Raw genomic sequence first — 57,671 nt, forward strand, 5'->3', positions numbered from 1 at the left:
TTCACTAGATATCACTTTTCATTGTTGTCAATACCCTTAACTTATTGGCATTGCTACCATATAACGGTTTTTTTTATTGGCGTTTAGTAGTGCTTTTTATTAAATATGAACCTATAAACTATATAACATGTTTTTCTATACCTGTTTCTAATTCAATAGGAACAGTAAAATGTATAGAGGTGGTCTATTATGCGTAAAAAAGAAGATAAATATGATTTTAGAGCCTTTGGTTTAGCCATTAAAGAAGCTCGATTGAAACGAGGTTTAACTCGTGAACAAGTGGGAGCATTGATTGAAATTGACCCACGTTACTTAACTAATATTGAAAATAAGGGGCAACACCCCAGCATACAAGTTCTTTATGACCTTGTATCGTTACTTCATGTTTCCGTTGATGAATTTTTCTTACCTGCTAATAACTTGGTAAAAAGCACCCGACGATTACAGATAGAGAAATACATGGATAGCTTTACAGACAAAGAACTATCCTTAATGGAATCTTTAGCCAGCGGTATCAACGAAGCAAGAAACATCGAAGACTAATTAAAAGAATCCATACATAACGGAAAGAGCCGATAAAATGAGATTGTATTAATCTCATTTTATCGGCTCTGCGTCTTTGCGTCTGGCTCTGTAATCACAGTTACTTTGAACTGCTTTATTTCAATTAAATTTTCTTGTCTGCATTTCGGACAATAGAGGGGGAATTTTTTTAATTCAGTATCTTCCCTTATCTTTAATCGTGTTTTATTTCCACATACAGGACACAATATCCACTTGTAGTTTATAATAACTATCTCCTCCTTTACACTTTAATTCAAATCTTTATTAAAGAATATTTCATCTTATTTAACAAGAAACCATATTTATATAACAACATAAAATACACTAAGTTATTTTATTGAACATATATCGTACTTTATCTATCCGACTATTTGGACGACGGGGCTGGCAAACAGGTTCACCGGTAGTAACATGGTACCCTTTTAACTCTGTTAAACAAACACTACGTCCATTTGTAAAGAAAGTTAAATCACTACGATATTCTTGAATACACCGAGCAGGGATTTCTCCACTAAGAATGACCTCATTATTTTTCAATTGAGTGTCTACGATGTTCGCACAATATTTAGGAGCATCGTTGTATGCTCGTGAAAGATATTCCTGTGGCGCATAAATTTTAAAACTAAGATATGGCTCTAACAATTCTGTTCCAGCTTTTTTTAAGACTTGTTCCAATACAATAGGAGCAAGCATCCGAAAATCTGCTGGGGTACTAACAGGGCTATAGTATAAGCCATACTTAAAACAGATTTTACAGTCCGTCACATTCCAACCATACAATCCTTGTTCACAGCCATAGCGTATCCCCTCCATAACTGCATTTTGAAACGATTGATTTAAGTATCCAAGAGAAACCGAGCTCTCATACTGCATTCCACTTCCCAACGGAAGCGGTGATACAGATAAACCAATGGAAGCCCAGAAAGGATTTGGCGGCACTTCGATGTGAATGGTATATTCTGCATTTTTTAACGGTCTCTCCATATAAATGACTGTAGGCTCTTTTAGTTCTATCTCCACATGATACTTTTCTTGCAACAGTGCACTAATCACTTCCATTTGTACTTTCCCTAAGAAAGAAAGTATAATTTCATGTGTCGTAGAATCCACGTAATATCGTAGAAGCGGATCACTATCTGAGATTTCCAAAAGGGCATCAAGCAACATTTCTCTCTGTTCAGGTTTACTCGGTTCAACAGTTGTTTGTAGTAGAGGGTGCGGATTTTCAATCTTTTTTCTCTGTGGCAATAGTTTTGTATCTCCAAGAACACTATTTAACTTCAAAAACTCATTTTGCAAAATAACAATTTCTCCAGAATAAGCTCTATCAATCTTACATAATTCACCATTTATTGAAGTATACATTTCTGTAACTTTTATTTTTTCTTTTTCTGATACTCTAACCGAATCTCGTAAATGTAGTACTCCACTATAAAGGCGTATATATGCAAGACGTTGTCTTTTTTTTGTATATTCAATTTTGAAAACATTTCCGCAAAGTTCAGACGGACCTCGATGTGTTGATGAATAAAATTTATTAGTAATAACTTCTATAAGGTTATCAATCCCTATATTACTTTTTGCACTTCCATGATAAAGAGGGAACAGAGAACAATTCTGAAATCTTATGCTTTCCTCTTGTTCGAGTTCCAATGCTTCTAATGATTTACCGGACATATATTTCTCTAAAAGGTCATCGTTTCCCTCTATTACCGTATCCCATTGTTCAGATTCGGTAAAGTTCGTCACACACATATTAGGATACAGTTCTACCTTCTGTTTGATTACAATTTCGGCAGAAAGTTTCTCTTTAATATCCTGATAAACCGTTGATAAATCAATTCCATTTTGGTCAATCTTATTGATAAAAAAGATTGTGGGAATCCCCATTTTCCTAAGTGCATGAAATAATATACGAGTTTGTGCTTGTACGCCATCTTTTGCAGAAATCAGTAGAATTGCCCCATCTAAAACTGATAATGAACGATATACTTCTGCTAAGAAATCCATATGTCCTGGCGTGTCTATGATGTTCACCTTCGTATTTTCCCACTGAAAAGAGGTTATTCCTGTCTGAATTGTAATTCCTCTCTGACGTTCTAAAAGCGTATTATCCGTCCTCGTTGTACCTTTGTCCACGCTTCCTAATTCTGTAATCGCTCCACTGTTATATAATAAGCTTTCTGTTAAGGTAGTTTTTCCTGCATCAACATGAGCTAAAACTCCAATATTAATAATTTTCATGTGATTTTCCTCCATTCAAAAACCCAAAAGGGCATAAAAATCCCAGTGATAAATACTTTTATCACTGGGATTTTTATGCATAACCATAGGTATACAAAGCATACAGATATTCTCTGGATACTTTAGAATCACATGATAAAGGTATTCTTAAACTGGGTACAAAAAACTAAGCCCTCCTAAAAAAGGACATCTAATTATTTGTTCCCGCTATCAAATTGACAGTTTATTTAAGAATACCTTGCCGCATATTTATTAACTCCTTTTAAATAGTCACTTAAATAATAGCACGTAAGAGCATATTTGTAAAGGAATCTCCAATTTTTTATCAAAGAGAGTACGTGATTACAAAATAGCTGTAATAATGTACCAATATTTGTTATTCTATAATCTTCCAATTACTCCCGTTCTTTTCAAGTACCAAATCAAATTGAGATACCTGCGTTGCTTTGGTCTGCTGGTCGATATACTCCACTGTCAGCGATACCGTGACTTGATTATCCTTACGATTGTAAATAGGATTTACCAGTTCTTGAAAGATGTACTCTTTTCCGATTGGTTTTAATATCCCGTCATTCACATAGTAGGAAAGTTCACTGGCTGTCGCTGTAGGATAGAGCTTGAAGAACGTCGTTAAAAACTCATTGATTTCATTGGTTGTAATGGAATCAACCGTACCCTCACTTTCAATAGCTTTTGGTTTATAGTCTGATTTCTTTGGTATGCTAGTAATGGTCGGATTCTTAATGAGGACCATATTTCCAGTACTGTCTACATAGACACTCACTATATAAGCAGAGTGGACGGTCTTTGTATTTTCCCCCTCTGTAATGAGTTGGTCTACACTGTAGGTTACATCAAATTGATTGTCGCCATCTGCTTCTACCGTCCATATCTGAAATCCTTTTACAGAAGACGATACAGGAATATCTTTACGAACTGTATCGACATTCAGAGCTTGAAGTTCCTCTGTCAGATATGCTTTCAGGTTTTCTATGCGATTATCAATGGACTTGTCGTTTAGTTCCCATGAATAGTAGACTTTCGCAAAGTTCTCTACAAAATTTTCCACATGATGAGTATCGACATATTCCTTTTCTATGATGGTGGTTTCATGAATGGTATGGGTATCAATGGCTGTAAAGTGCTTGAATATCGCAAAGCTGAAACTAAGTCCTAAAAGTACCCATAGGACAATCACAACCTTTTTACGAGGATTGACCTTATAGACACGAGGTTTCTTTTCCTTTGGTGTCTGTTTTTCTGTATTCTGATTTTTTCCGAATTTCATCATTGAATCGTCCTTTCTTATTGTTTGATTCGTCCTGCTCCCACTAAATGCTGTTGCCAGTAAGAGCTTGTTAAGTCGGCATAACCGATAGGGTCGCCTGCATGAAACATACGGTTATCGCCTAAATAAATCCCGATATGAGTAATATAAGAGCCAGCGTTATAGGTAGAATGAAAGAAAACCAAATCGCCGGCTTTTGCTTCCAATAATGGGATATGCCGGGTTACATCATATTGCTGTTGTGCTGTTCGTGGTAAGTTGATTCCAGCTTTTCCATACGTCCATTGTGTCAGTCCGCTACAATCAAAAGAGGTAGTCGGGGAAGCTCCGCCATAGACATACTTCCAGCCTTCAAATTTCAGAGCTTCGTCCATGATGGCTTGTACTGTATCATCATTAAACTCTGTTGTGACAAGATACTGCGTTACCAGTTGCACATAAAACATATTCCCGTAATTGTATCGCCAGCCCCCATTGATAGGTATGGCTATGGGATTGGGGTAAGACACTTTTTCGTCACCCGAATACTCTTTTGAGAAACTTTGAGCCAGTTCAAAGGTATATTTATTCCCACGATTAGCCACATATCCTAAGAAACCACCACCATAATTGTAGGACTGGATAACCGATTCTAAATCTACACCAAGCCTTTCGCTACTGGCTAATAACTCACTGAAATACTTCACACCTTGCTTAATGGATTCTTCTGTACTCAATGAATTAGGTGGAAGACCGAGGGATTCCGAGGACTGCATAACATCTTCTGCTGTACCACCCGATTCCACCTGTATAATCGCAAGAAGTATATTGACGTATTCTTCAATTCCATATTCTTTGGCAACTTTTTCTACCATAGGCTTATGAGCCAGCACTTCTGCGGAAACATCCACACCGCCATAGTGAATGTTGGAAAAACCGCCATCTTGTTCATCTGAAAATAAAATGGCGACAAACAGAAGCAGTGAGAAGACCATCAAGAATAATCCCGAACCACCAATCACTAAAGTTTTCAGCTTCATGGTTTCTTACTGCCTTTCTTAATGGTGGCGGTTTTGATTGGTGGTCTACTTTTTATATTTTGTAGTGGTACTCTTTGAACAGTAGACTGACGTTCTTTTGTGATTGAACGTTGTGAAGCTCTATCTGTTGGTGCAGTTGAAGTTACTGGCTTTTGAACCGTTCTTTCTTGAACTGTATTACTTTGACGTTCCGTTTTTAAACTTGAAGAATCGGACTTAACTGTTGGACGCTCTTGTTTGGCTTGTTGAGATTCCCTATAGGAAGCCTGTACAGTTGTTTGCCTTGAAGTCTGTCCATCATGAGATTGTTCTTGCTTAGTGGCTGGTCTTTCATGAACGGAAGAAGCTGGCTGTTTTTTCTGTTTGACCTGTTCCATTTCAGAGCGACGCTCCGCAATGGTTTTCCGTCTTTGTTCCTGCTGTTTCTTGCGTCCACTGGCTTTATCCGCTTTGGTTTGAGAAATACTTCTGGTTAAATCATGGACATTATCCGTCACTTTAGATTTTCCTTGATATACTGCATATCTTGCATTGGTCGGCAAATCCTTAACCTGTTCTTTCAAATTACCAGCAGTATCTACCATTCTGTCTTTGGTATCAGCTACTGTACCGATGGTTTGACCGATACGCTTTCCTAGTGTTGATTTTTCCTGCCCGTTTGGTCGAGAGTGATCTGCTTGTGTACTCGCAGAACTTCCCGAACCCGACTGTCCTTTTTTACCCGTAGCACTGGCAATGGCAGACCCAGCCCCTAAAGCAGTCACGGAGCGTCCAAGTTTCCGCTGTAGACGGTGCATGTGAGCGTGCATAAGCATACGAGGTTTTCTCATCATACGACTTCCCACACTTTGAGAATCGTTACTCTGTAGAGAAAACATACTCATTAAATCGCCCAGCTTAAAGTAGATTCCTGCAAAGGTCACAATCTGTAGAAAAGCAATCAAAAAGAACGGATAACCAGCCGATAAGGTATAGAGCATGGTTGAAATACTAAATGCTGTCGTAATAATCAATGTGATTCCAGCTCGTGTCAAAATGGTATTAAAGAGCTTTGTTATGGCTCGTTTTGACATACCATCAAATGATGGAATCATGCTTAAAATAAAGCTCACAGGCAGAAACATAGCATAGATGATAAAAAGTACCTGCGAGAAAATCATGATTCCTGTTAATAGGAATACAAATATGGAAATCCCAATATTGAAGACAAATAGGAAGAAGACTGTACCTAAACGGTTAATCGTCTTTGTAATCGTCATATTGGTATTGCTTCTATCTTCAATTTCTTCCGCAACAATTTTTTCTCTGTCTTCCCCATTGTTGGAATCTGGACTGGTTGAGAGCAGGCTTTCCACACGGTCAATACCAATACTTTCAATGTCTGAACTGTTATATTGAAGCAGTAGCCACGGTTGCTGAACCTGTATGGAAAATAGGCTGTCACGTATCAAGTCCACACTGTCCTTGCCTTGACTATCTGAATGGGGCATGACAATTTTTGTACCCAGTGACAAACTAGCGTTGCTGATGTCTGATGAAAAGTCATTGATTTTCTTAATATAATCGGGAGCATAGGCAATAAAGGAAGCCGATAGGATAAAAACCAGCACAAAATTCATGAGGGCATGAATTGCCTTTGTGGTTTCTCTCTTTATCAGTCCTGTATAGGCAACATAAACCCCAAGAACCAAAATCAAGAGTAAAAGGAATCCAACATAGAAACCCTCTGTTGATAGTCCACTAGGCGTAACCCCTGCAAGGGTCTGCATATTCTTGCCAATGGAATCTGCTGTAGCGGAAATGAAGTCTAAGGAATAGGCTTCCTGTACTAAGTAACCCGTCGCATTGGAAACATAAAGACTGATTGTCCAAATAAAATTGGTAATGGCATATAGTCCATACATGACTTGTTTTCCAATTCCGTCCGACCAGTTCCACGGTAGCCAGCCCCAGCTATTATCCACATAAAAATCCAGTTGATAGTTTTCAAGTGGGTATCGGCTGTATTCATTTGCCACATTGACCGTATCATCTACCAAGCCCGCAGCTTGAACCACCGTTCCCAGCATGGCTAAAAGAAAAATGGCAATCACAAGTGTGAAAGCCACTGTCATTGCCACTTTACCTAGACGTTTCAGCGTCCAGTTTGATTTTATTCTGTTTAATATTGATGGTTTCACATTTACACCTCTTTTCGCACAGGTGGTCTGGTATCAAAGGCATGGAGCAGTTCTTCAAATACAGGGTGGAACTGTATCACACCGACACGACCATATAAATCACTGATAAGGCATTGCCCGTTTTCCAAATCACGCAATCGCTTCTGATTGTTTTCGTCCTCTGGGTCTACACCAAAAAAGGCAAGGGTTTTTTTAATCTCGTTAAGGTCAGTGGAACGAAAGGCAAATTTTAAGCCGAGGTTATTTTTCAGTTTTTCATCTAAGAGGTCATCTGTATTTTGGGTCACGAAATATACCCCAGCGTTCATAGCACGACCAGCACGAACCAGCTTCATAGATAGTGTTTTCCCTTGTGCCACCTGTAAGAAGCTCCATGCTTCGTCTAAGTCTACAATCTTGAAAATACTTCGGTCTGTATGGATAAAGTCCAACGCAAAGGTACTAATGACAATCAGCATTGCTACCGATAGTAACTCCATTGTGGTATATTCCTCAAAGGAAGTTTCCTTGTCAGGAAGTACCAAGTCGGCAACCTGTATAATGTTCAGTTGTTTTTCAAGGCTGATAGACTGCTCTACATAACCATCACTAAAAAGCAGATGGGCAAAGTCATAGTCTGTAAAACTTTCGATATGGTCGGCTATGCTGGTACTTAGTGGCGTATTCTCAACCCGTAATTCTTCAATCACTTTCATCAACCCTCGCACTTCACTATTGGTTACTGCACGAATGGCTTTTCTAAGGATTGGGAAGCGTTCCCCATCACGAGAGGAAATCCCCGTAAGGAATGTCAAAATATCAATAGCCAGTGATTCAGAATCTTTGGTATTTTTCATAATTACATAAGGGTCAAGTAAGCCTTTGTTTTTCTCATCAGAAGTCAGATTGACGATATTGATTTCATGGGAAATCTCTGGCAAGGTTTCTTTCCATCTGCCACGTTCTGCTTTTGGGTCTACAATCACTGCTTGTGCCCCATAAAGCACTGCATAATAGACGATAAGGTTATTCGCAAAGGATTTACCACCACCCAGCGAACCGACAAAGGCAGACGCTAACGCATTGGTTACTGAACCCTTAACCCCTTGACTGGCAAGAGCAGGTTTCAGATAGACATTGCGTCCAGTATCTAAGCTGTAGCCAACATAAATCCCCTCATTTTCACCCAGCATTTGAGTAGCACCAAAACCTAAACCAGCGAGGAAATCAGAGGTCACGTATTGAATATAGTCATTCATATATCTTTTGCTGGCAGGTAAAAATTCTTCATGTAAGCCCAGCATATCCCCAAAAGGTCGTACCAGTTTCACGCTCAAATCATCATAGAAATCTTTCACTTCATTACAACGACGTTTAAGTTCGTCAAGGTCATTTGCTGATACCCTTACAACATAGGACAGCTTATACATAGATTCCTTGCTTTGGTCTAAATTGGTTTCCAGCTCGTTCACACTTTCCAGAGCTTCCGCCACATTAGAGCTGGTTTCATTATCACTTTGCCATGCGTGGTTATCCAAGTCTTTCAGTTCTTTCTTTTTATTGCGGACAGTAGATAGGGCTTTACGATTCGCTACAATTTCCACATTCATTGACGTATCAATCGGAAAGGTAAATTGCTGTTGCTGGTAGTAGAAGATTTCAGAGGACGGGAAGTCCAGTTCGCCGACAATACTGTTGATGGTAAAGTAAGCTACATAGGCGGTTTCGTCTTCCTGCTGGATTTTCAAATATCGCTGTTTTTCTTCCACCAGACAGCGAGTAGGCTTAATGAGGTCATAGGTTTTAATCAGTGTTTCATGTTCCAGCTTTTTCTTTGATAGAGGATACTCATACTCTTCATAGGCAGTGCCTGTCTGTCCGTAAAGGTGTTCAATCAGATAGCCGAAGTCGTCCTTATCTAATCTTCGGATTTTGAAACGACGGGAGATTTTATTTTCTAAAAGCTTTTCCATCTTCTGAAAACGCAGGATTTCATCATTACTCATACTAACAAAATCGCCCATCAGCTTATGGTTCACATCATAGACAAAATCAGTAAAAGCATTTTTTGCTTCAACGGTAAGACTTTTCATAGAAAACTCCTGATCGTTGAGAAGCAACTTAAAACCGATAAAGAAACGGTAGTCCACTTGATTTTCGCCAATCATGGATATTAAAGCGTCTGTCTGTTGGTCGATTTTGTCATAGGCAACCGTTTTGAGCTTTCCAGTGACTTCATTTTTGGAACGTTCTTGTGCAGAAAGTATGCTGGATTCTGTACTGATTTGTAAAGCATGAATCTTGCCATCACGATTTTGTGCGATAAGCTGTCTGAAAGAATCATGTACTTGTATTTTCTGTTCCGGACTTAGAAATGAGTAATTGTAGGGAACAAGCTCATAGTAAGCGTAACATTCCCCATCTTTATTCCAGACCAGATTGTTTTCAATATATTTAATTGGATATGCCATAAAATTCACTCCTAACTGCTGTAATGGCTTCTTGTGGCTGGTTTCTGCCAAGCGTTACTTTTTTTCCTGCATAGGTCAGTTTTCGTCGCAGTGCATAAGCAATGACAGACTTCAAAAATCCATAAGGCTTTTTACCATCAAAGGTTTTTGTAGACATAAACCATGTGAAAGCCACAGGAATCCCAAAGTATTTGAGAAATGCTCCCTCTATCATAGAAAGAGGGGGCAAGTTGCCAAGTATCATAACTGCAAAGAGTGACACGACAAACCATGTCATTTGCGTAAAGGTTATGGGAAACGGAAGTCTAAAGTCATTGATGGAGTACAACACTTTCTCAACAGACCAGATACTGGTATAGCTTCGTATTTTCTTCATGTAATCAATCCTTTCATAAAAATGGGGATAGTCTTTTGACTACCCCGTAAACAAGAAAATCTGCCAGTAAGAATGTACCGACAGATTTAATAGACGATTTCAAAAATCCCGTGATTGGTTGAGATAAACGTTCCCGAAAGGTCTAAATCCCGACCATAGGATTCATAATCAATATAGTTTTGAAGACTGGCTGGCACTTCGCCTAAAGCACCCGTTTCTTCAATGTAGTAGCGTGCCACGTCAGACATATCATCACAATCGGAATGAATGATAATATCTTCTTGATGTTCGCTTAATTCTTCAATACTTGAAAAATGAGTGAGCAGAGCAGATAGCTCCGATTGTAGTTCTTCTGGCAACTCCGATACCATTTCCCATAGGCGATTGAGTTCGCTAATAGAAGTGTATTCGTCAACCGTAAAGGGTAACTCGTAATCATGAATGGCGTATTCCTCATATTCATCATTCAAGCCGATTTTCTCTTTGACTTCCTCAAAATCAATGGGAAAGGTAAACCATGCACCAACTAATTCGCCCTCATTGTATTTGCCTAAATTGGCAATGTAGACTTGCATATCGTCCATGTATTCACACGTCCTTTCTTTATAGAGATTCAAAAATCCCTACCGCACTTCGTTTGGTGTACCATTCTTTTGCGGAACATAAGAAAACCACTTATATTCCACAAAATAACGGTTTAATTTAAGCACCAATAATGCGATTGAATAGCTCTAGTAAAATGTCTTTTACTCCAGCAGCGTTGAAGACTAAGCCTACCGCAATAATCGCAATAATGAGAAAGCCAATGAGTTTACTGAACTCACGCTTGAAGCCAAGATACAAGCCAATCACAACGATTGCTAAAAGTACCAGTGATTGAGCGTTTGATAGAAACCAGTTATAAAGGTTTTGTCCAAAATTCATAAAAATGTTCTCCTCTCTATATTCAATGAATTTGTGTTTAGGTTATTTCTTTGTCGTTATCACGTCCTTATCTTTTGCCGACTGTTGCTTCAAAATCTGCTCATGCCGGTCTGTCAGTTTCGCATGGTCGAGAATGTCTTTCACAACCTGCGTCTGGTTGATTTCATCAAGTTTAATCGCAACCTTTAAAGTGGGTGCGACTTGATGGGAAAGCCAGTTCAGCGTCCGCTGGAAAGAGTAAGGCTCTGGTTTTGTGGTTAGTTTTAATCGTTCACGGTTGTTCCCAATAAACCAAGCCCATTCTTCATTCAGTTTCCAATCAGAACGAGGTTTGGAATCGTCTTTATCTACAAAACGGATATACCGATTGATAATTTTAAAGGCGGTATGCTCTGGATTGTCATAGACGAGTAAATCACGGACTGCATAATAGGCACGCTCATTTTTCAATCGAATCTCAAAACGGTTTTTTACTTCTGCGTCTTCAATGGGAATATCATTTTTCTTGTACTGCTCGTAGTCCTTTTCATAGATACAGAAATAAACTTCACTTTGTAATGAACCGATATAGAGGGTGTTTCCCATACATTCCTTTTCCTCTTTGCGTACCAGTTCGCCACTGCGATAGCTTTTAAAACTGCGGAAGACGGAGATACATTCTTCCTGTTGGCACTTTTCAGTGAGTACAGGGATATTTAAAATCCCTGTCTTATCGTTAATGGCAAGGTCAAGGCGTTTCATCACACCGCCAGCCACCAAAACGTCCATAAAGAACTCATACCAGCTTCTTTGTTGTGCCAGAAGATAGCTTTCAAATTGTCTGCACCCACGACCTTTCAATTCCACCAGAACTCCTTTGTCCAGTTCATGGGAGCAAAGGACGAATATGTCGCCTAAAGCATAATGCTCTGAATAAGAATAGAAACCATAGTCCTCATGAAGAAAATAGGACAGTTTCAGTTGTAAGATGTTTTCGACCACCTGCTGTACGTCTGTTGTCGGAAAGCGAATTCTTACATAATCAAACAGCATTTCAAGGGGAGCGTCGGGATTGAAGCGTTCCAGAGCTTCCCAAAGGGACTGCTGTAAATCCTCTGATGGCTTGACTTTTCCTGTTTCAATATCGCTTAGATACTGCCTTGTAATACCAGTCGCAACAGCTAAACGGTTTTGAGATAGTCCATAAGCCAAGCGTTTTTCTTTTAAATGCTGTAACCAAGTTTGTTCATTCAGTAAAAATCCCTCCAATCAAAAAGGCGTATGTCAACTTTTAAAGCCCATTTGACATACGCTGAAATTTTGTAAATCCCTTGTAACCAAAGGATTTTCTAATGTTTTTTTGACTGTTTCCTGTCGATTTGTACCCCCCTGTTAGATACGGGGGGTTAAGTGCTGGCGTGGCTATTGCCACACCAGCCAGCAAGATCAGTCCACACCTGCGACTTCCGCTTCGCACGTCGCCTGCGTGGACTGTCTGCTGTTGGATAACTTTTTAATTTCCTCCAAGAAATCATATCCTTTTGGTACAAGGGGAGTATAAAACTCTGATATGACACTTGTTCCTACATCAACATAGCCACGACCTTTGATTCGCTTTAAGAAGAAATCCTTTTGTACGTCACTGCCAAACATCATGCCATAGCCCATTTCAGACATACGACCTAAAGCCACTCTGAAATTAAACTGATCACGGATTCCGTCGCCTAAATATTTTGCGTCTGGACGTTGACAAGCCAGTATTAGAAAGAAGCCAGCTTGACGACCTAACATGACAATCTGTTTCAGCTTATTCATAACTGCGGTGTTTTCTTTTGTTCCCAGCATTTCCATGAAAGCGACGTATTCATCAAAGATTAAGAAGTGTGCCGGGAGACCTAAGTAAGCATAATTTTTGCCAGTCTTATAGTTCTTCATCTGCTTCATTTCCTCACTACGTTTCATCATTTCTTCATAGAATGTTTCAATGCAAGAAAGCAAGTCTTCTTTTCTATAGTAGACATTTGCCATCACAGAACCTAAGTCCGCAAGATCAGCATTTTTCGGGTCAAGAATATACAGTTTTGAATCTGTATGAAGCAAGGCTTCAATCAGTGTCAGTATAAAGTAAGTTTTACCGCCACCTGTACCACCAGCAATCAACATATGAGGGAGCTTATCATATTCCCACCATACGTTTTTCATTAAGCGAAGTTTACCATCTTTAGCTTCTACTTCATCAATAGAAATACGACTGGCTATGGTGTCATAGAGCAAAGTATATTCCACATAGGAATCCTTTAACTCTTTATCCGTCAGCTCACAGTACAAGCCACTCTCTAATTTCTTTTCCAAGTGTAAGAGTTGGTCTTGATATTTTCCCAGCGTGATTTCCACCCGTATCTGTATCAAGCCATTTTTAAGTCGATAATACATTTTAGGGAAGTAGGTTATCTTTTCCTTTGTACGACCAGCACTATCTTTAAAGAAACCCTCTGTTTTGACCTGTTCAGATTCATACCACTTGTTTTCAAGTATCATCTTTGCCAGTTTTTGACGGTGGTAAAGTTGTTTAACCGTATCATAGCGAACCCGTTTGAATACAAACGCTACCAGCAAGCAGATAAGAATTGCGACACTGAAACTGATAATTAAATAGGGAATGTCAATCTTATCTGCTTGTGATAGGTTAAAATCTTGCCAGTTGATCTGCTGGATTGTCTTCACATGAAACAGTCCGACAACCAGCAGGAAAACAGGCAGGAGTGACGCTATCGTAAAATGAAAGACTAAATCTTTACCAGATGGGCGAATCCTTTTACCACGCTGTTTCATGCGAAAAAGTCTCCTTTCTACCTAGCGACTATTTGTCTTGTGTCGGTTCTTTCTTTGCTTGTGGTTGAGCTTTGAATGAACTAGAATCCTTTGTCAGCACAATATCGTCTGCCTTGATATACCAGTCAACATCTGCTCCTTGATAGGTGGCAGTAGCAACGGTGTCCGCAATGGGATTGATAAGTTCCACCCGTGCGTTATAATCAAACTCTTTCAAAGGCACGCTGGCAGGAATACTTACTTGAATCATGCGTCCTTGTCCTTTGGATTTTAAGTCATAGGTACGTTCCTTGATTTCATCTGAAACCGACCCGTCTTCATTTTGGATTCTCACTTCACGACGTAGAGCAGAGAATTTCAATTCTCCAAAAGTCGTGTCTTTATCTAATACAATGCCATTTGCTAATCTCATCATTTTTCCTCTCTTTCTTTATTCTTTTATCATGTCGTCAGCATGTAAAAGGTAATTTGTAAAACCACGAGTGCCGATTTTGTAGCCCTCTGCGGTAATACGTGGATTGACTAACTTCACACGTTCCTCAAAGCCGAAATGTTTTTCGCCAGCTTCAGCAGGAAGCACCACCACAATATCATCTGCTCTTTGAACATCAGAATAGAGATTATAGCTTCTTGATAAGACAGTTAGCCGTCCGTTGATTCTTCGCTGAACGACTTTATCCTCGCCAGCAAATTCTAAATTGCCGAATGTTTTTTCCATGTTGGGAATCACAAATTTAAGTTCCATATTTTTACCTATCCTTTCTTTTTTATTGGCTGAATGAATGTTTGATGGTCTTAAAGAGTGGGGAACGACCTTTTGATTCTTGATTTTTTGTTTTCATAAGTTCACTTCCTTTCAAAATCGGGTAAAAAAATAGACACCTCATTTTTTGAAGTGTCTACCTATTAAATATTCAAATTTTATTGGAAGTATCTTTATATCTTCACTTTTCAAGGATAAATCGTCGTATCAAAGCTCATTCATAAGTAGTAAATTAGTAGTAAATTGAGTGGTTTTGACCTTGATAAAGTGTGATAAGTCCAGTTTTTATGCGGATAACTAGATTTTTATGCTATTTTTCATATGAAAAAAAGAAACAGCGATTTGCTGTTTCTAATCCATTGGTTGTTGATAAAACCCTCCATAGAACTGTTCTGTACGTAAGACATTGACGATTGCGTGTGGATCTACCTCCTGTATACAATGAACAGCATCAGATATTTCATAAGAAGAAATAACGGTAATCAATAGGTACATTTTTTTCTTACTAAACCCACCATATCCCTGGATACAAGAGATACCATGACGGAAATGGTCAACATAGTTATCCACAACATTTTCAGGATCTTGTGTTGTAATCTGTAAGGTTACACGTTCATAACGGTGATGGAAGGTAGAAATCGTCTTAGTGGAAATAAACTGGAATACGATAGAATAACCAGCATAAATCCATCCAAACATATAGCCAAAGATACACAGAATCAAGGCATTGAAGATAAATACCTGTTCCCAGATAGAACGATTGATCTTATTGGATACATAAAGTGCGATAAAGTCAGTACCCCCGGTACTTGCATTGGATTTTAATGCCAGTACTACACTGATACCATATAAGAATCCACCGAATACAACATTTAGAATCAAATCATTGAACAAAGGATTAAATTCACATACTTTCAATAATAAAGATGTCATAAAGAACTGTATTGTGGATAATAAAGTAAACTTTTTGGATATACTTTTATAACAAGCCAGCGCAACTGGGATATTTAGTACCAGAATACATACAGATGTAGAAATAGAATGTCCGTATAAGCTTGCTATTTTATCAATCAGGATCGCTACACCTGTGAAACCGCTGCTTAGTAAATTGCTGGGCTGAATGAATGCTTTGATGACATATGTCTGAAGCAGAGAACTCAGCAATACCCCTCCTAAACACAGCAGAAATCGAATTTTTTTATTTTTCATCTTCTATTCTCCTCTTCTTTTTCATGTACCATTATAATCGTTGAAACGCAAAACAAGTCGAAAACATCTTCCTAGTCCTAGGAAATTCTTACTACGGAAATTTCCTAGCAGTTAGGAAACCAAGTTGGGCTTTTCCCTTTTAAATTTCATTATAATATAAATGGAAGGGGCGTGCATACAATGGCATTGAATAAACGACAAGAGAGAATCATTGCGATGATGAATGACGCGAATGAATGGATTACAGGAAAAGAATTGAGTAAACTTTTGAATGTAAGTGATCGTACCATTCGCAGTGACATGGACGCTATCAACCGATACTATGATGAAAACCTGATAGAAAGCAATTTACGCTATGGATATCATCTGAACACAGAAGTATTTCGTACATTAGATATTGAATTAGCTGAACCCATTCCTCAAACACCGCATGAACGCTGTGTATATATCATACAGGAGTTGTTGTTTGAAAAGAATGAATTAAATATCACATCGTTACAAGATAAAGTTTTTGTGAGTGAATACTCGATTGATAATGACATTAAACGTATCAAAAAAATGATAGAACCATATCCACAGCTGAAATTGGTAAGGAGCAAGAATTTTATCCATTTAGAAGGTGCGGAGGAAAGTAAACGTAAATTATATAAAGACTTGCTGGCAGAAGAAACACAGGGAAATTTCTTGAATTTAAATAACCTTGCGGCATTATATAAGGATTTTGATTTATTATTAATCAAAGATATTCTAGAACAGACATTAGATAAACATAACTATCATGTCAGAGAAATGGCATTCCCAATGTTGATGATTCATGTAGGCATTGCGATAGAACGAATTATCCGAAGAAACTACATACAGACGGATCGCAAAAATGAAGAATTAAAACAAAGTCAGGAATATAAAATTGCGGAAGAATTTTTCCACAGTGTGGCTAAGAAAATCCGTATAGAAATCGTAGATGATGAAGTTGCCTTATTGGCATTATTACTGATGGGGAAGAAAGGAACCAATTATACCAAAGACTTGGTTTCCATGAGTCATTCTATGAGCAGTGATGAAATCGTAGAAGGTATGTTGGAGATTATCCATAATGATTTTGACATCGATTTTTGTCAGGATTCAGATTTAAAGATAGGCTTAAAAATGCATATGCAGTCATTGATGGAACGCCAGATGAAGCATGTGGAAGTATCTAATGTATATTTACAGGAAATCAAACGTAAATATCCTCTGGTATTTGAAATGGGGGTACGTGTTGCCCGTTATCTAGAAGAACAGCTGGGTGAAGAAATTAATGAAAATGAAATTGGTTTCTTATCTTTGCATTTAGGTTCTGCTTTTGAACGAGCAAACTTATCAGGAAAATACCGTGTTGTTATGATATATCCACATGATCAGGCACTAAGCAATATGTGTGTGCGTAAGGTAGAAACCCGCTTTGGGGAACGAATGGGAATTGTGGAATGCTTGAATTTCTTTGAAGAAAAAGCCATTCTGCGTATCAAACCAGATTTGATTTTAACCACCCTGCCATTAAAACATGACTTAGATATCACAACCATTCAGATTTCACTATTCGTGAATCTAGAAGATGAAAGTCGTATTTTTCAGGCATTAAACTTATTAGATAAAAAACGATTCCAAAAAGAATTTCAGGAAGGAATCAAAGGTATGATCGATCCAAAGTTCTTTTATACTGATTTAGAAGCAGCCAGCAGTGAAGATGTCATCAATTTTATGTGTGATAACTTATATGAAGCAGGCTATACACCAAAGGATTTTAAAGAATCCGTATTAAAAAGGGAATCTATGTCACCAACTTCCTTTACCTATTCCTTTGCGGTACCACACAGCTTTGATGTCTTGAGTAAAAAATCAAATATCTCTGTAGCGGTATTGAAAAAGCCGATACCATGGGGTGCATTTGATGTGAAACTGGTTATTCTGTTGGCAATCAATGAAGAAGACCGCTATATGTTAAAGATGTTTTTCGACTGGCTGTCTAATGCAGTATCAGATGCCAATCGCTTTGCGACACTGTTAGAAAGTAAAGACTACAATGATTTTATCAATCGTATCGTAGAATAAGGAGGATATGCGATGATGACAAATACAAAGAAAGCAAACAAAATATATAACGAGCCAAAAGGCAAAAGCAAGAAAGTATATAATGAACCAAAGCTGGGCTTCATTGATCGTTTAACTGTAAAGTTAATGAGTAAACAAGGCTCTAAACTAGATGAAAACTTTCCACCTGTTGGTAATCTTCGCCGTTTCTTTGGCTATCTGATGGATTTCTTTTTAGCGAATGTACTGGCTGTTATTCCTCTTGTATTTATTGAATCAAGAGTAACCGGCTCTACAGAAACCACACAGGTACTCGCTGGGTTGCCATTACCATACGTTTATCTGATAACTGCATTGGTATTCTTATTGTATATCCTGTATTATGTTGTCATTCCTTTAAAGGTATGGCCAGGCCAGACACCCGCAAAACGTTTATTGAATTATAAAATTGTGATGATGGATGGTAGTGATGTCACATTAAAAGCATTGTTGTTACGTAATGTATTCGCCATGACATTTATCGAAGGTGCTGCATTTACCACAACTTATGTGATCCAGCTGGTAGTTTTGACTGCTGGTATCGATTATCCTAAATTTATTTCTTATGTATGTTACTTCATGACATTGTTATCTATTGTTGTAACATGGACAAATCCTAACCGTAGAATGCTGCATGATTTTATCGGCGGTACAAAAGTCTATCAGTTAGAGCATAAAACAGGAAACTATAAAGCATTTTAATCCTAAGGCAGCATTTCCGTGCTGTCTTTTTATTAGGAAAATTTTTGGCAGCCTTATATTATATGATTTCTTATATAACCGATAAAATAGGCATATAAAATATATAATAAGAAAGAAAAAATGATTTCCTATAAGTTAGGAAATGTTTTTCATCCCACGGAAGGTATTTACCGATTATAATAGGAGTGTAAAAAATTTAACGCGCGTAAATAAATTTTTTAAACAAACAAAACGAGGAGGAAATAAAATGTTCGACAAGCTAGAAAAACTATTAATGCCAATGTCCGATGTTTTGAGTAAGAATCGTGTCCTGATCGCTATCCGTGATGGTTTCTTGATTGCTACTCCATTATTGATCGTTGGTTCTATCTTCTTGCTGATTGCTAACTTCCCAATTCCAGGATGGGAAAACTTCTGGAATGGCGTATTGGGTGCTGGTTGGGAACAGTGGTTTAAAGCCGTATCACGTGCAACATTCAACTGTACTGGTTTATTAACATGTTTAGGTACTGGTTATGCTATGGCCAGAGAATTTGGTGGAGATAAAATTCAGGGTGCTGCTGTTGCCTTAGTATCTTACTTCATCATGATGCCTACTGTATTAGATGCTGTAAATGACGATGGAAAAGTTGTATTAGAAGGTGCTTTCGCTGGTCTGTCATTTGATTACATCGGACCTGATGGAATCTTCATGGCACTGGTATGTTCTATTCTGTGTGTATTATTGTTCATCTGGGTATACAAAAAGGGATGGACAATCAAAATGCCAAAAGGTGTACCACCTGCAGTAGCTGATTCATTTGCTGCTTTAGTTCCAAGTGCTGTTGTTATGATCGTATGCTTCTTAGTACGTATCTTATTTGAAATGACACCATTTGAAACTGCTCAGGGATTTGTATTTACAGTATTACAGACACCTATGAAGGGCTTAGGTGACACATTAGGTGCGAACGCATTATATTCCTTCATGTGTACATTCTTATGGTTCTTCGGTATCAATGGTCCAGCTGTAATGAACTCTGTATACTTCATTGGTAACATATTAACTGCTGATCAGTTATTACAATTTGAAGCTGGTGTACCAAATGAAAAATTACCATATATTTTTACAAACCCATTCTCTAACTTCTTCTGTAACTTCGGTGGTGGAGGAAGTACCTTGTCACTAGTTATCTGTATGTTGTTGTTCTGTAAATCAGAACGTATCACTAAACTTGGAAAATTAAGTATCGTTCCTGGTATTTTCGGTATCAATGAACCAATCATCTTCGGTCTTCCTATCGTATTAAACCCAGTTATTATCGTACCATTCATCGTTGTACCAATGATGAACCTGATCTTATCTTACTTAGTTGTCAGCTGGGGTATCGTACCTAAGACAACAGGTGTTAACCTTCCTTGGACTACTCCAATTGGATTCTCTGGATGGTTATCAACAGGTAGCTGGATCGCATCTGTATGGCAGTTCATTCTGTTATTCTTAGGATGCTGTATCTACTATCCATTCATCAAGGCACTTGATAAGACATACCTTGCTGAAGAAGCTGAAATGGAAAATACTGAAGAAGAAGATGACTTCTCATTTGATGATCTGTCACTAGACGATCTATAAGATAAAAACGTATACGATTTGAGTTATTGATAAATTTTGGAAATTTGCTTAAAAATGTGCGTTTAAGTAAAAAAATCTATTTATCTGAAAAACGAATATGTATATAAACCTATATTTTATAAGACAGGTGGTGCTTGCTGCCTGTCTTTCTTATGAAAGTACATCGTTTTGATGTAAAATATGACTTCCTAAGTATTAGGAAACATAATTGAAGTTATCCCTTAAAAAAAGGGTTATAATGATAATGTAAAAAGGAGGTGCCTCATCACATGAAACGTATCTATCTATTCTGTGATCAGGGAATGTCAACAAGCCTACTAGCTAGTCGTATGCAGGATGTCGCAAATACACATTTGCTGCCAATTGAAATCTTAGCATTTTCCAATAAGAAAATACAAAAGATTGTGGATGAAAAACATCCAGATGTTATTTTACTTGGACCGCAGGTAAAATACATGTTCCAGCAGGTTGTTGATAAATATGACAAAGAAACGCCAGTTATGCTGATTGATCAGGATGATTATGGCATGATGGATGGAGAAAAAGTGCTGAAGAAGGCATTGCTTCTATTGAAAAAGAGAAAAGAACAAGGAGAACAGGAAAAATGAAAGTATTAATGATATTTGACCAGACACAGGCTGGATTAGGTGGAAAAGAAAGTCCAGATCTAAAAATGGGTGGTAAACCAATGCCTATCGGTTCTTGCAACATGTTTGAAAAAACTTTAAAAGATATGGGTGGTACAATCTGTGCAACATTATGGTGTGGAGATGGAACTTTTGCGGAAGATCCAGACACAAATGCTAAGAAATTCGCCGCAATGGTTAAGAAAATCAACCCAGATGTTGTTATCTGTGGACCTTGCTTCAACTATGGTAATTATGCAATGATGGCAGCAAAAACAGCTGAAACCATCAATGCTCACTTAGATGTTCCTGCATTTGCAATCATGTCACAGGAATGTGAAAAAGCAATTAACGAATTTAAAGATAAAGTAACCATTCTGAAAATGCCTAAAAAAGGTGGTACAGGCTTACCTCAGGCATTAACAGTAATGTGTGAATTAGCAAAAGCATTAGTAGAAAAAACAGATACAAGTGCAATTATCGCAGAACACGCATATCACTAATCGTATCCAATTTAACCAAGGAAGGACAGCTGCTAAAAGCTGTTTTTCTTTTTGTTTTCACTTCCTAATCTTTAGGAAACGATATTCAAATACGCCCCTGAAAAAGGTCGTATAATACATATGTAAAAGGAAAGAAGGTAACATGATATGTTAGAAAAACAAACACTGGATTTAATGGAAGAATTAACACAACTGATTGGTATTGCAGGGGATGAAAGAGCAGTATCTCAGGCAATGAAAAAACATATGGAGGCATATGCAGATGAAATCATTTATGATAATTTAGGATCAATATTCGCAATAAAAAAATCTAAGAAAACTAACGCACCAAAAGTAATGGTATGTGGACATATGGATGAAGTAGGATTTATGATCACAAGCATCAAGAAAAACGGGCTGCTTGGTTTTATCACCATTGGCGGAATTGATGCCCAAAGTCTTCACTCACAAAGAGTAAGAATTAAAGCAAGCAATGGAAAAGAATATGTAGGTACCATCGTTGCGGATAATGATGATATTAAAGCATGTGATATCAAGAAAATGCTGATTGATTTAGGCGCAGAAAGTGATGAAATGGTAAGTGAATGGGGAATCCATGTTGGAGATAGTGCAGTATTAGATGGACCTTTCACTGTGTTGCCTGGTGGTAATCGTATACTTTCTAAAGCATGGGATGATCGTTATGGCTGCATTATGGCAATTGAGCTATTACAGGCATTAAAAGATGTAGAATTAGATGTTGATTTATACATTGGTGCTACCGTTATGGAAGAAGTAGGCATGCGTGGAGGAACAACTGCTACTGGATTAATTCATCCAGATATGGGAATTGTGATGGATTGCTCATTTGCCAATGATGTAACAGGTAAAGAAAATGCCGTTGGACAGATGGGTAAAGGTATCCTTGTTCGTTATTATGATAAAGGAATGATGCCAAATCGTATGTTGTTGGATACACTGGTAGAAACATGTGAAAAAGAAAGCCTGCCTTATCAGTACTTCTATAATATGGGACAAACGGATGCTGCATGGGTACACAAATTATTTGCAGGATGCCCTACACTAAGTGCATGTATCTGTGGAAGAAATGTACACACAGGAAACTCTATGATTGATGTACGTGATTATGAAAGTGCAAAAGCAGCTGTTCTTTCTATCATCAAATCTCTGGATGAAGATAAAATTAATGCGTTCAAAGCAGAAAACCGATAAGAGGTGAGTGCAATGATAGAAGCTTATGGAGAAATGAATCTGGAAATGATTAAAGAGCTTAGTGAAGCTCATGGAATTTCCGGATGTGAAAAAGAAGTCAGTCGTGTCATGAAAAAATGGTTAGAACCAGTTGCAGATGAAATCACTTATGATAATATTGGTTCTATCATCGGTCTACAAAAAGGAAAAGAAGATGGACCAAAAGTTATGATCTGTGGACATATGGATGAAGTTGGTTTTCTTGTAAGAGAAATTGATGAAAACGGCTTTATCAGAATGCTTCCAGTTGGTGGCTGGTGGGGACATGTATTACCTGCACAAACATTATATGTTACCACCAAAGAAGGTAAACGATACCATGGTGTGGTAGGTTCCAGTGCACCTCATGGATTACCTGCGGAAGTAAAAGAAAAGGTCATCAAACCAATCGATATGTTCTTGGATCTAGGTGTAGAAAGCCGTGAGGAAGTATTAGAATTAGGTATTCAGATCGGTGATATGATCACACCAGATACTAAATTTGAAGTCATGAATAATCCAAACTATCTGATGGGAAAAGCATGGGATGACCGTTTGTGTGCAGCACTTGCTGTAGATGTATTATATCGTATTCAAAAGGATGCACATGATGCCAATGTATATGCAGTTGGTACTGTGCAGGAGGAAGTTGGTTTGCGTGGCGCAAGAACAGCGGGTAATATGATTCATCCTGATGTTGCGATTGCATTAGATGTCACAACGGCTATGGATACACCAGTAGATCAGGGCGATATCAAACTTGGCGGCGGTGTTGTATTAAGTGTTATGGACGCCGGTATTATTGGACATAAAGCTTTACTTCATGAAATGGAAGATATCTGCCGTGATTTAAATTTAGATATCAATTATGATATGATGACTGTTGGTGGCACAGATGCGGATAATATCCATAAAGCACATGCTGGAATCATTACAATGACTTTGAGTATTCCAACACGTTATATGCACTCTCATCGTTTGATTATCCATCGTAAAGACTATGTGCAGACAGTAGAAGCAATCGCAGAATTCTGTCGCAGAGTCAACTGGGATAAAATCAAAGAAATGAATCAGGGCATTCGTTAAATAGAATAAAAGAAAAGGTGGCAATGAAGTTTGTCACCTTTTGGCTTTATATAGGAATCATATGTTGTAATCGTTTTTATCAAAAGCATCTTTCGCTGGTTTTGTTCGACCTTCGATCATATCTTTATAGCCTTTTTCTGATTCTGAATTTAAATCATCTTCTGATATAGTATTCATATTTAAAATTTTGCATGTTTTAATGAAACATCACAAAGTACTTTAGTGAAATACCACAAAATACTTTAATGAAATACCACAAAGTGCTTTAATGAAATGCCACAAAATACTTTAATGAAATGCCACAAAGTACTTTGATTACTGTTGACATGCCTTTAATAAAAGAATAAAATAAAGCTAAGAATGGAGGATATCATCATGAAAGAAAAAGTATATTTACCAAGAATAATTGACGATATTCTTCCTAATTACCTTGAGGCTTTTGGTGCAGTTTTAATTGTAGGCCCAAAATGGTGTGGGAAGACAACAACAGCAATGCGATTTGCGAAAAGTGATATCAAAATGCAAGATGTGGAGAAGTCAAACGATTACTTGAAGTTAGCTGAATTAGCACCAAAAAGACTGCTAGCTGGAGAACCTCCACATTTGATTGATGAATGGCAAATGGCTCCGGTTTTATGGGATGCAGTAAGAAATGAAGTAGATGCCAGAGGAGAACCAGGTCAATTTATATTAACAGGATCGGCAGTACCTAAAGATGATGGCATGCATCATACTGGTACAGGAAGAATTGCAAGGATTGTCATGCATCCTATGAGTTTATTTGAATCAAAAGAATCAAATGGTAAAATTTCATTAGTAAATTTACTGAATGGAAATATCGATGTGAATGGTATTGAATCACAATTAGATATTGAAAGTTTGGTTTATGCGATATGTCGGGGAGGATGGCCTGCATCCATGGGTATATCAAAACAAGCTGCATTGTTAATACCTCAAGCATATATTGATGCTGTATGTGAAAGTGATGTTTCAAGAATACAAGAAGAATTAAAAAATCCTACAAGGATACGGGCGATTTTACGCTCATATGCAAGGAATATATCAACATTGGCATCTAAAACCTCTATAAGAAAAGATGTAATTGCGAATGATATAAACATTTCAGAAACAACATTTTTTAATTATATAACAGCATTACAACGATTATATATCATAAAAGATATTGAGGCATGGTGTCCTTCAATACGTTCAAAAACTGCTATACGTTCTAATACAAAGAAGGGTTTTGTGGATCCATCATTGGCAGTAGCTGCATTGGGGTTATCTCCTGATCAATTATTGAATGATATGAATACACTTGGCTTTATGTTTGAATCATTATGTATTAGAGATTTACGAATTTATTCACAAAAGCTAGGAGGAGAAATATCTTATTATCATGATCGATATGGTTTAGAATGTGATGCTGTTATTCATATGCGTGATGGAAGATATATATTAATTGAAATGAAATTAGGAAGTCGTGAGATTGAGGAAGGGGCTTCACATTTATTAAAACTTTCAACACTAATAAATGATAATGGATTAACACCACCAAGTGTTTGTATGGTGTTGACAGGTGGAAAGTATGCATACAAGAGAGAAGATGGTGTTTACGTGATACCAATTGGTTGTTTAAGAGATTAATAATGGCGATTTGCCATTATTTTTTTGCCATTCAGGTACAAGAAAATACCGCTCATTAGAAAATATATTTACAAGCTTAAAAATCTGATATACTTAAGTCAGGAAGGGAGGAGGATACCATGTTTGATATAGGGATATGGTGTGATGATGAAAATTTAAAAGCTGAAATCAACGCACAGGTGGAAGCATTTGAAGATTTTCGTATTCAAAATGAAACAGCACATTTTGATATTCTCATCATTAATATATCTGATGAAAACTATTCATTAGCGAAGATTTCCTCGATTCTTCAAGAAATGAATGGTAAAACAATTTTGGTGTTACTAGCAAAAGACAGCGCACCATTATTAGATATTATGGGTTTATATGTATATCAATATATCCTCCATGAACAGCTTGTCGAACGGCTTCCTTCCTGTTTAAACAGCATTCAATCCTATCTGATGAATATTACGTCTGTTTGTATACATCATGCACAGGGAAAACAATATATCGCAATTCATGATATTTATGCATTTACATATGAAGAGGGATTTGTCTATCTTTATCTTCAAAATAAAAAAATATCAACACAATTTACTTCTTTGGAAAAAGCCATGAATCTATTGAATAGTGATTTCGTATTTGTCAGCCGGCAGACAATTGTATCACTGCCAAAAATAGATTTGATTCAAAAAGATCGTGTGATATTAAACAATGGAGAATCATTTGGTTTAAGTAGAAGAAGAAAATCACAAGTGATTGCGCAATGGGAAAAAAGAGGTGAGCTTAAATGAAAAAGATTTCATATGGTGAAATACCAACAAAAGAAAAAATACGTCATAGTTTATTCGTTTCAACTGCAATATTATTATTTGTAGGTGATATGTTTTTGATATTGATCTGGGGATTATTTGAAAACTATTTTCCATATTCAAGTGCATTGGCATTGCTTATTGTGATTGGATGTCCATTTATATATTTCTATAAACAGCATAAAGAAAATAAACAGGTGATTGAATTTGATGAAGAAGGGTATACCATTTATCGATATCCTAATCAATTGTATTTAGCGATATTCCAAAAGAGAGAACCGAAGAAAGAATATCATCGTTATGATGAGAGTACGTATTGTAAATTATCTTATGAAAAAGCAGACAACCATCATCATAATGATTACAGCATTTGTATTGAATTTGAGGGTAAACAACCTATACGGTTATTGCCAGGATATTTATCAAAAACCAATCTGAAATATTTACTGCTGTTACTATCAAGCAAGAATAAAAATTTTGAAGATCCTTATCAGTTACAATTATGTCTAACACAGGAACATGTACAGATTGATACATATATCCTTCGGATTGAGGAGGAATTCGCATGAAAACTACAGATTTTTTACAAAAAGCAAAGAAATATATTATCTATGCTAATATTTTGCCAAAAGGGCAACATCGTTTGTATACGACGCCACTTATGATTCAATATACAGTAAATACGATGCGCTTTGTTTTGATGTCAAGGATTACATATGATGAACAGGAAATGATTTTATATGATTATGGTGGAAAAGAACCATATATCACAATTGATTATTCTGAAATCAAAAAAGTCGGTGTTTTTGCGACAGCAAGAATCGTGAATACTGGACACTTACCTGGGCAACAGTTTCATGTTGTATTGAGAATTATATGTGACCAGGGGGATTTTGAAATAGAAACATGTGATGAAGATCACGCTTTACAGATCCTTCATTACATACATAGCAGGGATATTCCAATTGTGGATCCATATAAGATTGTAAAAATCATGATGATGACAAAGGATGAGAACCACGGGTTTTATAATTATATGATAAAACATTTCACAGAAATGGCAAAAACATATGGCTTGGAAAATCCAACAATTGATATTACAAGGAAAGCTAGAAAGTTCAATAAGCAAGAATAGACGAAAAGAAAAAGCAACGAATGTTGCTTTTTCTTTAGCTATTGTTGAAGATGATTGTTGATATGAATACACTCTGTTCCTTATCAAATTTAAATGTAGCACTTCCATCATATTTTTCTACAATTTTCTTTATATTTGAAATACCATAACCATGTTCATTTTCATCCTTTAATGTTTCAAAATTTTCTTTTACTTCAAGGCAGGGATTGATGACTTTTAACACAACTAGATCATTGGTTTTATCAAGCTTGATTTTGATAAAATGACCACTTGTACGGATACAGCTTTCTATAGCATTGTCCAATATGTTAGAAAATACAATGTTGAAATCAAATTCAGTAACTGGAGATACATCCTTAATCTTTATATCATGCTTAATTTCTATCGTGTTTGTTGTCAATGCATCCTTATTTGCATGTAAACATAAATCGATTAACTTATTGCCTGTTAAAACGAAGCTTTCATCTTTTTTTATTTCTGTGGATAACTCATTCAGATATACTTTTAATTTATCCCAATCTTCATCATGCACATATGCATTGATCATATTGATATGTTTCTTAAAATCATGAATAAATTTCTTTGAGCTTTCTACTTTCTCTTCCAATAACATATAATGTAATTCCTGACTTTTTTGTTCTTCATCTTTAATTTGTCGATCTTTAGATTGCATTACATGCGTGAATTTGATACTGATTAAAACATTGAGGACAACGATGATACAAGAAATAATTCTACAGATAATAGAAAGCATTGGTTCCATATCAAATAGATTAGATTGCATCATCGTATAGATGATAAATACAGATATGGTAGGAATAGATAGAAAATATCCATAATGAATCTTATCATCGTTCCTCTTCACATTGCTTAATTTCGCAATTAAATAAGCTAGTACGCCAAGTATCGTTTTATTATAAACGATGATCAAGAGCGATTGTAAGATATCATTATAAGAACTGATGAATTTGTAAGATATCTCTATTAAAACATAAGAATTGATATCCGCAAGGAAAGTTGAGATTAAGAATAAAATAATGAAAAATATTTCTTTTTTTAAGGTATCATGAAAGAAAAGATAAATAATACCTATATAAGTCAAAATACTAAATACAAAATTGACGAGTGTTAAATGAAATATACCCGCAAAAGTCTTTAACAATACAAACGCAATAAGAAATACATAATCTGTTTTATTTGAAGATATCTGTGTAAATAATTTTTTACCGTACCAATAAAATATTAATGCGAACAGTAAATTATCTATGAAATTCGTGATTAACATAATTAAAACCTCTCTCCAATAGAATTAAAATAATCCGCTTTAAATTCTATTTTATATTTTCTACTTAATATTAGTTCTTCATCATTAGATAGAATGATTGAATCACTATTTAGTTTACGAATCATGCGAAGATTAACAATATAAGCTTTATGGCATTGAGAAAAATAATAATTACCCAATAAAGATTCCCATTCTTTTAAAGTTAAAGTCGTTGCGATTTCATGATCTTTGAAGTGAATGATGGTTTTTCTATCACGATATTCAATATATAAAATTGTATTGATATATATTTTATAAGGACTAATTCGTTTATCTAAAATAAATTTACTGTCAATCATATCCTCTTTTAGAATGTTTGTTAGTTCATAATTAAATTCAATTTTATCTATTGGTTTTAAAAAATAACCATCTGCTTTCACACTATATCCAGTGCGCATATATTTCGGGGAATTGGTAATGAAAATAATCTTAGAATCACGATTATATACTCTTAATTTACGAGCGACTTCAATGCCATTCATCTTTTCCATTTCGATATCTAATAAAATGATATCAAAGCTGATGACAGAATCTAATAAAAGAGAACCATCTAAAAACTCTTCAATTTCATATGTCAATTGTAAAGCGTCTAACAAATTTACTGTCAGTTCTTTTATGATTTTTATATCTTTGATTTCATCATCACAAATCGCAATTCTCAGCATTCATACCACTCCCCATGTTGTTAATTTATTATATTCGCATCTAGTACAAAATCACAAGCGATATCTCTATCAAAAGCAATTGTTTCTCCCTCAAATGTTGTAACGGTACCTGTGTATTTTAAAATTGTTTGCTTGTCTGTTACTTCTATTGCTAATTTTACATCAGAACCTTTGTAGTTCTCAATGATATCATGATAAATCTTTTCATATTGACTTTTAAATTGAAGCAACTTCACATCTACAGCAGATGCGATTTTAGGTGTTCCTCGCGGCGCAATTACAATAGAAGGCATTTGAATTTTATACTCATCACCTTTGCCAAAATCAGTGACCTGAATATCAATTTCCGGATGATATGCGCACCATACATAATAGCCACCCGTTCCACCTATTAAAATGATAATGATCCCAATGATCAGGATATACTTTTTATGTTTTTTCATGTTGTTCACCTTTTCATTTCTTTTAAATCTCTTTTGTAATAAGCTTTATATCTTGTGTTTGAAGTACTTCTATAAGTATCTTACACTATATGTTTTATATTTAAAATAGCGATTGTACAAAATACAGGCGGGATGTACAAGATACAATAGAAACCGTTTCTTGGAAACAATATTCCACTTATAAGTATTTCATACGTGATCATTATTGAAAAATTGCAAAGATATGCAATATGGATTTACCAAAAGTAAGCATTTAGCGTAGAGATGGAAAGAGTGAAAAAGCATAGAAAAAGAGCAGATTTAAATTTCTGCTCTTTTTCTACTTCAGTAGGTCATTCAATGTATATTCATTAGAATTAATTTTAGAAATTCTTGTATACTCTTTTATAGAACGTATCAAATCCTCAGAATTTTGGAAATAATTATATACGAAATCATAGCTTTTCACGTTTTTTAATTTTAAAAAATCTTTGCAGAAAATACTGGGTTTCTGTCCTGATTTCTTATATTCATTATAGTTGTTTTTTTTCTAAAATCCTTATAATGTAATTTTATTTTTAAAACATTTGAATACACCTTTTTGCGATTATCTACAGATATCATGTTAATAATTATCAAATATGAGCAGTGTAGACGATAATTTGAAAAATAACAACGACTTTTCCGTTGTTATTTAAAAAAACTTGATAGAAAAAACCAGAAGCGATATCTGTGTATTACTTCTGGTTCATTTCTAATATTTAAGATATGTTTCCATATAACGATTTGCATTATAGAAACAAATATCTTCAACTTCTTCCTGACTATATCCACGCTCGATAAGTCTGTTCGCAAGATTTTGTATATGAGCAACACTGTCTAATCCTTTTACCATGCAGGTAGGATCATCCATGTAATCCATAAAATCAAATCCTAGGGCAATCTGTTTTGTGCCATATTTCTCTTTTATATAATCAATGATATTGATAAATTCATCTAATGTTTGTTTACTTTCATCTCTTGTCACAAACCAGCGAACAGGCAAACCACCAATCACACCACCATGTTCCATAATCATTTGAATTTGAGGATCACTTAAGTTGCGATAGTGATTAAATAAGCCTTTCACATTACTGTGTGTTGCTAAGATTGGTGTTGTGGAAATACGCTGGATATCATAAAAATTCCATTCACAGCAATGAGAAACATCTACAGCCATATGTACTTCATTCATTGCCTTTACACATTCAATTCCAAGGGGTGTTAATGGCATATTTCCACTTTTTGCACCACATGCAAGGGCATTGTGATCATTCCAGCATAAACTTGCACATTTTACATTATGCTCATACAGCCAATGTATTTTTTCACGGGCACCTTCTTTGATGCCGCACATCCCTTCTATGGCGATAAACACGCGGATATCTTTAGAATAATCGAAGGCATAATGTTTACTTTCTTTGATTTTTTCATTTACATAAAGCACCTGATCTACCATATCCTGCCATGTAGTTTCTGCATCCGCAAAGCAACATACAATCGCAGTTGTATCAATACCACCCTGTTTCATTTTTGGATAATGATAATCATCTAAACGATTTGGTTCACTATCACGATGATCAAAGATATCTGTACCAATATCATCATGCAGATTAAAAAACTTTACCATTTATTTCATCTCCTTTACGAGGTTTAAGAAGGCATCCATCTGATTTGTAATAGATTGTAAGGAAGCTTCCCAGAAATCAGGTTTTGTAAGATCAATGCCAGCTACCATCGCAGTATCTTCTACCGTATTGGTTGTGGATGCTTTTAACAATGCACGATATTTTGGTAAGAAGTCTTTGCCTTCTTTTTCATACATTGCATACAAGCCACGAGAGAACAATGCGCCAAAGGTATATGGGAAGTTGTAGTATGCGATATCTGGAATGTAATAATGCACTTTGGTAATCCAACGGAATGGGTGTAACCAATCATGATCCATACCATTTCCAAAACATTTCTTTTCAGCATCTAACATTAGCTCTTCTAAATCTGTAGCGAACATAAAGCGACTTTCACAGTTATCGAAGATTGATTTTTCAAAAGTAAATCGTGTATAAATATCACAGATATTCTGACATAATGCCGCAAGCTGTGTATCCATCAGGAACAATTTATTTTTTGGATCAGCATCATTGATCAATGCATTATACATAATATTTTCATTGAATGTAGACGCAGTTTCCGCAAGTGGCATACAATATTCACGATTCAAAGGCTGTTGATCTTCAATCATCATACCATGGTAAGCATGTCCAAGTTCATGAGCAACCGTGATGACATCACTTAACGTATCAGCATAATTTGTGATTATACGGCTTTGTTTAATCCATCCTAAATTTTCACAGAATGCACCACTTTGTTTACCCGTGTGACTTGGATAATCAATCCAGTGTTCATCCATTGCCTGTTTTGCCATTCCATATAAATCATCAGAGAAGTTTTTGAAATGTTTTAAAATATAAGCTTCACAATCTTCTATTGTAAACGTCATATTGCTTTCACCAATGGTTGCGTAAATATCATACCATGGAAGACCATTGTCATATCCCAGCATGCTTGCTTTTGTACGTAAATATTCATGGAATTTAGGCAGATATTTATCCACTGCCCCATACATTGCATCTAGTGTTTCTCTTTGCATACGGGAATCTATCAACATCTTTTCTAAAGGATCAGCGTAGCCGCGAAGTTTTGCTTCCATCAACTGCTGACGTTTGATGTTATTCACAGAGAAGGCTAATGGTTCTTTGATTTGTTCATAAGCTTTCATTTCACAAAGGAAAGCTTCCTTACGAACTTCTTTGCTGGTAGAGTGACATAAGTTTTTTACTTCTGTTAATGTCATTGTTTTACCAAGGCATTCTACATTTACATGTGAAGTTAAGTGATAATACATATCAGAGAAAGCTTTTACACTGGTTGTCACAACATTTGCTAAAATACCTTCTGCTTCTTTACTTAAACTGTGACTTGCTTTATCCTGCATTTCATGAAGAATAAAAGAATAACCTTCCAGCATATCGTTTCCTTTGATAATATCATCCAGATGTTTTGCATGTGCAATCACATCCTTTAATTGCGCTTTGTATACGGAAAAGCTTGAGATACGTGTATTCACGATATTCAAATAGCTTAAGGTTTCTTTATCTGTAGTATCAACGGATTGACGTAAAATACAGTATAAACGTAAACGGTAAGATAAATCATATTCCTTTTCTAACAGCTTTACACTTTCAATTACCTGAATTTGTTCATCATATGTAGACAATTCTTTACAAAAATGCTGAAAATTGTCGTATAATAGATGTAGGTCGTTTAGATCTTTCTGAAATTTGTCATCATGAAATCCTTTATATAAGGAATCCAATGACCAAGTATGTTCTAACATTTCTTTACCCTCTTTCTTATCCATACTCATTATAGAGAGAAACTTGGCTGCTGGAATACAAATTCCTTTCCTAGGCGATTAGGAAGATGTTTTCCATAAACTGACACTCATAAGATTTTTCCTAATGGCTAGGAAGTTGTGTTAAAAACAAAATCTTTCATTTCAACGTATAATGATAGTGCGTGATAGAGAGGTCACTGATAGGAGGGTACATAATGGAAGGCTTAGAACTGCAGTGCTTTCAAATCATATCTGCGGTTGGAATGGCACGTTCCAGCTATATTGAAGCAATACAGGAAGCAAAGAAAGGGAATTTTGAAGAAGCAAAGAACATGATTGCTGAAGGAGAAAAAAGTTTTCTTCAGGGACATGAAGTGCATGCTTCTATGATTCAGCAGGAGGCAAGTGGTCAGAAAGTAGAACCATGTTTATTGTTGATTCATGCAGAAGACCAGCTAATGAGTGCTGAAGGATTCAAGATTATTGCGGAAGAAATGATCGCAAATTATGAAAGAATTACAGCTCTTGAAGCAAAGAGCAAGTAATAAGAAAAAAACTAGAGAGGAGAGTTTAAAATGAAAAGAATTTATTTGTTTTGTAGCGCCGGAATGTCAACAAGTATGTTAGCACAGAAAATGCAGGAAGTAGGAGATGCTCATCAGCTTCCAGTTGAAGTAAAAGCATTCTCTCATGCAAAAATCCAGGACATCGTTGATGAATTACATCCTGACTGCATCCTTCTTGGACCACAGGTAAAATACCTGTTCGAAGAAACTAACAAAAAATTTGGTGACAAGACTCCAGTTGCAGTAATTGATTCTGCTGCTTATGGTATGATGGATGGAGAAAAAGTTTTAAAGACAGCTATCAAACTAATCAAAACATTCGGTAAATAAGAAATCATGGATGCTTCGGCATCCTTTTCTTTTTGTGTACAGGTATGTGTATCAATTGGGAGTGTAATTACAAATCAATGATATCAGAGCATTCCAGCAACAGTATAAAAAGCAACTTTTATACTGTTTTATAAAAGAATTTAGGGTATAATGAAAGAGAAGAAATGAGGTGTTTATATATGTATTACCTGGATACAAATAATCCTGTAGAATTATTTAAACGTGTCTTAAAAAATAAAATCTATGTTGATAAGAGTATGTTAATTAATAAACTGAATGATTTCATTGGTAGTGAAGATTGTTATTTTTGTATTACACGTCCTAGAAGATTTGGAAAAACAATCAATGCAAATATGCTAGGCGCATATTATACACAAGGTTATGATACACACGATTTATTTAAAGATTTAAAGATAGCACAAACAGCCTCTTATGAAGAACATATCAATAAACACCATGTGATTTATATTGATTTTAGTAATGTTCCACAAAATTGTAATTCTTATGAACAGTATATTGATAGTATTTATAAAAAAATGAGAAAAGATTTAATAGATTATTTTCATATCGAAGTTCATGAAACTGATGATTCTTTAAGTGATTTTTTTCTTGCAAGCCAAGAAAAATTTATCTTCATCATAGATGAATGGGATAGTATCTTTTACGAAGATTTTATGCAGGAAAAAGATAAATTTGAATATCTGAAATTTTTGAAGAGATTATTAAAAAGTAAGACATATGTTGAATTAGTATACATGACGGGTGTTTTGCCAATCGCAAAATATTCAACAGGTTCAGAATTAAATATGTTTAAAGAATATAACTTCATGAATGATAGCACTTATGAAGATTATTTTGGCTTTGATGAAAAAGAAGTGAAAGAATTAACACAGCATTTTTCAAAACCATCATATGAAGTATTAAAAGAATGGTATGATGGTTACTATAAATCTGATGATACCAGCTTATTTAATCCACGTTCTGTATCCTTCGCATTAAGAGATGGAGTATGTAAGAATTATTGGACAGAAACAGGACCAATGAATGAAATCGCAGAATATATTGAACATAATGTAGGTGCGGTAAGAGAAGACATTGTGAAAATGGTGGCAGGTATTCCAATAAGAGTAAAATTAAAAGGATACAGTGCTTCAGACTTAAGATTAAACAGTCGAGATGAAATATTATCTGCCATGGTAGTATTTGGCTTTTTGTCCTATCATAATGGTTACTTGCGTATCCCTAATTTTGAATTGATGGAAAAATTTGAAGCAACACTAGAAAGAAAGAGTATGGGTGGTGTTGCGGAAGTTGTAGAAAACTCTGAGAAAATATTGGAAGAAACCATAAATGGCAATGCAGAAAAGGTTGCTGAAATGATTGAATTAGCGCATGATAAAGAAATACCGTTTATACAGTATAATGATGAAAATAGTATGTCATGCCTAATAACATTATGTTATTTGAAAGCAAGAGATGATTATGAAGTCACAAGGGAAGATAAATCAGGCAAAGGATATGTAGATTTCTTATTTAAACCAAAGAATTATGGTGATCCAGCAATCATATTAGAGCTGAAATATGACAAAAATGCCCAAGAAGCTATAAATCAAATTAAGGAAAAAAACTATATTGAAAAAGTAAAAAATGTAAGAGAGTGTTTGCTTGTAGGAATCAATTACGACAAAAAGAATAAGGAACATACCTGTATTATCGAAAAGATGATACAAGAAGTTTATGAATAAAGATGTGTTTCGTGCACATCTTTTTATAATTGATACTTCTAAATTTTTGAGAATTTATACCACTGCAAATCAGAAAATGATATAGTAAGAAGATAATTACTAAATATTTCACGATTCAAATGAATGGGCAATGGTTTATGGTATAATAAAGTACAGAAAGAAGGTGGGTTTATGCTGAAACTACCAAAAGGAAATTCGAATTTTGTCGATATTGTTACAAAAGGCTTTGTCTATGTAGATAAAACAAAATATATAGAAATACTAGAAAATAGCAATGATAGATTTGTTCATTTTCTTCGTCCTAGAAGATTTGGAAAAACTTTGTTTACCTCTATGTTATCTTGTTATTACGATATCTTAACAAAAGATAATTTTGATGTTTATTTCAAGGATACATATATACATGAACATCCAACAGTAGAAAAAAATAGTTATCTAATTTTACCTTTTGATTTTTCGGGATTAAATGATACATCATCAGATATGTTAGAAAGAGAGTTTACACAAAGGATAGAAGACCAATGCAAAGAATTTTTAAACAAATATAAAATTGATATAGAATTGGAAAAAAGATCTGCAGCAGGAATTATTTCTCAATTACTATATGAATTGCCTAGCAAAACTGATATTCCGATTTATGCTATCATTGATGAATATGACCAGTTTTCTAATGAGTTAATATCATTTGATTTAAAAGGGTTTAAAAATATTGTTTCAAAAAACGGATATGTAAGGAAGTTTTATGAAACATTGAAAATTGGAACATCAAAAGGTGTTGTGAAACGTATCTTTATGACAGGTGTTTCTCCAATTACCTTAGATTCTATGACTTCAGGATTTAATATTAGTACCAATCTTTCTTTAGATCCACGATACCATAGTATGATGGGATTTGATAAAGATGAAATGTATAAATTAATTCTTGAAATTGATGAAATTGTAAACAAACAGGCAGCATTACAAGACATGAAAATCATGTATGATGGCTATTGTTTTACAAAGAAAAAAAAGGAATGCTTATTTAATCCTAATATGGTATTTTACTATTTTGATCAATGGCAAATTTATCACGAAGCACCTATTGATATGATTGATCCTAATATGCTTTCAGATTATAACAAGTTAGAAAGCTTGCTTATGATAAATTCGGATCAAAAACATAAGGATATATTACTTGAAATTTTGTCAAAAGAAAAAATAACCTGTGAATTGACTACTTCATTTTGTTTAGATGTTGCGTTTACAAGAGATGATTTCATTTCTCTTTTGTACTATTTAGGATATTTGACAATTCATAGTGTATATAGAGATATGATTGAATTTACAGTTCCTAATACATTCATAAAAAAGATATATTTTGATTATTTTAGAAAAATGATACAATTGGATTTTCATGTGAATACTTCTAATTATGCAGAATCCATAAATCGAATCATAGATAAAAAAGACAACAGTCTTTTCGTTTCTAATATAGAAGGTATCTTAAAGAGTTTGGATAATCGAGATTTTAGAGGATTTTCAGAATCTAAAGTAAAAATAGCAGCTGCAGCAATTGCGCAATCTAATAAGTATGTCTTATTGAAAAGCGAATACCCAGTAGAGGAAGGCTATGTAGATATCGTATTATTCCCATATCATACGCAAGGAATAACAGCATTGTTTGAATTAAAGTATATTAAGAAAGAAAACTTAAATAAAGCTACGCTAGAGGAAAAACGTAAAGAAGCATATCTTCAGTTAAAAAAATATGGAGAAGCAATAGAGTTTGCTAATCAAGATATCGTGAAATGGATTTTGATTTTTTCAAAAGATGAATGCGTTTGTAATGAAATTGTAGATTGATGATTATACAAGCTTCAAAAAATTGTTAGGTATGAAACTGAGGACTAGAAAAGGTTCTCAGTTTTTGGTTTAAAAAAAGAAAAAATAAAGTTTCACCTCATATATAACAACATAAATTATTATAAAGATATAAAATATCATAAATTTGTCACATGAAAATGCATCTTTCTGGAAGAATATGGTAAAATATGGTATAAGTAGTTTGTGAGATGTAACCTACCTTATGAGGGATGAAGGAGAAATTTTATGAAAAAAATAGTTTGTTTGCTGGTGGCAGCCGCAATGTTATTGCCAATCAATACATTTCAGAAAAGCAAAAGCATTTCCGCAGAAGATGCGACCACAACCACAACAACAAGCGGTTCTTTGCGTGCAGATATCGTGTTTCATCAGCCAATCAAGAAAACAAAACAGGGCATAAGCGCCTCAATTCATGTTGGTGATGAAGTGGTTTCTGTGAATTTGGGTGGTGAGGATACTACATTTGAAGGTATTATCCAGAATCAAAAAGTCACAGGATATACAAGGGTCACTACTGATCAGGATGATATCAGGCGTATTTCTATTGTATTTGACGGGCTTCCTTTAAATACTTATCATTTCCAGTTGAAAGGAAATGGTTTTCATACTGTCGAACAGGATGTAGAAATTAAGGACTACAGTAAATATTTATACATTGATACCAGTTCTGTATTTTTATGTGGAGATCTAAATGATGATGGTATGGTCAATGATATGGACTATAATTTAGAATTAGATCAAATTGATCAGGATTCCACAGATTTAACTTATGATATCAATGGGGATGGCATTGTGGATATTTTAGATTTAAGCTATATTCATAAGACTTTAAGTATGAAAGCAGAGGATGCTTTAGAATCTTTAGGCAATGCGATATTAAAACCAGAAAATATCACAATAGAAACAACGCCAGAAGTAACCTTGCAGGGTACTGTGGAAAATCTGATAAATCCAGAGAATGAAGAACCACTAACCTTTGGCTTTAAGGATGAAACACAAACCATAAGTAAAGATACCCCAATAGAAATACCTTTAGCACTTACGACACCAGTGAAAATGAATAAAATTGAAATTGATGCAGGTGAGGGTGAATCAGCAATCACATCAGGAACAGCAGATGTTACGATTATAGATGAACAAAGTGGTGCGGAAATTGTCATAGAAAAACCATTTGGGATGAAGCAATATCGTTCTGCTCGTGCACAAGATTCAAATATTGTGATCGATTTAGGTGGACAAGTCGCAGTCAAACATATCAAAATCAAGGTTACAGGAACCAGAACAAATCGTCATTTAGCGGAAATCACAAAAGTAGAATTTTTAAATGATGTATATGATACGATTCCAGTACCAGAAGCAGCTTATCCAAAAAATGTTTCTGTAACATCTAAAGACAGTTCGCTGGATGTTGCTTGGGATAACGTTGTAAATGTGAATGGGTATCAAGTTAAATATGTTGGTTATGATAGCAAAACGAAAGATATTGCAGAAAAAATAGTAAATGTAACCGATAATCATACGACATTATCCAATCTTACAAACTTTATGAGTTATACCATCTCTGTACAATCCATTACAGATGATGGCTGGTCAAGTGGCTATGGAGAAAGCGTAATTGGTATGCCAAAGCCTACCAGCGTACCGGAAACGGTAGAAAATGTGAATGTAAAAGGTGGATATCGAAATATTACAGTATCATGGGGGAAATCAGAAAATGCATTAACCTATAATGTATATTATCGTATAAAAGGTTCAGAAGATTATAAAAAGATTTCAGGTATTAAAGATAAAACTATTAAGATAGATGATTTAGCGGATGCGACAACATATCAAGTATGTGTCAGTGGTAGTAATGATTTAGGTGAAGGTGGAAAATCGGCTGTATCTATTGGCACGACAACCAATCTTGCGCCAACCATCACACCTAATTATCATTTAATTAATTTCTCATTAGGCGAAGATAAAACAACAGCCGGTATCAAAGATGTGACTTATCCATCTGCCAATCCAGAAGGCTATGACAAATTTGATATCGTAGATAATGATCAAACTAGTTATTGGCAGTTCAACAGCTGGGATGCTGGAGGATACAATAAAGGAAAACCAAGTCCTATCGTAACATTTAAAGAAGCACATACCTTTGGAGAATTTGTAGTAATTCCTAGTTATAACTTTGTAGGGGATCTGACCTATGTCAAGGTTCAGTATTGGGATGAAAATGGAAAAGGTATACTTGTAAATGATGCGCAGATACAGAAATGTTATGATACAAATAAGAATCTGTATTATCGTATCAAACTGAAAACACCAATCACATCTGATAAAATTCAAATCAATCTTGCCCAGTATTGGTCTGGTAATAATGATATCAAAATCAGTGAATTGAAATATTATACATACGATACACTAGCAGAAGATATTCAAAATTTATTTGGGGATGATTTACAAATTACTTTAAAAGAAAATGTAACGCAGAAAACAATTAATGATTTATCAGAAAGATTAGAAATTAAGGATCAAGGTGAATTACATCCTGATTATGTGTCATTGAAGAAAGATTTAGATTATGCCCAACAGATTCTGCAAGATAAAGACTTAAGTAAGGAAATCACAACGGTTGATCAAAAAATGTCCACAAAAAATGATGTGGGAAAAGGTTTCTCTTATAACATTAGCGATTTACAACCATTAGGCATTGCTGCCAGAGCGGGGGATCAAATCGCAGTATATCTTGGTAAAAGTAAAAATGCGACAGGAAATGTACAGCTGGTTATGACACAGCCATATGCAACGCCAAATAAATGGAGTGTTGTTTCAACATTACAGCCGGGTAAAAATGATATCACAATTCCAGATATTACATCTAAGGATATTGAACATGGAGGTTCTTTATATTTAAGATATGTAGGAAAAGAGCCAGGCTATGATATGGAAAAGAATCCGATTCGAGTACGTGTCAGTGGAGGCATTAAGATTCCTTATTTGAAACTTGATGGAATCCATAAAGAAAGTGAAATGAAGGCTCTTATATCTGATTATATTGATGATTTAAATAACTATGTTTCATATCTGGATAAGGAATATAAAGACAGTGCATACAGTGCAGCTCATCAGGCATTAAATGTCACAGAGATTGCATCTGATCAAATGCTATTCTCTATACCAGCGACACAGGCACTTTCCGGTATCAAAAATGGGACAGCCACAAAAGCAGAATGGATAGAAAATCTATATCAGAACGAACTTGCGGCAGAGCAGTTGATGGATTTAACCTATGCGCAAAAAGGTTTTTCAGATAACGCCAAAGATGCAGTTGATAAAAAACCACATACAAGAATCAATATCCGTTATATGGATGTACAAAATGCATTTATGTATGCAGGCGGCGGTCATGTGGGGATTCCTTTTGGTTCAGGTGCTGGTCTGATGAAAGGAAAACCTGCAAAATGTCCTGTAGATAAAAATGAAAAATGCAGTACAGGTGCTTTATATGGCTGGGGTATTGCCCATGAGATTGGTCATGAATTAGATCAGCAGAGTGGTGCTTATGCGGAAGTATCCAACAATGTTGTGGCACAGTTTGCGATGACATTGGATGAAGAAAGATTTTCAAGAATCGGTGGATATAAAGACGACTATACAAATATTTATCAAAAAGTAACCAGTGGCAGTAAAGGCTATGCATCAAGTGTATTTACAACTTTAGGCATGTATTGGCAGTTACATCTGGCATATGATGATGCATGGATTCGTCCAGATGATACCAATATGTTTACATCCCGCATGTATCAAGCATATCGTCATGCGGACAGAACAAATGTAGATTATCAAAATCTCTTGATTCGTATGGCTTCTTTGGCAGCTGATAAAGATTTAACGGATTATTTTGAACACTGGGGATTAAGTGCAAGTGATGATACAAAAGCCTGGTTAAAGGCACAAAAACTAGAACCTGAAACAAAACCAATCTATTATCTGAATGAAACAGCAAGAAGAAAACGTATAGAGCATCAGGCAGATATGGCAGAAGATACAGTGCTATCCGCTGAATTAACACATGATACTGCGCATGGTAATGATGATAAACGTGCAGTTTTACATATGTCTGTGAATAAAGATCAAGACAAGATTTTAGGATATGAAATTATCCGTAATGGAAAAGTTATCGCCTTTACCAATGATGATACGTATACCGATACCATTACCACAACAAACAATCGTGTATTCACATATGAAGTCATCGCATACGACTATAATTTAAATCCAACCAACAAGGTAACACTTGATCAGGTAAAAATCAGCCATGATGGAAGTATTGCGAAAAACAACTGGGAAATTTCCAGTAACGTTGCCGATGATCAAATCATGGAAGGTGATGAACAGGACAACAACACATTAAAAACATTGATTGATCAGGATTATTCCTCTGTTTATCATGGTGAAACAAATAAGAATATAGAATTCATTCTGAATATGAATGCCTCTCAACAGGTTGTAGGATTCAAATATACAGGAGTAGAAAACGCAAAAGATAATCTAAAAAACTATGAAATTGCATTATCCAATGATGGTGAAAAATGGACAACCGTAGCTTTGGGTAGTTTACAGGCAAGTCCAATCACACAGACAGTGTTCTTCTACAGTGATAAAGATTACACAAGCAATAAACTGGAAATCTTTGATGCACGTTATGTAAAAATCATTGCGAAACAGAAAACATTAAGTGCCGCTGAAATTGATATCTTAGCGCCTCCAGGAGATAACGTTGATTTAACTGATTCTGGAATTGGTATTTTAAAAGAAGCATATACATACGCACCAGGTAAGAGTATTCCAAAAGGTTCTTTGTTGTTCACAGGAGAATATCGTGGAAATCCAGCATTTAATTCTGTACTTGTGATTGATGAAAACAATAAAGTTGTCGCAGGAACAGGTGAAAATGGTAACGCAGATGCAATTCTGCTGGCAAAGATTCCTGAAAATGCACCATTGAATGAAATCGCAAAAGGCACATGGATCTATTGGATAGAACCAGAAAACCTGCCACAACAATTACCTGAGAAAGTAAAAGTAGAATTATATCGTGTAGATGATGCACTAAATAGTGAAGGACAACGATTGGTAAGTGATACATTATATGTCACATTGCCAAAAAAGCTTCCAAGTATCACGTTAAACAATCAGGCATATGGGGAGTAAGATTATGAAAAAGATGAAAATATTTATTGCGGCGTTTATGGTATGCAGTATGTTTATGATGCCAGTAAAAGCCAATGATACAGTTACTGTTAGCTTTGAGGCAACAGACAATAAGAATGAAGGAGTGCTTTCTATTGAAAATATTGAATCCGTAAATGCACTTTCTTTAAATATCACGCTAGATACGAACGCAAAATTGATAGAAGTGGTGCCAAATGAGGACTTATTAAAACAGGGCGCAAAATTTAACTATCGATATCATGAAGATACAAAAGCGTTAAATCTGTATATAACAGGGAAACAAGCATTTGCATATGATCAAAAACTTCCACTTGCCTATCTACATTTTGAAAATGAAGAAAATACTTCCGTAAAGCTTTCCTTAAATCCAGATAAAGCAGGTCTAAAGCTGGTATATGATACCTTTGCGCAAACCCTAAATGAATCAAATGGTTTGGTATTTACAGCTTCACAATTATCAGTATCTGGTAGTAAAACAGAAGAAGAAATACCTGATAAAGAAGAAATAAGTTATCCAGCTGCACAGGTAATCGATAAAACAACAAATGTAACGATTGAAGCAGAAGAAGGTATTCTTCCTAAAGGTACAAACGCAAACATATCACAAATGAAAGATGAAAAGAAGCTGGAAACGATTAAGAAAAAGCTAAGTGAATTAAGTGAAAAGTTTACAGTGTATGACATTACTTTAACGCATAATCAAACATTGATTCAGCCAAAAGATGGCAAATTGGTAAGTGTTCGCCTACCGATACCAAGAGGATACGATCATGATAAACTTGCGGTTTATTGTGTTGATCAGGAGGAAGTAGAAGTATTTCAGGTAGAAGTCATAAATGGCATGGCGCAATTTAAAACCAATCATTTCTCTACTTATGTATTAGCACAAACAGGTGTAACACCAAAGGATGATCCAGAAGGAAACAATGGGGAAACTACAAATGATCAAAATCATCATGATGACGCCAATCCTGATGATGGTAATCAGAAAAATGATGCGATAACACCAAATGGAGAAAGTCAAAACAACGCTTCTACAGATGATAAGAAAACTAACAACGCAACAGCACAAACAAGTGATACAATACAAAGTGAATTATTGCTTGCGGCATGTTTTGTGTCTATCGGCATTCTTGGAATATTGACTTATAAAAGAAAGCTGTGGAAAAAAGTAAATAAATAAGGCATAGAAGGATGATAAATAAAAAAGCTTATCATCCTTTTGTTTATAAATACTTATTTAGGAAATATCATTCCATATTCTAATTGATTTTCTTCCTAATATAGTTAAATTATAATGCTTTGCTTTTCAATTGATATATAAATATGGTAAAATTTCCTAGCAGTTAGGAAAAACTATGCAAATAAATCCTACGACAACACTTTATAATGGTACATAGAGAGGGTGTGAGAATATGGCATTAAACAAGCGGCAGGAGAAAATCATTGCGATGATGAATGATATGAATGAATGGATTACTGGAAAAGAATTAAGCAAACTCTTAAATGTCAGTGATCGTACCATTCGCTCTGATGTAGATGTCATTAATCGTACATATGAGAATGAATTGATTGAGAGTAATCTTCGTTATGGATATCATCTGAATCAGAGTATATTTCGTACACTGGATATCAAAATTGAAGATACGATTCCACAGACACCGCAGGAACGCTGTGTATATATTATTCAGGAATTGTTATTTCAAAGAAATGAATTAAATATCATAGACCTGCAGAATAAAGTATATGTTAGTGGATATTCCATCGATAATGATATTAAACGTATCAAAAAGATGGTAGAACCCTATGATGATTTAAAACTGGTGCGATCAAAAAGCTTTATTCATTTAGAAGGAAGCGAAGAAAGCAAACGTAAATTATATAAGGACATGCTGGCAGAAGAAACTAAGGGAAACTTCTTAAACATGAACAAGCTTGCTTCCTTATATAAAGACTTTGATTTACTGGAAGTTAAGCAGATACTGGATGATACTTTACAAAAATATGATTTCCATATTCGTGAAATGGCAATGCCATTATTGATGATGCATGTAGGTATCGCGATTGAACGTATTATTCATCGTAACTTTATTGTCACAGACCGTAAAAATCCAGAACTGGCAAAAAGTGTAGAATATATTATCGCAGAAGAATTCTTCCATAAGGTTGCTGGAAAAATCCGTATCGAAGTGGTAGAAGATGAAATTGCATTACTGGCATTATTGCTGCTGGGGAAACGAAGCAGTGATTATACCGGGGATAATATTAAAATAGAAAATCGAGATTACAATGTGAAAAAACTTGTAGAAGATTTGTTGGCAGATATCTATACCATGTTCGATATTGACTTCCGTAATGATACAGATTTAAAAGTGGGTTTACAAATGCATTTACAATCTTTGATTGAACGGCAATCACGTAATGTAGAAGTAGACAATGTGTATCTGGAAGAAATCAAAAAGAAATATCCACTGGTATTTGAAATGGGTGTACGTGCAGGTAATTTCCTAAGTGAACAAACAAATCTTGAAATTAATGAAAATGAAATAGGTTTCTTTGCGTTACATCTGGGAAGTGCATACGATCGTAGCTCAGCTTCTGGCAAATATAAAGTATTGATGATATATCCAGATGATCAGGCATTAAGTAAACTGTGTGCCCAGAAAGTAGAAACAAGGTTTTCTGAGCGTATGGAAATCATTGATCATATGAGTTTCTTTGAAGAAGCACAGGTGGAAGCCTTACAACCGGATATGATTCTGACAACCCTTCCATTGATGCACAGCCTTGGTATTCCCACTATTCAAATATCACTATTCGTGAATTTTGAAGATGAAAGCAGAATCTTTCATGCCTTGAATCAATTGGATAAGGTAAAGAGTAAAAAGGAATTTAAAGAACGCATTGTACATTTAATTAAACCACAATTCTTCTATACGGATTTAAATGTATCTACACCAGAAGAACTAATCAGTTATATGTGTGAACAATTAGACAATGAAGGATATACACCAGTTGGTTTTAAGGATAGCGTTCTACAAAGAGAATCTATGTCATCGACATCATTCACCTATGGATTTGCTCTTCCACACACCTTCAATGTTGCCGCAAACTACTCTTGTTTATCCGTTGCCATATTGAAAAATCCAATCAAATGGGGAGATTTTGATGTACAGCTAGTCATATTGCTCGCAATACGTAATGAAGATCGAAAATTATTACGGGTATTCTTCGACTGGTTAAGCAGTATCGTTATCAATTCCAGCAAGTTCGCAAGTCTGTTGGAGGCTAAGAATCAAAAAGAGTTTATCATGCAGATTCAAGAAGAATCATAAGGAGGAAAACATGAATATTTTCTTTAATTTATATATGAAATTAGATCACAGTGAATGCAATGTCGCAAATGGAAAGCGATTATTTGCTTATATTATTGACTGGTTTTTAGGAAGTCTTTGTACACTGCTTCCAATGTGTTTACTATGGATGATGTGGACAAAAGATATGGAAACGATGGCAGGCGTTAATGTATTGGTTATTGCAGGTAGGCTAGGAGATGGAAAAGCATATCTTGCAGGCACCTTAAGTATTTTGTTTGCGTTATTCTATTATGTATACATACCTTTAAAAATCTATCCGGGACAAACACCTGGAAAACGTGCCATGGGCTTTAAAATTGTAAAAAAAGATGATTCAAAAGCAGATTTAAAAACACTGTTGATCAGAGAAGTGATTGGTGTCATGATCATTGAAGGAAGTCTTTATACCGTATCTGGTGTATGGCATTCCATGTTATCTTTGGCATTAAACCTGAATCTGGTAGGAATTTTAATGTATGCAGGACTTGCTGTAGGTATCCTGAGTGGTTTTATGATTCTTAAAATAAACAGTCGCAGAATGTTCCATGATTACCTTGCGAAAACAAAAGTTGTAGAATATGAAGAATATATGGGAGAAAATAAAAGCATTTAAATTTCCTAGGACTAGGTAAATACTTCCATGTAATTATATAAGATAAACGATATAATGATATTGTAAGAAAAGGAGGGCGCTTTTATGGAAGGCTTAGAATTACAGTGCTTTCAGATTATATCAGCCGTAGGAACAGCAAGAAGTACCTACATTGAAGCAATTCAGGAGGCAAAACGTGGAGATTTCAAACGTGCTGAGGAACTGATCAAAGAAGGAGAACAAAACTTCAATCAGGGACACCAGGCACACGCATCCATGATTCAGCAGGAAGCAAGTGGAAATCCTGTACAGCCAAACCTGTTGCTGATTCACGCTGAAGACCAGCTAATGAGTGCAGAAGCATTCAAAATCATTGCTCAGGAAATGATCGATAATTACAAACGCATTGCAGAATTAGAAGCGAAATTGAAATAATTCCTAGTACTAGGAAAACGCTTCAAGATTATCATTTTCGAAAGAAGATATAATGAGTATGCTATGAAAGGAGATAGTCGTATGAGAAAAATCTACCTGTTCTGCAGTGCTGGAATGTCTACAAGTATGTTAGCAAGCAGTATGCAGATGGAGGCAGATATACGTGATTTGCCAATCACCGTGGAAGCATTTCCAATCAATCAAATGGGTGACATCATAAAATATGATCGTCCTGACTGCATATTACTTGGTCCACAATCTAAACACTTATACAAAGAAATGTTAGATCAGTTTGGCCATGAAGGGATCCCAATGGCAGTCATTGACTCAGAAGCATATGGCATGATGAATGGAAACAAGGTTCTCGCAATGGCTATCAAATTGATACAGCAGAAAAGTAACAAAAAAGAAGAATCATAAGAGGGTATAATGATTCTAACGAAAAAGGAGAGAAAGAGATGTTAAAAACATTAGAAAAATACTTGATGCCTCTTGCAGAGATGATTGGCAGAAACAAGTACTTAATTGCTATTCGTGATGGTTTCCTAGTATCAACTCCATTGTTGATCGTAGGTTCTATCTTCTTGTTGATTGCTAACTTCCCTATTAATGCATGGACAGATTTCATCAATAACTTCATGATTGGATCACAGTCATTAGGTGCATTATTAGGAAAACAATCTGATGCAACATTTACAATTATGGCAATCTTTGCAACTATGGGTATTGGTTACTCATTCGCAAAAGAAATGAAAACTACACCAATTTTCGGTGCTGCTGTTTCATTGATGTCTTGGTTCATCTTAATGCCATATGCTTTAACTAACTCAATCAAAGCATTATTTGATGCAAATGGTGCAGCAATGGAAGTAGCTGAAGGCATGAAAGCTACAGTTAGTGGTATTGATTTGGGATGGTTAGGTGCCAAAGGTATCTTCATGGGTATCATTTGTGCATTAGTTAGTGTTCATATTTATGCTTGGGTAGAACGTAAAGGTTGGATCATCAAGATGCCAGCTGGTGTACCTCCAACAGTTGTACAGTCATTCGCTGCTTTAATTCCAGCAGGTATCGTTATGACAGTATTCTTTGTAGTAAATATGATTTTCGTTGGATGTGGTACAGATGCATTTACATTCATCTTCACATTCTTACAGACTCCATTACTTGGATTAGGTGATACATTAGGTGCTATGATTATCGCATACATCTTCTTACACTTATTCTGGTTCTTCGGTGTTAACGGTGGTTCTGTTGTTGGTGCTGTATTCAACCCAATCCTTCAGACATTATCTCTTGAAAACTTGAATCTGTTTAAAGAAGTTGGTGCAACAGGTGGATATACAGTAGCAAATGGTGCTCACGTTATCTCTCAGCAGTTCCAGGACTTATTCGCAACATTCGGTGGATGTGGTTCTACATTATCATTATTGATCGCAATGTTATTATTCTGTAAATCTAAACGTATTACAGAATTAGGTAAATTAGCATTAGTTCCAGGTATCTTCGGTATCAACGAACCAATCGTATTCGGTTTACCAATCGTATTGAACCCAACAATTGTTATTCCATTTGTATTGGTTCCTACAGTAAACATTATCTTATCTTATTTCGCTATGGACTTCGGTTTATTCCCACCATGTAACGGTGTAAATATTCCTTGGACAACTCCAGTTATCATTTCTGGTTTCTTGGCTACTAACTGGGTTGGTGCTGCATTCCAGGCATTCTTACTTGTACTTGGTGTATTCATTTACATGCCATTCATCAAAACAATGGACAAACAGTACTTGGAAGATGAAGCAAAAGCAGTTGCTGCTCAAGAAGAAGACGATATTAGCTTAGACGATCTGTCATTTGACGATCTGTAAGATTAAAATTGTAGTATAATACAGTTGAAAGAGGTGTTTCGTAAATGAAAATTATTATGATTTATGACCAGATTCAGGCTGGTGCAGGAACAAAAGACGACAAGATGGTACCACTTGCTGCAAAGAAAGAACCAGTAGGTCCAGCAGTTATGATGGAGCCTTTCCTGAAAGAAATCGATGGACGTGTAGTTGCATGTCTATACTGTGGTAATGGTTACTATCTGGAAAACAAAGAAGAAGTAACAAGAAAGCTTGTTGCAATGGTCAACAAACTGCAGCCGGATGTGGTTATGTGCGGACCTGCTTTCAACTATGCTGATTATGCAGGTATGGCTGCTCATATTGCTACTGAAATCAATGCGAATACAAGTGTTCCAGCATTTGCCGCAATGTCAGTCGAAAATGAAGCTACAATCAATGAATACAAAGATAAAGTCATGATTGTAAAAACACCTAAAAAAGGTGGTACTGGCTTGAATGAAGCATTGAAAAACATGTGTACACTTGCAAAAGCACTGCATGAGAAAGCTGATACAACAAAATTAAAAGAAGACGTTTGCTTCTAATACATAGAAAAGGATGAGCGAAGATTGAATCGTTCATCTTTTTTTTGATTGATGAAATTCAGTTTTAGGAATATAATATATGTAAGAAAGAAAAATGTGCAAATGCACAGTTTTGTAACGAGGTGACATATGGAAATTCAAAGAGATAAATACTTGAATAAGCTAATATCTAAAAAGGATAATGGCTATATTAAAATAATAACGGGAATAAGAAGGTCTGGAAAATCATATTTATTATTTCATATCTATTATAAATATCTAAAAAGTATAGGTGTAAACGAAAATCAAATCATTAAAATAGCACTAGATGAATTAAGTAATATGCAATACCGTAATCCTTTTGAACTAGATAAATATATACGCAGTTTATGTGAGAATCAAAACGAAAAATATTATATCTTCATAGATGAAATCCAGTTGGTTAGCGCAATCCAAAACCCTTATGTAGATGATGAAGAAGCTAAAATTACATTTGTGGATGTATTATTGGGTTTAATGAAAATAGAAAATTTAGATATTTATGTAACAGGCAGTAATTCAAAAATGCTTTCTTCAGATATATTAACGCAATTTAAGGATAGAGGTGATGAAGTACGCGTTTTTCCACTATCTTATCAGGAATTTTATAATGCTTTTGATAAAAAAGAAGAGGCATGGATGAATTATTTTACATATGGAGGAATGCCGCGATTATTGAGCTTTCATACACATGAAGAAAAAAGTAAATATCTAAAAGAGCTTTTTTCTAAGACGTATATTAGCGATGTAGTGGAACGAAATCAAATATCAAATGATATTGATGTTTTAGATGATTTACTAAACATTGTTTCATCAAGTGTAGGGTCACTTACAAATCCCAATAAACTATCGAATACGTTCAGGAGTGTAAAACATGTTTCTATTGGTAATCATACAATAAGTAAATACTTAGATTATTTCATAGATGCGTTTGTTTTAGAAAAAGCAATACGATATGATGTAAAAGGAAAAAAATATATAGATACACCACTAAAGTATTATTTTACAGATATAGGATTGCGCAATGCCCGATTGAATTTTAGGCAAACAGAAGAAAATCATATCATGGAAAACATCATTTTCAATGAACTTGTGCGCAGAGAATTTGATGTGGATGTTGGAATGGTAGAAGCTTATACAAATGATGAACAGGGAAAAAGGAAACGGCAACAATTGGAAATTGATTTTGTCGCAAGTAAAAACAGTAAGCGATATTATATACAATCAGCGCTAACTGTAGGATTAGAAGAAAAGCGGCAACAGGAAATCAATTCCTTCCTTAAAGTGAATGATTCTTTTAAGAAAATTGTTGTTGTGAAAGATAAAATGATACCATGGTACGATGATTTTGGAATCTTATATATTGGTATTGAGCAATTCCTATTAGATCAGAATTCTTTAGATATCTAAATTTGAGAAGCATCTTTGCTTCTTTTTCTTTTTTTGCATAAGGAGCGTGCTATAATGAATTTTAAAAGAGGTGTAAAGGAAATATGTATAGACTAAAACTTGATACACAAGAAGAAATGGATAAACAGTTATATGAATTTAAAATACTCTTTGCATATCATTCAAACAAAATAGAGAATGAAAAAGTAAATCTTGATATTACAAGAGAAATATTTGAAAAGGGTAGTGTGACAGGATATACAGGTGATTTGAAAACATTGTTTGAAATAGAAAATCAAGTACACTGTTTTGAATATTTAAAACAATTTATCATCAAAAAATATCCTATGGATATATCTTTTATAAAAGAAGTACATTATAAATTGACAAAAGGGACTTATGATGATAGAAGATATCACATAAATAATGAAAGACCTGGTGAATTTAAAAAACATGATTATGTTACAGGAGTATATGAAGTAGGAAGTTATCCTGAAAATGTAGAGGTTGATTTACAAGATTTATTAAATGAAGTCAATGAATATCAAGGGGATGATTTTTTTACTGTTGGTGTATATTTCCATGCCATGTTTGAAAATATTCATGCTTTTGCGAATGGCAATGGTCGCGTGGGAAGAAGCTTAATGAATTATTATTTTATGATACATGAGATAGCGCCAGTCATTATTTATGATGAAGATAAGAAACAGTATTATCAAGCATTAGAAGCTTTTGATCAAAATGATACATTGAAACCATTAAAACAACTAATACTTCAACAACAGAAAAAAACATGGGAAAGAAATATAGGTGAACGTCCTAAACTACATAAGTTTATATAAATAGGAAACTTTCCTAAACACTAGGAAATATTTCCGTAAACAAAACATATAGAAACAGAGTATAATAGAGTCATAGGAAATGGGAGAAATCCCATGAAACAAGGAGGCATTTTATGCATAGATTAGGTATTAGTATTTATCCAGAACATTCTACACAGGAAAAAGATTTCGCTTATATGGAGCTTGCCGCTAAATATGGCTTTACTCGTATATTTACATGTTTGTTATCTGTAGATAAAGAGAAGGATGAAATTGTAAAAGAATTTAAAACATTTATGGATAAAGCACATGAATTAGGCTTTATTGTTAGTGTGGATACAAATCCACAGGTATTCAAACACTTAGGTGCTACACCTATGGATGTTTCTGTATTCCATGAAATTGGTGTGGATATTATCCGTTTAGATGGACATTTTGATGATTTCCAGGATGCATTATTAACACACAATCCATATCAAATTAAAATTGAATTTAATGGAAGCAGTGATGCAAGTGTAGATCATTTATTAAGACATGGGGCTGATAAGCACAATATGACAATTTGTCATAACTTCTATCCAGAACGTTATAGTGGTTTAGGCTGGAATGTATTCATGAACTTTAACAAAAAATGGACAGCTTTAGGATTACCTATTGCGGCATTTGTTACCAGTAATAATACCAATACATTTGGTCCTTGGCCAGTATATAAAGGATTGCCAACTGTAGAATTACATCGTGGAAAACCTATTGATTTACAGGTACGTCACTTCTTATCATGTGAAGTCATTGATGATATTTTAATTGGCAATGCATATGCAACGGAAGAAGAATTAAAGGCAATGTCAGAAGTAGATTTCACAAAGACCACCATTCGTATTGATACAGTAGATGGCTTAAGTGATCTTGAAAAACAGATTTTATTTGAAATGCCACATGCTGGAAGAAGTGATGCGAGTGATTATTATATCAGAAGCAGTTTACCTCGTTTCGCGTGCAGAGGAAAGAGCATTCCTGTAAGAAATCATGATGATCACATGTTCCACAGAGGTGATGTAGTTATTGTAAATGATAATCTAAAACACTATTTAGGTGAATGTGAAATTATCTTACAGGATATTGAAAACGATGGCGAAAGAAACTTTGTTGGACGTATCCCAGAAGATGAAATGATGATTCTTGATCAGATGGAATTGCATCCTGATCATATCTTTGGATTCTTAAAATAATGAAAATACAGCTGATTCAATTTGAATCAGTTGTTTTTTTATATATCTTGTGTTTATAAAAGGTTGTTTTATTTTTTTAATTTGTATTGAATATTAGCTACTTATAGGAAGAGGGGATACTTCATGAAAATGAATTATCTATTATTATGGAATGTGAAAGAGAAAATTTAGTAAAAGAAAATTTTGAATTACAATATATAAATGAGATTGTGGAAAAGTATCATGGTGTGATGAATCAGGTGTTGAAGGATTCTTATGAATGCAGGATTTTATTATTTTATTGACCGCTTACTGTAAATATTGACCACTTACTGTTTTTAAATTGAAAAGAATGGAAATCAGATGAATAATGATGATAGATGGAGGTCTTTTCATATGAAAAAACTAATGGTGAGTATACTTATGATCATGGTGGTTTTGAGTGGATGCAGTGTAAAAAAAGATAATATAGATAAAGTAGTAGAGAATCCTAAAGAAGATGCTGAAGAAAGTCATGGACCATTTATTGAAAGTGAAATTAAGGACATTAAGATTTTAAAAGATAGTGTTGTTTTGTCTGCCGATATATCAATGGGACCAATTAACACAAAATATTATTTTCATGCATATCAAAACGGGGTCCCAATAGAATTCTCTTTTGATAAAGATGGAGATAAAAGAATTACGCAGGAGATAACATTAACAAAAGAAAAGAATAGTTATACATTTTATATGAATGCGAGGAGCTTTAAAAAAGGAGATACAGTGAATTTTGGTTATGGAGTTGTCGTAAATCCTGATTATTTTCCTGAGATAATAGAGTTTACAAGGTTTGATATTATGAAATCTAATGTAAGTGCTATTTGCCGTGATTTTAATGTTGATAAAGATTTTATTGGAAATCAATCAGATAAAAAAATATTAGATAATTTAGAGTGGACGGATATGAAAGTCACGGATGATAAAAATATAATAAGCTCATATGCACTGGATACAAATGAAAAAATACTTGAACAGGTGGTGCGTAATGAACCTGTGAATAATCTTATGGTGATGCATGCGAAAAAAGGGAAATTGTTTAAGATATTTTTCGTTAAGGATGGATTAGATGCAAATGCAATCATAACATTTTATATTGACCATAAGCCAGTCATGATAAAAGGTGATTATGTGGCAGGTAAACTAGATTATACCAATGAAACATTTGGTATGACAAGTTTTGAATTAGAGATACCTCAGGATGTAAAAGAAGGAAATCATACATTTTATGCAATGATTTTTACGAACAGTAATAATAGAAAGCATTATGAAAATACAGAACCGCGGGTTTTGGAAGTTGAATAGCTAGTTTATGAATGTGGCATAAGGAAAAGAGGCGTAAGATTATGAATACATATCTAAAAACAGCAACAATATTATTAAGTCTGGTATTGATAATAGGTGGATGTAGTGTAAAAAAAGAGAATGTAGAAGATGATGTAGGAAATAAGATAAAAGATGAAACAAATGATCAGGGACCATTTTTAACATCAGAAATTCAAAATATAGAGATAAAAAATGATAGTGTAGCTTTACATGTAAATTTGGAAGTAGGGCCAACAAATGTAAATCATAAACTATATGCATTTCAAAATGGTATTCCTGTGGAGTTTTCTTTAGAAGAATCTCAAAAGCCTTCTTTTGTTCAGACAATAAAACCAGCTAATGAAAAAAATCAAATCACATTGTATATGAAAACAAAGGATTTTAAAAAAGGTGAAAAAATTAATTTAGGCTTTGGAATCGTGATAAATGCAGATTATTTACCTGAAGTATCAAATTTTATTATGTTTAATGATTCCATGATTCAGGCGTATGGAAAAGACTTTATCGCAGATCAGGATTATCAAAATCAGAATATAGATACGAAAGTAATGAATAATCTAAAATGGACAAGTACAGGTAAAAAAGATGAAAAAAATCTAATGCCATCCTATCTTTTAGATACGGATAAAAAAGTATTTGATGACATGTTCAGCGGTAAATCATATAATTCTGGAAAAGTAATACAAACGAAAAAAGGTAAAACATTACATATCAGCTTAACAAAAAATGGCCTTGCGCCGAATGGAACGATTTCCTTTTATCTAAATCATAAACCTTTAAAGCTTGTGGGAGGATATGATGCGGCAATACTGACTTATCCAAATGATGATTATGGAATAGCGGATTTTGATTTAATAATACCAGATGATATAGAAAAAGGTAACTACGCTTTTTATGCAATCATTGCACAAACAGAAGAAGCACAAGGATCTGGTGGAGTATATGCGTTTAAGATCTCAGATGAGCGTTTGGTACAAATTGAGTAAATTTATCCCATGACTGGAGGCTTTCATATGGAAGTAGAAATTAAAGATATAACGAAATATTATAAAAAGCATATGGCTTTAGATCATGTGAATTTGTGTTTGCATCATGGTGTCTATGGCTTTGTAGGACCAAATGGGGCAGGGAAAACGACTTTAATCAATATCCTGGTAAATGTATTAGATCCTTCTGGTGGGAATATCTTTTATGATGGAAAAAATATCAAAGATGATATAGAAAGTTACCTTGATCAGGTAGGGTATCTCCCACAATATCCAAAGTTTTATGGTGATTTTACATGTGCGGAATTTTTAAAATATATGTGTGTATTAAAAGATATTAAAAAAAGTAAAATAGCTTCTAAAGTTAAGAAAGTCCTGCAGTTATGCAATTTAGAGGATGTACAAAATAGAAAAATCAAAGAATTCTCAGGCGGTATGCGACAGCGTTTAGGCATTGCACAGGCAATCTTAAATGATCCTAAATTATTGATTTTAGATGAGCCCACAGCTGGTTTAGATCCCAAAGAGCGTATACGGTTTCGTAATGTGATATCTAATTTATCTACTGATCGTATCGTTATTCTAGCAACTCATATCATGGAAGATGTAGAAAGTATCGCAAATGAGGTAATTCTGATACAAAAAGGAAAATTGCTGGGTGTAAAACGTACAGAGGATATGCTGGAAGAAATCAAAGGAAAAGTATGGTTGAGAAAAATCTTGCAATCATCTTTATCAGATTATGAAAACAAGTATATGATTAGTAGTATCATACATGAAAATGAATATGTTTCCATTCGATATATCAGTGATCAAGAAGAAACAGGTGCGTTATCTGTAGAACCAAAATTAGAAGAAGTATATTTATACTACTTTCAATCAGGTGAACATGTATGATACTATTACGATATGAATGGAAGAAATTATTAAAAAGCAAACTATTTATTTTCTCGTTTATTGTATTATTTGGTGTGCATTTGTTGTATAGTTTTGTGCCATATGTAATGGATTATCATAATAATGGAGAGGTTCTTCAGATAGAAAAAAATTTAAAACAAAAAGTAAGTGGACCGATTACAAATGATACATTTGAAAAAATAAATGCACTCAAGCAAGATACCAATAAACAAGGTGAAAATAATGAAGCGCAAGCTGATAAAATCTATCTAAATGTGATTGAATCAGAAATAAATAATCAACTTGACTATAGCCAGCAAATGAAAGATTATTGTCAGAATATCAAAGATAATATCGTGTATTTAGAAACACATCATGAAAAAAGACAGGTCTTAAAGTATGAAAAGTTATATCAAACATATGAAGGAAGAACACTGTCTTATTACGATAATCATAAAGGATGGGATAAGTTATTAGATAATCAAACATCAGTTATTTTTATCTTACTCATCATGATGATCACATTGCCTATGGTTTACTCACGTGAAAAAGAAAGTGATATGGAACTGATTCTTTATTCCACAAAGATTGGAAATCAGCAGATTCAGAAAGGGAAGCTTTATTTTACAATCAGCTTTGTGATAGTATTGGTTGTTTTGTTTTCTTTGATGGATGCGATCCTTACACTTAGTATATATGGTTTTGATGGTGCACAACTGCCTGTTTATACAAATGCGGCATATCACTTTTCCACAATGAATGTCACAATGCTTGGTTATTGGTTATATCGTGTTTTGTTTCAATTAATAGCATTATGCTGTATGGGCGTTATTATTTTGACAATATCCAGAAGAATAAAGAATCCTATGATGTCAATTATGATTACATTTGCGTTTGTATCAGGATTGTTGCTGCTGGGGGAAACAGGCTTTACAACATGGAATCCCTGTGGATTATTATATCTGAATAAAACAGTAAATGATGTCACGTGTATCACGATTTTCCATCACAGCTTTTATACATATCAAATCACACTGCTATTGGACGTATGTATATTACTTATGATATTCCTATATACGCGATACACACGTAGGAGGAAAAGCCTATGATATACGAAATAAGAAAAATATGTAAACAGAAATTAATGATGATATTATTGGTTTTAATGTTTTTTGTGATGCTCATACAAAGTATCACCTTTCATCCAATACATCGATTTACACAGTCAAACAGCCAAGAGATATATGAAGAACAATTGGCTGTATATCGTGGAAAACTGACAGAAGATAAAAAGAACCAGTTTCATCAGGAGTATATGAAAATC

General features: G+C 34.8%; 53 protein-coding genes (1 of these 53 running past the window's edge). 32 read left to right on the top strand and 21 right to left on the bottom strand.

Annotated features, from left to right (window positions below):
- Window positions 1–189: 189 nt before the first annotated feature.
- On the top strand, window positions 190–543 hold the full coding sequence (locus DW114_RS16365) for a helix-turn-helix transcriptional regulator (protein WP_001227347.1): 354 nt from the start codon (window positions 190–192) through the stop codon (window positions 541–543).
- A 59-nt stretch (window positions 544–602) separates the two neighbouring features.
- Here DW114_RS16365 and DW114_RS16370 read toward each other — a convergent pair whose 3' ends face one another.
- The 16 genes from DW114_RS16370 to DW114_RS16460 form a co-directional block, all read right to left on the bottom strand.
- Window positions 603–770, bottom strand: coding sequence for a cysteine-rich KTR domain-containing protein (locus DW114_RS16370; protein WP_000336323.1), 168 nt, complete (start codon window positions 768–770; stop codon window positions 603–605).
- A 118-nt stretch (window positions 771–888) separates the two neighbouring features.
- Window positions 889–2,808 carry a tetracycline resistance ribosomal protection protein Tet(M) gene (gene tet(M) / locus DW114_RS16375; protein ID WP_000691736.1) on the bottom strand — a complete coding sequence of 640 codons (1,920 nt, stop codon included), beginning with the start codon at window positions 2,806–2,808 and terminating at the stop codon, window positions 889–891.
- A 15-nt stretch (window positions 2,809–2,823) separates the two neighbouring features.
- Entirely contained in the window at window positions 2,824–2,940 is a 117-nt protein-coding gene (locus DW114_RS16380) for a tetracycline resistance determinant leader peptide (protein ID WP_001791010.1), read from the bottom strand.
- A gap of 244 nt (window positions 2,941–3,184) precedes the next feature.
- Window positions 3,185–4,117 (bottom strand): conjugal transfer protein, encoded by a 933-nt coding sequence (locus tag DW114_RS16390; protein WP_074400123.1) that lies wholly within the window; start codon window positions 4,115–4,117, stop codon window positions 3,185–3,187.
- Window positions 4,114–5,115, bottom strand: coding sequence for a lysozyme family protein (locus DW114_RS16395; protein ID WP_020224359.1), 1,002 nt, complete (start codon window positions 5,113–5,115; stop codon window positions 4,114–4,116). Before DW114_RS16395 ends, DW114_RS16390 begins: the two co-directional genes overlap by 4 nt.
- Window positions 5,112–7,295: a CD3337/EF1877 family mobilome membrane protein gene (locus tag DW114_RS16400; protein ID WP_117454801.1), complete on the bottom strand. Its 2,184-nt coding sequence runs from the start codon at window positions 7,293–7,295 to the stop codon at window positions 5,112–5,114. Before DW114_RS16400 ends, DW114_RS16395 begins: the two co-directional genes overlap by 4 nt.
- Before the next feature lie 2 nt (window positions 7,296–7,297).
- Window positions 7,298–9,745, bottom strand: coding sequence for an ATP-binding protein (locus DW114_RS16405; RefSeq protein ID WP_000331148.1), 2,448 nt, complete (start codon window positions 9,743–9,745; stop codon window positions 7,298–7,300).
- A complete protein-coding gene (locus DW114_RS16410; RefSeq protein WP_002345009.1) occupies window positions 9,729–10,121 on the bottom strand; it encodes a conjugal transfer protein in 393 nt (130 codons plus the stop codon). Before DW114_RS16410 ends, DW114_RS16405 begins: the two co-directional genes overlap by 17 nt.
- An 86-nt stretch (window positions 10,122–10,207) precedes the next feature.
- A complete protein-coding gene (locus DW114_RS16415) occupies window positions 10,208–10,705 on the bottom strand; it encodes an antirestriction protein ArdA (RefSeq protein WP_002345010.1) in 498 nt (165 codons plus the stop codon).
- 118 nt (window positions 10,706–10,823) lie between these two features.
- Complete coding sequence (locus DW114_RS16420) at window positions 10,824–11,045, bottom strand: hypothetical protein (RefSeq protein ID WP_001009056.1); 222 nt, start codon at window positions 11,043–11,045, stop codon at window positions 10,824–10,826.
- Window positions 11,046–11,087: 42 nt separating this feature from the next.
- Window positions 11,088–12,293 carry a MobT family relaxase gene (gene mobT / locus DW114_RS16425; RefSeq protein WP_050242152.1) on the bottom strand — a complete coding sequence of 402 codons (1,206 nt, stop codon included), beginning with the start codon at window positions 12,291–12,293 and terminating at the stop codon, window positions 11,088–11,090.
- A 22-nt stretch (window positions 12,294–12,315) separates the two neighbouring features.
- Window positions 12,316–12,468 (bottom strand): hypothetical protein, encoded by a 153-nt coding sequence (locus tag DW114_RS16430; RefSeq protein ID WP_000879507.1) that lies wholly within the window; start codon window positions 12,466–12,468, stop codon window positions 12,316–12,318.
- A 2-nt stretch (window positions 12,469–12,470) separates the two neighbouring features.
- Window positions 12,471–13,856: an FtsK/SpoIIIE domain-containing protein gene (locus tag DW114_RS16435; protein ID WP_000813488.1), complete on the bottom strand. Its 1,386-nt coding sequence runs from the start codon at window positions 13,854–13,856 to the stop codon at window positions 12,471–12,473.
- A 28-nt stretch (window positions 13,857–13,884) separates the two neighbouring features.
- A complete protein-coding gene (locus DW114_RS16440; RefSeq protein WP_000985015.1) occupies window positions 13,885–14,271 on the bottom strand; it encodes a YdcP family protein in 387 nt (128 codons plus the stop codon).
- Window positions 14,272–14,286: 15 nt separating this feature from the next.
- Window positions 14,287–14,601: a YdcP family protein gene (locus DW114_RS16445; protein WP_000420682.1), complete on the bottom strand. Its 315-nt coding sequence runs from the start codon at window positions 14,599–14,601 to the stop codon at window positions 14,287–14,289.
- A gap of 369 nt (window positions 14,602–14,970) precedes the next feature.
- Complete coding sequence (locus DW114_RS16460; RefSeq protein WP_117454802.1) at window positions 14,971–15,828, bottom strand: YitT family protein; 858 nt, start codon at window positions 15,826–15,828, stop codon at window positions 14,971–14,973.
- 180 nt (window positions 15,829–16,008) lie between these two features.
- On the opposite strand from DW114_RS16460, the gene DW114_RS16465 reads away from it, so the two are divergent.
- The 11 genes from DW114_RS16465 (at window position 16,009) to DW114_RS16515 (ending at window position 27,272) form a co-directional block, all read left to right on the top strand.
- Entirely contained in the window at window positions 16,009–17,919 is a 1,911-nt protein-coding gene (locus DW114_RS16465) for a BglG family transcription antiterminator (protein ID WP_117454803.1), read from the top strand.
- A gap of 12 nt (window positions 17,920–17,931) precedes the next feature.
- Complete coding sequence (locus tag DW114_RS16470; protein ID WP_233511378.1) at window positions 17,932–18,639, top strand: RDD family protein; 708 nt, start codon at window positions 17,932–17,934, stop codon at window positions 18,637–18,639.
- Between the two features lie 247 nt (window positions 18,640–18,886).
- Window positions 18,887–20,251, top strand: a complete 1,365-nt coding sequence (locus DW114_RS16475) for a PTS sugar transporter subunit IIC (protein WP_117454804.1) — start codon at window positions 18,887–18,889, stop codon at window positions 20,249–20,251.
- A gap of 269 nt (window positions 20,252–20,520) precedes the next feature.
- A complete protein-coding gene (locus DW114_RS16480) occupies window positions 20,521–20,859 on the top strand; it encodes a PTS sugar transporter subunit IIB (RefSeq protein ID WP_117454805.1) in 339 nt (112 codons plus the stop codon).
- Complete coding sequence (locus DW114_RS16485) at window positions 20,856–21,380, top strand: GrdB-related putative oxidoreductase (protein ID WP_117454806.1); 525 nt, start codon at window positions 20,856–20,858, stop codon at window positions 21,378–21,380. The genes DW114_RS16480 and DW114_RS16485 overlap by 4 nt, the downstream gene beginning before the upstream one ends.
- A gap of 147 nt (window positions 21,381–21,527) precedes the next feature.
- Window positions 21,528–22,592, top strand: coding sequence for a M42 family metallopeptidase (locus DW114_RS16490; RefSeq protein WP_117454807.1), 1,065 nt, complete (start codon window positions 21,528–21,530; stop codon window positions 22,590–22,592).
- Between the two features lie 12 nt (window positions 22,593–22,604).
- Window positions 22,605–23,696: a M42 family metallopeptidase gene (locus DW114_RS16495; protein ID WP_117454808.1), complete on the top strand. Its 1,092-nt coding sequence runs from the start codon at window positions 22,605–22,607 to the stop codon at window positions 23,694–23,696.
- 375 nt (window positions 23,697–24,071) lie between these two features.
- Complete coding sequence (locus DW114_RS16500; protein WP_117454809.1) at window positions 24,072–25,343, top strand: ATP-binding protein; 1,272 nt, start codon at window positions 24,072–24,074, stop codon at window positions 25,341–25,343.
- 119 nt (window positions 25,344–25,462) lie between these two features.
- The gene (locus tag DW114_RS16505; protein ID WP_117454810.1) at window positions 25,463–26,119 is read left to right on the top strand and encodes a LytTR family DNA-binding domain-containing protein; all 657 of its coding nucleotides are present in this window, start codon (window positions 25,463–25,465) and stop codon (window positions 26,117–26,119) included.
- On the top strand, window positions 26,116–26,706 hold the full coding sequence (locus DW114_RS16510; RefSeq protein ID WP_117454811.1) for a hypothetical protein: 591 nt from the start codon (window positions 26,116–26,118) through the stop codon (window positions 26,704–26,706). The genes DW114_RS16505 and DW114_RS16510 overlap by 4 nt, the downstream gene beginning before the upstream one ends.
- Entirely contained in the window at window positions 26,703–27,272 is a 570-nt protein-coding gene (locus DW114_RS16515; RefSeq protein WP_117454812.1) for a hypothetical protein, read from the top strand. The genes DW114_RS16510 and DW114_RS16515 overlap by 4 nt, the downstream gene beginning before the upstream one ends.
- Before the next feature lie 34 nt (window positions 27,273–27,306).
- On the opposite strand, the gene DW114_RS16520 is transcribed toward DW114_RS16515, so the two are convergent.
- The 5 genes from DW114_RS16520 to DW114_RS16540 form a co-directional block, all read right to left on the bottom strand.
- Entirely contained in the window at window positions 27,307–28,557 is a 1,251-nt protein-coding gene (locus DW114_RS16520) for a sensor histidine kinase (protein WP_117454813.1), read from the bottom strand.
- Between the two features lie 2 nt (window positions 28,558–28,559).
- Window positions 28,560–29,261: a LytR/AlgR family response regulator transcription factor gene (locus tag DW114_RS16525; RefSeq protein ID WP_117454814.1), complete on the bottom strand. Its 702-nt coding sequence runs from the start codon at window positions 29,259–29,261 to the stop codon at window positions 28,560–28,562.
- Between the two features lie 20 nt (window positions 29,262–29,281).
- The gene (locus DW114_RS16530; RefSeq protein ID WP_117454815.1) at window positions 29,282–29,704 is read right to left on the bottom strand and encodes a hypothetical protein; all 423 of its coding nucleotides are present in this window, start codon (window positions 29,702–29,704) and stop codon (window positions 29,282–29,284) included.
- 733 nt (window positions 29,705–30,437) lie between these two features.
- On the bottom strand, window positions 30,438–31,352 hold the full coding sequence (locus DW114_RS16535; protein WP_117454816.1) for a dipeptidase: 915 nt from the start codon (window positions 31,350–31,352) through the stop codon (window positions 30,438–30,440).
- Window positions 31,353–33,119 carry a M3 family oligoendopeptidase gene (locus DW114_RS16540; protein ID WP_117454817.1) on the bottom strand — a complete coding sequence of 589 codons (1,767 nt, stop codon included), beginning with the start codon at window positions 33,117–33,119 and terminating at the stop codon, window positions 31,353–31,355.
- 215 nt (window positions 33,120–33,334) lie between these two features.
- Here DW114_RS16540 and DW114_RS16545 point away from each other — a divergent pair, with 215 nt between their 5' ends.
- The 20 genes from DW114_RS16545 to DW114_RS16640 form a co-directional block, all read left to right on the top strand.
- Window positions 33,335–33,664, top strand: a complete 330-nt coding sequence (locus DW114_RS16545) for a PTS lactose/cellobiose transporter subunit IIA (protein ID WP_117454818.1) — start codon at window positions 33,335–33,337, stop codon at window positions 33,662–33,664.
- Window positions 33,665–33,694: 30 nt separating this feature from the next.
- Window positions 33,695–34,015, top strand: coding sequence for a PTS sugar transporter subunit IIB (locus DW114_RS16550; protein WP_117454819.1), 321 nt, complete (start codon window positions 33,695–33,697; stop codon window positions 34,013–34,015).
- Between the two features lie 179 nt (window positions 34,016–34,194).
- Window positions 34,195–35,760, top strand: coding sequence for an AAA family ATPase (locus tag DW114_RS16555; protein ID WP_158552310.1), 1,566 nt, complete (start codon window positions 34,195–34,197; stop codon window positions 35,758–35,760).
- A gap of 171 nt (window positions 35,761–35,931) precedes the next feature.
- Window positions 35,932–37,602, top strand: a complete 1,671-nt coding sequence (locus tag DW114_RS16560; protein ID WP_158552311.1) for an AAA family ATPase — start codon at window positions 35,932–35,934, stop codon at window positions 37,600–37,602.
- 246 nt (window positions 37,603–37,848) lie between these two features.
- Window positions 37,849–42,822, top strand: coding sequence for a M60 family metallopeptidase (locus DW114_RS16565; protein ID WP_117454822.1), 4,974 nt, complete (start codon window positions 37,849–37,851; stop codon window positions 42,820–42,822).
- A gap of 4 nt (window positions 42,823–42,826) precedes the next feature.
- Entirely contained in the window at window positions 42,827–44,026 is a 1,200-nt protein-coding gene (locus DW114_RS16570; protein WP_117454823.1) for a hypothetical protein, read from the top strand.
- Window positions 44,027–44,258: 232 nt separating this feature from the next.
- Window positions 44,259–46,178 carry a BglG family transcription antiterminator gene (locus DW114_RS16575; RefSeq protein ID WP_117454824.1) on the top strand — a complete coding sequence of 640 codons (1,920 nt, stop codon included), beginning with the start codon at window positions 44,259–44,261 and terminating at the stop codon, window positions 46,176–46,178.
- A 10-nt stretch (window positions 46,179–46,188) separates the two neighbouring features.
- Complete coding sequence (locus DW114_RS16580; protein ID WP_117454825.1) at window positions 46,189–46,812, top strand: RDD family protein; 624 nt, start codon at window positions 46,189–46,191, stop codon at window positions 46,810–46,812.
- A gap of 84 nt (window positions 46,813–46,896) precedes the next feature.
- Complete coding sequence (locus DW114_RS16585; protein ID WP_117454826.1) at window positions 46,897–47,226, top strand: PTS lactose/cellobiose transporter subunit IIA; 330 nt, start codon at window positions 46,897–46,899, stop codon at window positions 47,224–47,226.
- A gap of 81 nt (window positions 47,227–47,307) precedes the next feature.
- Window positions 47,308–47,646, top strand: coding sequence for a PTS sugar transporter subunit IIB (locus tag DW114_RS16590; protein ID WP_117454827.1), 339 nt, complete (start codon window positions 47,308–47,310; stop codon window positions 47,644–47,646).
- A gap of 38 nt (window positions 47,647–47,684) precedes the next feature.
- Window positions 47,685–49,097: a PTS sugar transporter subunit IIC gene (locus DW114_RS16595; protein ID WP_117454828.1), complete on the top strand. Its 1,413-nt coding sequence runs from the start codon at window positions 47,685–47,687 to the stop codon at window positions 49,095–49,097.
- 44 nt (window positions 49,098–49,141) lie between these two features.
- The gene (locus DW114_RS16600) at window positions 49,142–49,663 is read left to right on the top strand and encodes a GrdB-related putative oxidoreductase (protein WP_117454829.1); all 522 of its coding nucleotides are present in this window, start codon (window positions 49,142–49,144) and stop codon (window positions 49,661–49,663) included.
- Window positions 49,664–49,792: 129 nt separating this feature from the next.
- Window positions 49,793–51,091 (top strand): ATP-binding protein, encoded by a 1,299-nt coding sequence (locus tag DW114_RS16605; protein WP_117454830.1) that lies wholly within the window; start codon window positions 49,793–49,795, stop codon window positions 51,089–51,091.
- 83 nt (window positions 51,092–51,174) lie between these two features.
- Window positions 51,175–51,912: a Fic family protein gene (locus DW114_RS16610; RefSeq protein ID WP_117454831.1), complete on the top strand. Its 738-nt coding sequence runs from the start codon at window positions 51,175–51,177 to the stop codon at window positions 51,910–51,912.
- A gap of 113 nt (window positions 51,913–52,025) precedes the next feature.
- Window positions 52,026–53,120, top strand: coding sequence for a DUF871 domain-containing protein (locus DW114_RS16615; RefSeq protein ID WP_117454832.1), 1,095 nt, complete (start codon window positions 52,026–52,028; stop codon window positions 53,118–53,120).
- Window positions 53,121–53,495: 375 nt separating this feature from the next.
- Window positions 53,496–54,443: a hypothetical protein gene (locus tag DW114_RS16620; protein ID WP_117454833.1), complete on the top strand. Its 948-nt coding sequence runs from the start codon at window positions 53,496–53,498 to the stop codon at window positions 54,441–54,443.
- Between the two features lie 41 nt (window positions 54,444–54,484).
- Window positions 54,485–55,450: a hypothetical protein gene (locus DW114_RS16625; RefSeq protein WP_117454834.1), complete on the top strand. Its 966-nt coding sequence runs from the start codon at window positions 54,485–54,487 to the stop codon at window positions 55,448–55,450.
- 27 nt (window positions 55,451–55,477) lie between these two features.
- Window positions 55,478–56,347, top strand: a complete 870-nt coding sequence (locus tag DW114_RS16630) for an ABC transporter ATP-binding protein (RefSeq protein WP_117454835.1) — start codon at window positions 55,478–55,480, stop codon at window positions 56,345–56,347.
- Complete coding sequence (locus DW114_RS16635) at window positions 56,344–57,456, top strand: hypothetical protein (RefSeq protein ID WP_117454836.1); 1,113 nt, start codon at window positions 56,344–56,346, stop codon at window positions 57,454–57,456. The genes DW114_RS16630 and DW114_RS16635 overlap by 4 nt, the downstream gene beginning before the upstream one ends.
- On the top strand, window positions 57,453–57,671 hold the 5' portion of the coding sequence (locus tag DW114_RS16640; protein WP_117454837.1) for a hypothetical protein. It continues 1,911 nt past the right edge of the window; 219 of the gene's 2,130 nt are visible here — the first part of the coding sequence; it begins with the start codon at window positions 57,453–57,455; its stop codon lies off the right edge, out of view. Before DW114_RS16635 ends, DW114_RS16640 begins: the two co-directional genes overlap by 4 nt.

This window comes from Absiella sp. AM09-50 (genome assembly GCF_003433845.1).
Classification (GTDB): domain Bacteria; phylum Bacillota_I; class Bacilli_A; order Erysipelotrichales; family Erysipelotrichaceae; genus Hoskinsella; species Hoskinsella hominis.

What these genes read in the sequence shown, in the direction of transcription:
- DW114_RS16395 (WP_020224359.1), bottom strand. Translation starts at nt 5,115, where the DNA reads ATGAAGCTGAAAACTTTAGTGATTGGTGGTTCGGGATTATTCTTGATG.
- DW114_RS16490 (WP_117454807.1), top strand. Translation starts at nt 21,528, where the DNA reads ATGTTAGAAAAACAAACACTGGATTTAATGGAAGAATTAACACAACTG.
- DW114_RS16410 (WP_002345009.1), bottom strand. Translation starts at nt 10,121, where the DNA reads ATGAAGAAAATACGAAGCTATACCAGTATCTGGTCTGTTGAGAAAGTG.
- DW114_RS16440 (WP_000985015.1), bottom strand. Translation starts at nt 14,271, where the DNA reads ATGATGAGATTAGCAAATGGCATTGTATTAGATAAAGACACGACTTTT.
- DW114_RS16510 (WP_117454811.1), top strand. Translation starts at nt 26,116, where the DNA reads ATGAAAAAGATTTCATATGGTGAAATACCAACAAAAGAAAAAATACGT.
- DW114_RS16445 (WP_000420682.1), bottom strand. Translation starts at nt 14,601, where the DNA reads ATGGAACTTAAATTTGTGATTCCCAACATGGAAAAAACATTCGGCAAT.
- DW114_RS16545 (WP_117454818.1), top strand. Translation starts at nt 33,335, where the DNA reads ATGGAAGGCTTAGAACTGCAGTGCTTTCAAATCATATCTGCGGTTGGA.
- DW114_RS16515 (WP_117454812.1), top strand. Translation starts at nt 26,703, where the DNA reads ATGAAAACTACAGATTTTTTACAAAAAGCAAAGAAATATATTATCTAT.
- DW114_RS16555 (WP_158552310.1), top strand. Translation starts at nt 34,195, where the DNA reads ATGTATTACCTGGATACAAATAATCCTGTAGAATTATTTAAACGTGTC.
- DW114_RS16565 (WP_117454822.1), top strand. Translation starts at nt 37,849, where the DNA reads ATGAAAAAAATAGTTTGTTTGCTGGTGGCAGCCGCAATGTTATTGCCA.
- DW114_RS16625 (WP_117454834.1), top strand. Translation starts at nt 54,485, where the DNA reads ATGAATACATATCTAAAAACAGCAACAATATTATTAAGTCTGGTATTG.
- DW114_RS16525 (WP_117454814.1), bottom strand. Translation starts at nt 29,261, where the DNA reads ATGCTGAGAATTGCGATTTGTGATGATGAAATCAAAGATATAAAAATC.
- DW114_RS16620 (WP_117454833.1), top strand. Translation starts at nt 53,496, where the DNA reads ATGAAAAAACTAATGGTGAGTATACTTATGATCATGGTGGTTTTGAGT.
- DW114_RS16585 (WP_117454826.1), top strand. Translation starts at nt 46,897, where the DNA reads ATGGAAGGCTTAGAATTACAGTGCTTTCAGATTATATCAGCCGTAGGA.
- DW114_RS16635 (WP_117454836.1), top strand. Translation starts at nt 56,344, where the DNA reads ATGATACTATTACGATATGAATGGAAGAAATTATTAAAAAGCAAACTA.
- DW114_RS16470 (WP_233511378.1), top strand. Translation starts at nt 17,932, where the DNA reads ATGATGACAAATACAAAGAAAGCAAACAAAATATATAACGAGCCAAAA.
- DW114_RS16530 (WP_117454815.1), bottom strand. Translation starts at nt 29,704, where the DNA reads ATGAAAAAACATAAAAAGTATATCCTGATCATTGGGATCATTATCATT.
- DW114_RS16465 (WP_117454803.1), top strand. Translation starts at nt 16,009, where the DNA reads ATGGCATTGAATAAACGACAAGAGAGAATCATTGCGATGATGAATGAC.
- DW114_RS16630 (WP_117454835.1), top strand. Translation starts at nt 55,478, where the DNA reads ATGGAAGTAGAAATTAAAGATATAACGAAATATTATAAAAAGCATATG.
- DW114_RS16415 (WP_002345010.1), bottom strand. Translation starts at nt 10,705, where the DNA reads ATGGACGATATGCAAGTCTACATTGCCAATTTAGGCAAATACAATGAG.
- DW114_RS16405 (WP_000331148.1), bottom strand. Translation starts at nt 9,745, where the DNA reads ATGGCATATCCAATTAAATATATTGAAAACAATCTGGTCTGGAATAAA.
- DW114_RS16505 (WP_117454810.1), top strand. Translation starts at nt 25,463, where the DNA reads ATGTTTGATATAGGGATATGGTGTGATGATGAAAATTTAAAAGCTGAA.
- DW114_RS16600 (WP_117454829.1), top strand. Translation starts at nt 49,142, where the DNA reads ATGAAAATTATTATGATTTATGACCAGATTCAGGCTGGTGCAGGAACA.
- DW114_RS16480 (WP_117454805.1), top strand. Translation starts at nt 20,521, where the DNA reads ATGAAACGTATCTATCTATTCTGTGATCAGGGAATGTCAACAAGCCTA.
- DW114_RS16520 (WP_117454813.1), bottom strand. Translation starts at nt 28,557, where the DNA reads ATGTTAATCACGAATTTCATAGATAATTTACTGTTCGCATTAATATTT.
- DW114_RS16495 (WP_117454808.1), top strand. Translation starts at nt 22,605, where the DNA reads ATGATAGAAGCTTATGGAGAAATGAATCTGGAAATGATTAAAGAGCTT.
- DW114_RS16575 (WP_117454824.1), top strand. Translation starts at nt 44,259, where the DNA reads ATGGCATTAAACAAGCGGCAGGAGAAAATCATTGCGATGATGAATGAT.
- DW114_RS16595 (WP_117454828.1), top strand. Translation starts at nt 47,685, where the DNA reads ATGTTAAAAACATTAGAAAAATACTTGATGCCTCTTGCAGAGATGATT.
- DW114_RS16615 (WP_117454832.1), top strand. Translation starts at nt 52,026, where the DNA reads ATGCATAGATTAGGTATTAGTATTTATCCAGAACATTCTACACAGGAA.
- DW114_RS16460 (WP_117454802.1), bottom strand. Translation starts at nt 15,828, where the DNA reads ATGAAAAATAAAAAAATTCGATTTCTGCTGTGTTTAGGAGGGGTATTG.
- DW114_RS16485 (WP_117454806.1), top strand. Translation starts at nt 20,856, where the DNA reads ATGAAAGTATTAATGATATTTGACCAGACACAGGCTGGATTAGGTGGA.
- DW114_RS16610 (WP_117454831.1), top strand. Translation starts at nt 51,175, where the DNA reads ATGTATAGACTAAAACTTGATACACAAGAAGAAATGGATAAACAGTTA.
- DW114_RS16420 (WP_001009056.1), bottom strand. Translation starts at nt 11,045, where the DNA reads ATGAATTTTGGACAAAACCTTTATAACTGGTTTCTATCAAACGCTCAA.
- DW114_RS16550 (WP_117454819.1), top strand. Translation starts at nt 33,695, where the DNA reads ATGAAAAGAATTTATTTGTTTTGTAGCGCCGGAATGTCAACAAGTATG.
- DW114_RS16570 (WP_117454823.1), top strand. Translation starts at nt 42,827, where the DNA reads ATGAAAAAGATGAAAATATTTATTGCGGCGTTTATGGTATGCAGTATG.
- DW114_RS16580 (WP_117454825.1), top strand. Translation starts at nt 46,189, where the DNA reads ATGAATATTTTCTTTAATTTATATATGAAATTAGATCACAGTGAATGC.
- DW114_RS16475 (WP_117454804.1), top strand. Translation starts at nt 18,887, where the DNA reads ATGTTCGACAAGCTAGAAAAACTATTAATGCCAATGTCCGATGTTTTG.
- DW114_RS16540 (WP_117454817.1), bottom strand. Translation starts at nt 33,119, where the DNA reads ATGTTAGAACATACTTGGTCATTGGATTCCTTATATAAAGGATTTCAT.
- DW114_RS16500 (WP_117454809.1), top strand. Translation starts at nt 24,072, where the DNA reads ATGAAAGAAAAAGTATATTTACCAAGAATAATTGACGATATTCTTCCT.
- DW114_RS16535 (WP_117454816.1), bottom strand. Translation starts at nt 31,352, where the DNA reads ATGGTAAAGTTTTTTAATCTGCATGATGATATTGGTACAGATATCTTT.
- DW114_RS16605 (WP_117454830.1), top strand. Translation starts at nt 49,793, where the DNA reads ATGGAAATTCAAAGAGATAAATACTTGAATAAGCTAATATCTAAAAAG.
- DW114_RS16560 (WP_158552311.1), top strand. Translation starts at nt 35,932, where the DNA reads ATGCTGAAACTACCAAAAGGAAATTCGAATTTTGTCGATATTGTTACA.
- DW114_RS16590 (WP_117454827.1), top strand. Translation starts at nt 47,308, where the DNA reads ATGAGAAAAATCTACCTGTTCTGCAGTGCTGGAATGTCTACAAGTATG.
- DW114_RS16435 (WP_000813488.1), bottom strand. Translation starts at nt 13,856, where the DNA reads ATGAAACAGCGTGGTAAAAGGATTCGCCCATCTGGTAAAGATTTAGTC.
- DW114_RS16365 (WP_001227347.1), top strand. Translation starts at nt 190, where the DNA reads ATGCGTAAAAAAGAAGATAAATATGATTTTAGAGCCTTTGGTTTAGCC.